Origin of the sequence: Halomonas sp. DP8Y7-3, from assembly GCF_019801675.1 — a bacterium.
Classification (GTDB): Bacteria; Pseudomonadota; Gammaproteobacteria; order Pseudomonadales; family Halomonadaceae; genus Halomonas; species Halomonas litopenaei_A.
In genome coordinates this window covers 741,660-798,814 of the sequence record NZ_JAHVIO010000004.1, presented here as the reverse complement: position 1 = coordinate 798,814, position 57,155 = coordinate 741,660, and the positions used below count along the sequence as shown (strand labels likewise).

General features: G+C 62.1%; 52 protein-coding genes and 2 tRNA genes (2 of these 54 cut by a window edge). 24 read left to right on the top strand and 30 right to left on the bottom strand.

The window, feature by feature from the left end; all coding sequences use genetic code 11:
• A protein-coding gene (locus KUV86_RS08835; RefSeq protein WP_206942551.1) for a (Fe-S)-binding protein crosses the window boundary here: on the bottom strand, positions 1-239 show its start. Its footprint begins 517 nt before the window's first position; 239 of the gene's 756 nt are visible here — the first part of the coding sequence; it begins with the start codon at positions 237-239; its stop codon lies off the left edge, out of view.
• Between the two features lie 410 nt (positions 240-649).
• Here KUV86_RS08835 and KUV86_RS08830 point away from each other — a divergent pair, with 410 nt between their 5' ends.
• Genes KUV86_RS08830 through KUV86_RS08820 form a run of 3 tightly spaced genes read left to right on the top strand, consistent with a single transcriptional unit; the run spans position 650 to position 4,733 of the window.
• A complete protein-coding gene (locus KUV86_RS08830; RefSeq protein ID WP_206942550.1) occupies positions 650-1,426 on the top strand; it encodes a GntR family transcriptional regulator in 777 nt (258 codons plus the stop codon).
• 3 nt (positions 1,427-1,429) lie between these two features.
• On the top strand, positions 1,430-3,352 hold the full coding sequence (locus tag KUV86_RS08825; RefSeq protein WP_224851885.1) for an ATP-binding protein: 1,923 nt from the start codon (positions 1,430-1,432) through the stop codon (positions 3,350-3,352).
• A complete protein-coding gene (locus KUV86_RS08820; RefSeq protein WP_206942549.1) occupies positions 3,345-4,733 on the top strand; it encodes a sigma-54-dependent transcriptional regulator in 1,389 nt (462 codons plus the stop codon). The genes KUV86_RS08825 and KUV86_RS08820 overlap by 8 nt, the downstream gene beginning before the upstream one ends.
• On the opposite strand, the gene KUV86_RS08815 is transcribed toward KUV86_RS08820, so the two are convergent.
• The 3 genes from KUV86_RS08815 to KUV86_RS08805 form a co-directional block, all read right to left on the bottom strand.
• Complete coding sequence (locus KUV86_RS08815) at positions 4,697-5,380, bottom strand: metal-dependent hydrolase (protein ID WP_222484458.1); 684 nt, start codon at positions 5,378-5,380, stop codon at positions 4,697-4,699. The two genes, KUV86_RS08820 and KUV86_RS08815, sit on opposite strands and share 37 nt — an antisense overlap.
• Positions 5,381-5,534: 154 nt before the next feature.
• Positions 5,535-6,140: a gamma carbonic anhydrase family protein gene (locus tag KUV86_RS08810; RefSeq protein WP_261397571.1), complete on the bottom strand. Its 606-nt coding sequence runs from the start codon at positions 6,138-6,140 to the stop codon at positions 5,535-5,537.
• 66 nt (positions 6,141-6,206) lie between these two features.
• Positions 6,207-7,547 carry a sodium-dependent transporter gene (locus tag KUV86_RS08805; RefSeq protein WP_222484455.1) on the bottom strand — a complete coding sequence of 447 codons (1,341 nt, stop codon included), beginning with the start codon at positions 7,545-7,547 and terminating at the stop codon, positions 6,207-6,209.
• A 109-nt stretch (positions 7,548-7,656) separates the two neighbouring features.
• Here KUV86_RS08805 and prlC point away from each other — a divergent pair, with 109 nt between their 5' ends.
• The 4 genes from prlC (at position 7,657) to KUV86_RS08785 (ending at position 13,677) form a co-directional block, all read left to right on the top strand.
• A complete protein-coding gene (gene prlC, locus KUV86_RS08800) occupies positions 7,657-9,705 on the top strand; it encodes an oligopeptidase A (protein WP_222162124.1) in 2,049 nt (682 codons plus the stop codon).
• 60 nt (positions 9,706-9,765) lie between these two features.
• On the top strand, positions 9,766-10,014 hold the full coding sequence (locus KUV86_RS08795; RefSeq protein WP_206942541.1) for a YheV family putative zinc ribbon protein: 249 nt from the start codon (positions 9,766-9,768) through the stop codon (positions 10,012-10,014).
• Positions 10,015-10,425: 411 nt separating this feature from the next.
• Positions 10,426-11,418 carry a TAXI family TRAP transporter solute-binding subunit gene (locus KUV86_RS08790; protein ID WP_206942540.1) on the top strand — a complete coding sequence of 331 codons (993 nt, stop codon included), beginning with the start codon at positions 10,426-10,428 and terminating at the stop codon, positions 11,416-11,418.
• A gap of 72 nt (positions 11,419-11,490) precedes the next feature.
• Positions 11,491-13,677, top strand: coding sequence for a TRAP transporter permease (locus KUV86_RS08785; protein ID WP_222484453.1), 2,187 nt, complete (start codon positions 11,491-11,493; stop codon positions 13,675-13,677).
• A gap of 209 nt (positions 13,678-13,886) precedes the next feature.
• Here the strand turns inward: KUV86_RS08785 and metF are convergent, their stop codons facing one another.
• On the bottom strand, positions 13,887-14,732 hold the full coding sequence (gene metF / locus KUV86_RS08780) for a methylenetetrahydrofolate reductase [NAD(P)H] (protein ID WP_222484451.1): 846 nt from the start codon (positions 14,730-14,732) through the stop codon (positions 13,887-13,889).
• Between the two features lie 260 nt (positions 14,733-14,992).
• Here metF and KUV86_RS08775 point away from each other — a divergent pair, with 260 nt between their 5' ends.
• Positions 14,993-15,928, top strand: coding sequence for an AEC family transporter (locus tag KUV86_RS08775; protein WP_206942537.1), 936 nt, complete (start codon positions 14,993-14,995; stop codon positions 15,926-15,928).
• Here the strand turns inward: KUV86_RS08775 and KUV86_RS08770 are convergent.
• The gene (locus KUV86_RS08770; protein WP_222484450.1) at positions 15,925-16,590 is read right to left on the bottom strand and encodes a glutathione S-transferase family protein; all 666 of its coding nucleotides are present in this window, start codon (positions 16,588-16,590) and stop codon (positions 15,925-15,927) included. The genes KUV86_RS08775 and KUV86_RS08770 overlap by 4 nt on opposite strands.
• 137 nt (positions 16,591-16,727) lie before the next feature.
• On the opposite strand from KUV86_RS08770, the gene KUV86_RS08765 reads away from it, so the two are divergent.
• Positions 16,728-17,312 carry a TetR/AcrR family transcriptional regulator gene (locus tag KUV86_RS08765; RefSeq protein WP_222238035.1) on the top strand — a complete coding sequence of 195 codons (585 nt, stop codon included), beginning with the start codon at positions 16,728-16,730 and terminating at the stop codon, positions 17,310-17,312.
• A 100-nt stretch (positions 17,313-17,412) separates the two neighbouring features.
• Here KUV86_RS08765 and KUV86_RS08760 read toward each other — a convergent pair whose 3' ends face one another.
• The 5 genes from KUV86_RS08760 to metK all read right to left on the bottom strand — a co-directional run bounded on the left by KUV86_RS08760 (position 17,413) and on the right by metK (position 22,731).
• Positions 17,413-18,216: a UDP-2,3-diacylglucosamine diphosphatase gene (locus tag KUV86_RS08760; RefSeq protein ID WP_222162128.1), complete on the bottom strand. Its 804-nt coding sequence runs from the start codon at positions 18,214-18,216 to the stop codon at positions 17,413-17,415.
• Between the two features lie 89 nt (positions 18,217-18,305).
• A complete protein-coding gene (gene ligB, locus KUV86_RS08755) occupies positions 18,306-20,303 on the bottom strand; it encodes an NAD-dependent DNA ligase LigB (protein WP_222484449.1) in 1,998 nt (665 codons plus the stop codon).
• 249 nt (positions 20,304-20,552) lie between these two features.
• Positions 20,553-20,675, bottom strand: a complete 123-nt coding sequence (locus tag KUV86_RS19975) for a hypothetical protein (RefSeq protein ID WP_261315831.1) — start codon at positions 20,673-20,675, stop codon at positions 20,553-20,555.
• Positions 20,672-20,893: a hypothetical protein gene (locus KUV86_RS08750; protein ID WP_206942530.1), complete on the bottom strand. Its 222-nt coding sequence runs from the start codon at positions 20,891-20,893 to the stop codon at positions 20,672-20,674. The genes KUV86_RS19975 and KUV86_RS08750 overlap by 4 nt, the downstream gene beginning before the upstream one ends.
• Positions 20,894-21,510: 617 nt before the next feature.
• Complete coding sequence (metK, locus tag KUV86_RS08745; RefSeq protein WP_206942528.1) at positions 21,511-22,731, bottom strand: methionine adenosyltransferase; 1,221 nt, start codon at positions 22,729-22,731, stop codon at positions 21,511-21,513.
• A 368-nt stretch (positions 22,732-23,099) separates the two neighbouring features.
• On the opposite strand from metK, the gene tkt reads away from it, so the two are divergent.
• Positions 23,100-25,091 carry a transketolase gene (gene tkt, locus KUV86_RS08740; RefSeq protein WP_206942526.1) on the top strand — a complete coding sequence of 664 codons (1,992 nt, stop codon included), beginning with the start codon at positions 23,100-23,102 and terminating at the stop codon, positions 25,089-25,091.
• A 193-nt stretch (positions 25,092-25,284) separates the two neighbouring features.
• Here the strand turns inward: tkt and KUV86_RS08735 are convergent, their stop codons facing one another.
• The 3 genes from KUV86_RS08735 to KUV86_RS08725 form a co-directional block, all read right to left on the bottom strand.
• Positions 25,285-25,707: an Hsp20/alpha crystallin family protein gene (locus tag KUV86_RS08735; RefSeq protein WP_222162130.1), complete on the bottom strand. Its 423-nt coding sequence runs from the start codon at positions 25,705-25,707 to the stop codon at positions 25,285-25,287.
• Positions 25,708-25,732: 25 nt separating this feature from the next.
• On the bottom strand, positions 25,733-26,230 hold the full coding sequence (locus KUV86_RS08730; RefSeq protein ID WP_222162131.1) for an Hsp20/alpha crystallin family protein: 498 nt from the start codon (positions 26,228-26,230) through the stop codon (positions 25,733-25,735).
• Between the two features lie 187 nt (positions 26,231-26,417).
• Complete coding sequence (locus tag KUV86_RS08725; RefSeq protein WP_206942525.1) at positions 26,418-27,470, bottom strand: class I fructose-bisphosphate aldolase; 1,053 nt, start codon at positions 27,468-27,470, stop codon at positions 26,418-26,420.
• Between the two features lie 177 nt (positions 27,471-27,647).
• Between KUV86_RS08725 and KUV86_RS08720 the strand changes: the two genes are divergently transcribed.
• The 5 genes from KUV86_RS08720 (at position 27,648) to fba (ending at position 32,270) form a co-directional block, all read left to right on the top strand.
• Positions 27,648-28,037: a CidA/LrgA family protein gene (locus KUV86_RS08720; RefSeq protein ID WP_222484448.1), complete on the top strand. Its 390-nt coding sequence runs from the start codon at positions 27,648-27,650 to the stop codon at positions 28,035-28,037.
• Positions 28,034-28,750, top strand: coding sequence for an LrgB family protein (locus KUV86_RS08715; protein ID WP_222484447.1), 717 nt, complete (start codon positions 28,034-28,036; stop codon positions 28,748-28,750). Before KUV86_RS08720 ends, KUV86_RS08715 begins: the two co-directional genes overlap by 4 nt.
• 114 nt (positions 28,751-28,864) lie before the next feature.
• Positions 28,865-29,890, top strand: coding sequence for a type I glyceraldehyde-3-phosphate dehydrogenase (locus tag KUV86_RS08710; protein WP_222484446.1), 1,026 nt, complete (start codon positions 28,865-28,867; stop codon positions 29,888-29,890).
• A gap of 70 nt (positions 29,891-29,960) precedes the next feature.
• Complete coding sequence (locus tag KUV86_RS08705; protein WP_206942517.1) at positions 29,961-31,139, top strand: phosphoglycerate kinase; 1,179 nt, start codon at positions 29,961-29,963, stop codon at positions 31,137-31,139.
• A 66-nt stretch (positions 31,140-31,205) separates the two neighbouring features.
• Positions 31,206-32,270, top strand: a complete 1,065-nt coding sequence (gene fba, locus KUV86_RS08700) for a class II fructose-bisphosphate aldolase (protein ID WP_206942515.1) — start codon at positions 31,206-31,208, stop codon at positions 32,268-32,270.
• Positions 32,271-32,418: 148 nt separating this feature from the next.
• Here fba and KUV86_RS08695 read toward each other — a convergent pair whose 3' ends face one another.
• Complete coding sequence (locus KUV86_RS08695) at positions 32,419-33,504, bottom strand: hypothetical protein (protein ID WP_222484445.1); 1,086 nt, start codon at positions 33,502-33,504, stop codon at positions 32,419-32,421.
• 606 nt (positions 33,505-34,110) lie between these two features.
• Positions 34,111-34,392, bottom strand: a complete 282-nt coding sequence (locus KUV86_RS08690) for a DUF4235 domain-containing protein (protein ID WP_222162134.1) — start codon at positions 34,390-34,392, stop codon at positions 34,111-34,113.
• A gap of 282 nt (positions 34,393-34,674) precedes the next feature.
• Here KUV86_RS08690 and KUV86_RS08685 point away from each other — a divergent pair, with 282 nt between their 5' ends.
• The 9 genes from KUV86_RS08685 to KUV86_RS08645 all read left to right on the top strand — a co-directional run bounded on the left by KUV86_RS08685 (position 34,675) and on the right by KUV86_RS08645 (position 44,024).
• Positions 34,675-35,367, top strand: a complete 693-nt coding sequence (locus KUV86_RS08685) for an HAD family hydrolase (RefSeq protein ID WP_222162135.1) — start codon at positions 34,675-34,677, stop codon at positions 35,365-35,367.
• Between the two features lie 380 nt (positions 35,368-35,747).
• Positions 35,748-36,794, top strand: coding sequence for a LacI family DNA-binding transcriptional regulator (locus KUV86_RS08680; RefSeq protein WP_222484444.1), 1,047 nt, complete (start codon positions 35,748-35,750; stop codon positions 36,792-36,794).
• Positions 36,791-37,762, top strand: a complete 972-nt coding sequence (locus KUV86_RS08675; protein WP_222484442.1) for a sugar kinase — start codon at positions 36,791-36,793, stop codon at positions 37,760-37,762. The genes KUV86_RS08680 and KUV86_RS08675 overlap by 4 nt, the downstream gene beginning before the upstream one ends.
• Positions 37,763-37,857: 95 nt before the next feature.
• Positions 37,858-38,838 (top strand): 2-hydroxyacid dehydrogenase, encoded by a 981-nt coding sequence (locus KUV86_RS08670; protein ID WP_222484441.1) that lies wholly within the window; start codon positions 37,858-37,860, stop codon positions 38,836-38,838.
• An 87-nt stretch (positions 38,839-38,925) separates the two neighbouring features.
• On the top strand, positions 38,926-39,939 hold the full coding sequence (locus tag KUV86_RS08665) for a TRAP transporter substrate-binding protein (RefSeq protein WP_222484439.1): 1,014 nt from the start codon (positions 38,926-38,928) through the stop codon (positions 39,937-39,939).
• A 57-nt stretch (positions 39,940-39,996) separates the two neighbouring features.
• On the top strand, positions 39,997-40,602 hold the full coding sequence (locus tag KUV86_RS08660) for a TRAP transporter small permease (protein WP_222484437.1): 606 nt from the start codon (positions 39,997-39,999) through the stop codon (positions 40,600-40,602).
• Complete coding sequence (locus tag KUV86_RS08655; protein WP_206942504.1) at positions 40,599-41,906, top strand: TRAP transporter large permease; 1,308 nt, start codon at positions 40,599-40,601, stop codon at positions 41,904-41,906. Before KUV86_RS08660 ends, KUV86_RS08655 begins: the two co-directional genes overlap by 4 nt.
• Positions 41,907-41,958: 52 nt before the next feature.
• Positions 41,959-42,639: an HAD family hydrolase gene (locus KUV86_RS08650; protein ID WP_222484435.1), complete on the top strand. Its 681-nt coding sequence runs from the start codon at positions 41,959-41,961 to the stop codon at positions 42,637-42,639.
• Positions 42,640-42,848: 209 nt separating this feature from the next.
• Complete coding sequence (locus tag KUV86_RS08645) at positions 42,849-44,024, top strand: acetyl-CoA C-acetyltransferase (protein ID WP_206942501.1); 1,176 nt, start codon at positions 42,849-42,851, stop codon at positions 44,022-44,024.
• Between the two features lie 88 nt (positions 44,025-44,112).
• On the opposite strand, the gene KUV86_RS08640 is transcribed toward KUV86_RS08645, so the two are convergent.
• The 14 genes from KUV86_RS08640 to tpiA all read right to left on the bottom strand — a co-directional run.
• Complete coding sequence (locus KUV86_RS08640) at positions 44,113-45,612, bottom strand: sodium:solute symporter (protein WP_222484433.1); 1,500 nt, start codon at positions 45,610-45,612, stop codon at positions 44,113-44,115.
• Entirely contained in the window at positions 45,602-45,841 is a 240-nt protein-coding gene (locus KUV86_RS08635) for a hypothetical protein (RefSeq protein WP_206942497.1), read from the bottom strand. Before KUV86_RS08635 ends, KUV86_RS08640 begins: the two co-directional genes overlap by 11 nt.
• 63 nt (positions 45,842-45,904) lie before the next feature.
• On the bottom strand, positions 45,905-47,086 hold the full coding sequence (locus KUV86_RS08630; protein WP_206942613.1) for an MFS transporter: 1,182 nt from the start codon (positions 47,084-47,086) through the stop codon (positions 45,905-45,907).
• A 128-nt stretch (positions 47,087-47,214) separates the two neighbouring features.
• Positions 47,215-49,347, bottom strand: coding sequence for a polyribonucleotide nucleotidyltransferase (gene pnp, locus KUV86_RS08625; RefSeq protein WP_222484430.1), 2,133 nt, complete (start codon positions 49,345-49,347; stop codon positions 47,215-47,217).
• Between the two features lie 203 nt (positions 49,348-49,550).
• A complete protein-coding gene (rpsO, locus tag KUV86_RS08620; RefSeq protein WP_206942494.1) occupies positions 49,551-49,820 on the bottom strand; it encodes a 30S ribosomal protein S15 in 270 nt (89 codons plus the stop codon).
• Between the two features lie 90 nt (positions 49,821-49,910).
• Positions 49,911-50,873: a tRNA pseudouridine(55) synthase TruB gene (gene truB, locus KUV86_RS08615; protein ID WP_206942493.1), complete on the bottom strand. Its 963-nt coding sequence runs from the start codon at positions 50,871-50,873 to the stop codon at positions 49,911-49,913.
• Entirely contained in the window at positions 50,873-51,289 is a 417-nt protein-coding gene (rbfA, locus tag KUV86_RS08610; protein WP_206942492.1) for a 30S ribosome-binding factor RbfA, read from the bottom strand. The genes truB and rbfA overlap by 1 nt, the downstream gene beginning before the upstream one ends.
• A 21-nt stretch (positions 51,290-51,310) precedes the next feature.
• Positions 51,311-53,848: a translation initiation factor IF-2 gene (infB, locus tag KUV86_RS08605; protein WP_222484428.1), complete on the bottom strand. Its 2,538-nt coding sequence runs from the start codon at positions 53,846-53,848 to the stop codon at positions 51,311-51,313.
• 27 nt (positions 53,849-53,875) lie between these two features.
• Positions 53,876-55,369 carry a transcription termination factor NusA gene (gene nusA / locus KUV86_RS08600; RefSeq protein ID WP_206942490.1) on the bottom strand — a complete coding sequence of 498 codons (1,494 nt, stop codon included), beginning with the start codon at positions 55,367-55,369 and terminating at the stop codon, positions 53,876-53,878.
• A gap of 87 nt (positions 55,370-55,456) precedes the next feature.
• On the bottom strand, positions 55,457-55,918 hold the full coding sequence (gene rimP, locus KUV86_RS08595) for a ribosome maturation factor RimP (RefSeq protein WP_222484426.1): 462 nt from the start codon (positions 55,916-55,918) through the stop codon (positions 55,457-55,459).
• 210 nt (positions 55,919-56,128) lie between these two features.
• Positions 56,129-56,205, bottom strand: a tRNA-Met gene (locus KUV86_RS08590).
• A 131-nt stretch (positions 56,206-56,336) separates the two neighbouring features.
• Positions 56,337-56,423: transfer RNA gene (locus KUV86_RS08585), tRNA-Leu, on the bottom strand.
• Between the two features lie 16 nt (positions 56,424-56,439).
• Complete coding sequence (gene secG / locus KUV86_RS08580) at positions 56,440-56,874, bottom strand: preprotein translocase subunit SecG (protein ID WP_206942488.1); 435 nt, start codon at positions 56,872-56,874, stop codon at positions 56,440-56,442.
• Positions 56,875-56,878: 4 nt separating this feature from the next.
• Positions 56,879-57,155, bottom strand: the end of a protein-coding gene (tpiA, locus tag KUV86_RS08575; protein WP_222484424.1) for a triose-phosphate isomerase. 470 nt of this gene lie beyond the right edge of the window; 277 of the gene's 747 nt are visible here — the last part of the coding sequence; the start codon falls outside the window, past its right edge; the stop codon is at positions 56,879-56,881.

Sequence of the window (57,155 nt, the reverse complement as noted above, 5' to 3'; positions counted from 1 at the left end):
GGCCCGGGAAACAGGTCGAGTTGAGCCCGCGCCACTTCACGAGCCTCACTGTGATACCCCGAGGTATAGGCCGGCTGACCGCAGCACGTCTGGTCCTGGGGGTAGATGACCTCGATGCCTTCTCGCTCCAGCAGGCGCAGGCTATCCAGCCCGGCCTCGGGATACAGCATGTCGATCAGGCAGGTCCCAAACAAGTAAACCTTGTCGGGTCGAGGAGGGTATAACTTGACGGCGGTCATGGTGGGGTCCTCAGGGTCAGGCACGGCAGGCGCTGTCGTTTATTGTTCCCCGCCCTAGCTTGACCCATGCTCCATAGCCAACAGAGAGCTGCCGAAAAGGCCTATCAAGTCAGGTACGGACGCTGGTGGCACAAGGCCTACCCCGCGAATTGGGTAAATTGGTAAAACCAATTGACAACGCCGAATAAAGGCACAGTAGAGTCGCGCCACTACAGTGTCAAACCTGTTGCCGGCTTTTGCCCAGCAATCCCTCTATACTTTGGTATTACAGGAAATTAACGGCGCCACAAGCTATTGAATTGCTAGCAAGTATCCACAGACTGTATGACGTCTCATCATGCTCATTTTTTGGTAATACCAATTTCTAAGCGGTACACTCTGGACACATCTCACAGACCAGTGACGCCCACATGGCTTACCAACCCGTGCGCCAGCCACGCCTGGCCGACGTGATTACCGAACGACTCGAGGCGCTGATTCTTGAAGGCAGCCTGACGCCAGGCCAGCGACTGCCTCCCGAGCGCGAGCTGGCTGAGCGCTTTGGCGTATCGCGTCCGTCTCTGCGAGAGGCCATCCAGAAACTGGCTGCCAGGGGGCTGCTGGTAAGTCGACAGGGTGGTGGCACCTACATCACGGAATCCTTGAACAGCGGCTACAGTGATCCGCTGCTGGAAATGTTGTCGCGACACGGTGAGTTCCACCTGGATCTTCTGGAATTCCGTGATGCCATGGAAGGCCTGTCCGCCTACTATGCGGCGCTGCGCTCCACACCCACGGACAAGGCACTGTTGATCCAACGCTTCGAGGAACTCGAGGTCGCCTTTCTCGGCGAGGACCCCAAGGGCGAAGCCAAGGCGGACGCGGCCTTTCACCTGGCGATCGCCGAATCCGCCCATAATGTCCTGCTGCTGCACACGATTCGCGGCATCTTCCACCTGCTGGAGCGCAGCATCGTGGACAACCTGGCCCACCTGTTCGAGAAGCCCGAGTCGCGCCCGCGGCTCATGACCCAGCACCGGGCGTTGCTCGACGCCATTCTCGAGGGCCGCGCAGAAGATGCCCAGGCACGCTCCCACGAACACCTGGTCTATGTCGAGGAAGGCCTGCTCGAGATGGAACGCGCCGAAACGCGGGCGCAGCGAGCGCTCAGACGGGCCCAGGTGATGCCTCCGAGACGGTCACTCTAGGCGATGATGAGCGGGCATAAGACACGCCACCGGCGTCCGCTGACCCTGGCCCTGCTGGCCGCGCTCATCCTCGGCCTGGCGCTGGTCATCTGGCAAAGTGCGGATATCGCCAGGGAGCGCGCCCTGACCACCCTGCAACGAGATGCGCAAACCGAATTGAGGCTATCGGCCACCGGCCTCACCGGCTACCTGTCCCGCCATGAATATCTGCCAGAACTTCTCGCCACGCGGGAGACGGTCAAGCGCTACCTGAGTGCACCCGACGACCAGAACGCCATGCCGCTCAACCGGTTGTTCAATCGTTTCAGAAGTACCACCGGGGTGTCGGACATTTACCTGCTCGATGCCGAAGGCACAACGCTGGCGGCCAGCAACTGGCACCGCGAAGATACCTTCATCGGCGAAAACTACCGCTTTCGCCCCTACTACCAGGATGCCATTGCCGGGCACTATGGCCGCTTCCACGGCCTCGGCGTAGTCTCCATGGATCGTGGCTACTACTTTTCGGCCCCGGTCTGGCTGGATGACACCGCACCGGACGCGACCCCCGCCGGCGTCATGGTGGTCAAGATTCGCGTCGACGCGCTGGAAGCCAGCTGGCAAGGCCCAAACTCCAGCCTGCTGGTGGTCGATCAGAACGGTATCGTGTTCATGTCCAGCCAGCCAGAACTGAGACTTACGTCGCTCGATCCTCTCAGCCCCGAGCGCCTTGACCAGCTGCGCTCATCCCGTCGCTACGCCGACGAGCCGCTGACCGCCAGCCACCTGTTCACCCACGACCAGCTGGACCAAGGGGCACGCCTGGTGGGCTTTACCCAAGGCCCGCTGGCCGACCAACGGTATCTGAGCGTTACCCGCGACTTTGCGACGCTTGGCTGGCAGATGCATATTCTCAAGCCCATGGGCCCGGTCAATGACGCCCAGTGGCAAGCCATGCTGATGGGCGGGGGGCTGTATGGCTTGCTGGCCTTGGCCTGCGGCGTTGGCTGGCAACGGCACCGACTTCGTCGCGAGCGCGAGGCCTTTGCTGAACGGGAACGCACCACCCTGGCCAAGGCCAGAGATGAACTGGAGCGCAACGTCGCCAGCCGCACCCAGGATCTGGTCGCCAGCAACCAGCGTCTGTCCGCGGAAATCGATGAGCGCCGGCGCACCGAAGCCACCCTGCGACAGACCCGCGACGAGCTGATCCAGGCGGCCAAGCTGGCCGTTCTCGGTCAGCTGGCTGCCGGTATCAATCATGAGCTGAACCAACCGCTGGCCGCGATTCGCGCCTACGCAGAGAATGCCCGAGGCTTTCTCGCCCGGGAACGTCTGGACACGGTCGACACCAATCTGGGCGAGATCATTGAACTCACTGGACGCATGGCCGACATCAGCGCCCAGCTGCGCCAATTCTCACGCAAGAGCGGGGAGCCACCGAGCCCAGTGTCCACCCGTGCCTGCATTGACTATGCGCTGCGACTGTTCAAGACACGTCTGGACGAGCAGCATGTCGACGTCGTGTTCGACCTTCCCGACGAAGCACCATGGGTGCTGGCTGACCTGGTCCGGCTGGAACAGGTGCTGGTCAACCTGATCGGCAATGCGCTGCAAGCCATGGCCCACGTCGCCGAGCCAAAGCTTGTCCTCGGTGTCGCGGCCACCGAGGACAGCATTACCATCAGAGTGGATGACAACGGCCCCGGCATTCCGGAACCACAACGACGCCAGGTCTTCGAACCCTTCTACACCACCAAGGCACCCGGTGCCGGACTTGGCTTGGGGCTGTCCATCTCTGCCCGAATCATTGATGATCTGGGGGGACGGCTGGCCGCCAGCGTCTCGCCACTGGGCGGTGCACGCTTTACCATCGACCTTCCGCGGGCCGCCAGCACCCCGGCTCCCGGTTCCATGCCCTACCAAGAGAAGCCGCCCCATGTCTGATGCCCCCCCCGTGATGATCATCGATGACGAGGAGCACCTGAGGGTCACCCTTGGCCAGACCCTGGAGCTGGCGGGCTACCACCCCGAGCCCTTCGCCAGTGCCGAACAGGCCCTGGCCACGTTGAACAAGGACTTCTCTGGCGTGGTGATCAGCGACATTCGCATGCCTGGCATGGACGGGATGGCCCTGCTCAAGGAAATTCGCCAGCGTGATCCCGACCTTCCCGTGGTGCTGATTACCGGCCATGGCGACGTGTCCACCGCGGTGGAAGCCATGCGCGAGGGGGCCTGGGACTTTCTCGAAAAGCCCTTCCCCAGTGAACGACTGAGTGAGGTGGTTCGGCGCGGCATCGACAAGCGCCGGTTGAGCCTGGAGAACCGCTATCTCAAGGCGGAGCTGGAGGCCCAGCAGACGGCACCCGGCCCCCGCCTGGTCGGGCGCACGCCGGCCATCAAACGGCTATCCTCCATGGTGCAACGCATCAGCCAAGTGGAAGCCGATGTGCTGTTGTTCGGCGAGACAGGCGCCGGCAAGGACCTGGTGGCAAGGGCGATTCATGAACGCAGCGCCCGGGGCGGCAGGCCCTTCGTCGCCATCAACTGCGGCGCTGTGCCGGAAAGCACCATCGAGTCGGAGCTGTTCGGACACGAGAAAGGCGCCTTTACCGGCGCCGTGGAAAGGCGTATTGGCAAGTTCGAGCACGCCGAGGGGGGCACTGTCTTCCTCGATGAAATCGAATCGATGCCGCTGGCTCTCCAGGTAAAGCTGCTGCGGGTGCTGCAGGAACGGCAGGTGGAGCGGCTTGGCAGCAACACGCCTGTGGCGCTGGATATCCGGGTCATTGCCGCGACCAAGATCGACCTGAGAGAGGCCGCCGAAGCGGGCGAATTCCGGGAAGATCTCTACTACCGCCTCAACGTCGTCACGCTGTCGATCCCGCCCCTGCGTGAGCGACGCGAAGACATTCCCCTGCTGTTTCAGCACTTCGCGGCGGTCGCGGCCAGCCGCAGCGGCATGGAAGCGCCTCCCCTGGACGCGCCTGGAGTCTCGGTGCTGCTGGCCCACGACTGGCCCGGCAACGCCCGCGAGCTGCGCAACCTGGCGGAGCGCTACGTGCTGCTCGGCAGTACCTGCGACTATCGCCTCGACGCCTTGATGGAAGGCGTCGGCAGTGACGGCGGCGAGCTTCCCCTGCCCCGCCAGGTCGAACTCTTCGAAAAGCAGCTGTTGAGTCAATCGCTGGCACGACATCATGGCCGGATCAACGACGTGTGTGAGCATCTGGGACTGCCGCGCAAGACGCTGTACGACAAGCTCAAGAAACATGAGCTCAAGCCAGATGACTATCGCCAGCGCGATGACACCAGTGCGACGCCCTGATCGAGCAACCCCTGCAGGACATCCCAGGAAGGCAGCCAAGGCGCAAGACTCAAGGTGACGCACAGCATCGCCACAGAATTGCCAGGGTCGCCCCAGTCGAACGGCTTGAAAGCGGTGCCGAAGGAACGCTTCAGGCGCGCCCCATCCAGGTCCACGCTGTACAGCTCGTCGAGCAACAGGTGGATGGCAAACCCCATGGTCAGCGCCGCCCCGTGGGCCCAGGCCATGGCATCAGGCGGGGCAAACAAGCGATGACTGATGGCACTCGTGGCAAACCCGCACATCGACGCTGCCAGCAGTGAATGCCACAGGCCACGATGAACCGTGAAGCGGGCGAATATCGCCCCCGCCAGATAGCGCACCGCCAGATAGATACCTCCGCAGACCAACAGCAGGGTGCCGTCGCTCAGCCGCTCCTGCAGCATCACCGCCCCGGCCACCACCGCAGGCACCGCCAGCAGGTTGAAGACCAGCCGGATGGCCTTGGAACTGTCCGAGTCGATATCCGGCAAAATCCCACCCAGGGTGGTCAGCGCCAGAATCGGCAGGCTATCGAGCGCCGACCATAGCCCCGCCTGCCAGCCTCCATGGGCCAGCACCGCGCCGCCGGCGGCGGCCACGCTGAGGTGGGTGCGGAAGTTGGCCATGCCGGGAAGGCTCCTCGAAAAACATACAGCACTGGATAAATGACCAGATTATCGCCCGGCAGTTCAATAGAAACAATTGGTTGGAATGAACATGAGCATAAAAAAACGCTGCCTTGGCAGCGTTTTCTGATGTGCTCTCGTTGCGGCACCGACGTTAACCGGCTGCATTTTCCTCAAGATACTGATCCTTGAGCTTCACGTAGTTGCCGGCGGTATAGGGGAAGAAGGCCCGCTCACTGTCCTTCAAGGGGCGCAATGCCTTGGCCGGGTTGCCGGCATAGACGTATCCGCTTTCCAGCCGCTTGCCGGGCGGCACCACGGCGCCGGCGGCGATGATCACCTCATCCTCGACCACCGCCCCGTCCATCACGATGGCCCCCATGCCAACCAGGATCCGATTCCCCAAGGTGCAGCCATGCAGCACGGCCTTGTGCCCGATGGTGACCTCATCACCGATGGTCAAGGGCCAGCCCCCCGCATTGAAATCGCTGGCATGGGTGATGTGCAGTACGCTGCCATCCTGCACGCTGGTGCGGGAGCCGATGCGGATGCGGTGCATGTCACCACGAATCACCGCCATCGGCCACACCGAGCAGTCATCTCCCAACACCACGTCACCCAGCACCATGCACTGGGGGTCGACGTAGACCCGCGCCCCCAGCACCGGCGCCTTGCCCTGCCAGGAGCGGATCACCGGAAAACCGGGAGCGGGCGACGACACGGGGGAGCCAGACGCTGCGTTGTGGTTACTATCGGTCATGCTCGGCACTCCTTATCAGCTATTCGTGAGGCGTGGCTCGTACAAGGACAACACGGTCAGCGGCGGCTACAGCAGGCTGCTGAACAGCACCACCAGCACCAGCGGAATGGATATCCAGCGAACGACCGCGCGCCACACGCGAAAGCCGTTGGGACCAGCATCCAGCGCCCGCAGCGCCTCGCGCTCAGGCATTACCCACGCGGCAAAGATGGCGATCAAGAGGCCGCCGAGGGGCAGGAATATCTCGGGCGGGATGGTGCTGACCACGCCAAAGAAGTTCATGCTGCCAATCACGTGGACGTCACTCAAGGTAGAAAACGACAGCACACATAATAGCCCCACCAACCACACGCAGATGCCCACCGCCAATGCCGCCAGACGACGACTGAGACCCCATCCCACCAGGGTCGATACCATCGGTTCGGCCAGGTTGATCGACGACGTCCAGGTCGCCAGCAACAGCAACAGGAAGAACAACCCAAGCCAGAAGGCACCGCCAGGCAGATCCGCAAAGGCCACCGGCAGTGTGACAAAGACCAGGCCAGGGCCTTCGCCAGGATCCATGCCCTGGGTGAACACCACCGAGAAGATGGCGATACCGGCCAGCAGCGCGACCAGCACGTCCAGCACCGCCACTGCACCGGCGGCACCGGGCAGGCTTTGATGGTCAGGCATGTAAGCGCCGTAGGCCATCAAGGCACAGGCTCCCACCGCCAGGGTGAAGAAGGCATGGCCCATGGCATGGACGAAGACCATCGGCGTCAGCGCCGAAAAATCCGGTGTGAACAGCCATGCCATGGCGGGACCAAAACCGTCCATGGTCACGGCGTGGCCAGCCAGCACGATCAATAACAGATACAGCGCAGGCATCAGCAGGTTGTTGAGACGCTCGAGCCCCTTGGCCACACCCGCGGCCACCACCACCATGGTCATGACCAAAAACAGGGTGTGGTTGAACGTCATGCGCAAAGGGTCTGCGAGAAAGGCGTCGAAGCCAGCGCCGATCTCCGGGCCACTCTCGCCGGCAAAGCCGCCGCTGAAGGCGTTGACCATGAAATCAATGGACCAGCCGGACACCACCGAGTAGAACGACAGAATACAGAAGACGGTAAAGGCCCCGAACAGACCAAGCCACTTCCAGTGAGTCGAGGTGCCACGCTGGCGTGCCAGCTCCGCCAACGACTGCATCGGGCTCCTGCGTCCGGCCCGGCCGATCATGATCTCGGCCATCATCACGGGCAGGCCCAGCACCACCACAAACCCCACATACAGCAAGAGGAAGGCAGCTCCCCCGTTTTCGCCGGTGATATAGGGGAAGCGCCATATATTGCCGAGGCCCACGGCGGCCCCGGTCACGGCCAGGATAAAGGCGCGGCGCGAACTCCAGCGTTCCAGCGTCTGGTTCATGGTCTTTCGGTGTCCACATCGAGAAAAACGAAGGGCGCAAGACTAGCACATTGAAACAGGCGACAGTCGCCCGCATTTACTGAACCATTGTCGAATTCGAGAGGTGCACATGTCCCGCAACCCGCTGCTTGAACGCCACACCCTGCCGCCCTTCGGTGAGATTCGCCCTGAGCATGTCGCCCCGGCGGTCGACACCTTGCTTGAGGAGCTGCGCGACGGTGTCGAAGCACTGGTGGCTGAAGCCGAGCAAGCGACGCCCACCTGGGCCAGCCTGGCGGCGCCACTGGAGGAGTTGAGCGATCGCCTGGCACAGGCCTGGTCGCCGGTCTCCCACCTCAACTCGACCATGAGCACCCCTGAGCTGCGTGAGGCTCACGATGGCTGTCTCGAGAAGCTCTCCGCCTACAGCACCTGGATCAGCCAGCATGAAGGGCTGTTTCGTGCCTGGCAGGCGCTCAAGGATAGTCCAGACTTCGCGACCCTCAGTGACGCCCAGCAACGCGCCGTGAACAACGCACTGCGTGATTTTCGCCTGGCAGGCGTCGACCTGCCGGCCGACAAGAAGCAGCGCTCGGCGGAAATCCGCTCACGCCTCTCGAGCCTATCCAGCACCTTCTCCAATCAGCTGCTGGATGCTACCCAGGCCTGGTCGCTGGACCTCGAGGACGACAGCCGTCTGGGGGGGCTGCCCCAGAGCGCCCTCGATACACTGGCAGCCAACGCTGAGTCCAAGGGCAAGAAGGGGTATCGCATCACCCTCGACTTCCCCAGTTTCTTCCCGGTGCTTTCCTATGCCGAGGACCGCGAACTGCGCCGAGAGGTGTACACCGCCTTCGTCACTCGTGCCTCGGACCAGGGGCCCAATGCCGGCGAATATGACAACGCCCCGATCATGGAAGAAACCCTCGCACTGCGTCGCGAGATGGCCGAACTGATGGGGTTTGCGACCTACGCCGACTACTCACTGGCCACCAAGATGGCCGACAGCCCCAGCCAGGTCGTCGGCTTCCTCGACGACCTGGCCGAGCGCGCGCTGGACCAGGGCCAGCAGGAATTCAGCGAGCTGGATGCCTTCGCCAAGGACACCTTGGGTCTGGAGGCTCTGGCCCCCTGGGACATCGGCTTTGCCAGCGAGAAGCTGCGTGAAGCGCGCTACGCCATTTCCCAGGAGCAGCTGCGTCCCTACTTTCCGGCCCCCAAGGCGGTTCAAGGCCTGTTCAGCGTGGTGGAAAGGCTCTACGGCGTGCAGGTCGAGCGCGACAGCGACGCTCCCACCTATCACCCAGATGTGGGCTTCTACCGGCTGTATGAAAACGGCGCCCCCATCGCCGGCTTCTACCTCGACCTTTATGCTCGCGAGGGCAAGCGAGGCGGAGCCTGGATGGATGAATGCCGTGTCCGCCGTCGCCGCGACGGTGAGCTGCAGCTGCCGGTGGCCTACCTGACCTGCAATTTCACCCGCCCGGTCGGCGACAAGCCGGCACTGCTGACCCACGATGAGGTCACCACGCTGTTCCATGAGTTCGGGCATGGTCTCCATCACATGCTGACCCGCCAGGACGTTGCCGATGTTTCCGGTATCAATGGGGTTGCCTGGGATGCCGTCGAGCTGCCTAGCCAATTCATGGAGAATTTCTGCTGGGAGCGTGAGGGGCTTGACCTGATCTCTGGACATGTCGAGACCGGCGAGCCGCTGCCTGACGAGCTGTTCGACAAGCTGATCGCAGCCAAGAATTTCCAGTCCGCCATGGGTCTGCTGCGCCAGGTAGAGCTGTCGCTGTTCGACTTCCGCCTGCACCTGGAACCAGCGGCGCCCAGCGCGGCGGAGATTCAGGCGCTGCTGGATGACGTGCGAGCGAAGGTATCGGTGGTCCCCAGAGTCGACTTCAACCGCTTCCAGAATAGCTTCGGTCACATCTTCGCCGGCGGATACGCGGCAGGTTACTACAGCTACAAGTGGGCAGAAGTGCTGTCCGCCGATGCCTGGAGTGCCTTCGAGGAAGCCGGCACCTTTGACGCCGAGACCGGTGCTCGCTTCCGCCGCGAAATCCTTGAGCAGGGTGGAGCCCGTGACGCCGCGGACCTGTTCAAGGCCTTCCGCGGTCGCGATCCCAGTATCGAACCGCTGCTACGCCACAGTGGTATTCGCGCCGCTTGATACCCGTGACCATCGACGCCTCCGCATCTGGCGGAGGCGTCACCCTATACGGAGACAACGATGACCGTAAAGAAACGTTTCATCGCCGGCGTGGTCTGCCCACGCTGTGCTGAAATGGACCGCATCCGCGCCTGGGAGCAGAACGGCGTGCGCTACAGAGAATGCGTCAGCTGTGACTTCTTCGAGCAGCTGCCGATCGAAGACGACGTGCTCGAGGAGCTGGCGACACGGGTCAATCAGGAACACGACGCCCCAGCGGCAGAAGAGATTCAGCCAGTGCGCATTCTCGATCCCGGCAAGCGCCACTGACTCAGAAAGCGGTACTGACTCAGAAAGCGGTACTGACCCAGAAAGCGGAACTGAAAAGCACTGCAGGATACCCCGTCCCGACCCCTTGCCACCGTCCTGGTAGATCACTACGCCGCCAGGACGTGCCGTGCCTAGGCCAACATGCGGATTTCCGCACACCCACTTCGGCCATCCGTGCGAGATATCGGACATGAGGCGTCACAGCGTTTTCGACTATTGTCTAAATAAAAAATCATAAAAACTTGAATTTATTAGCCTTTTGTTAAAAAGGCACACCCCTTGCGATGTTTATTGCGTTGACCGACTGACGGCCAACTGCCATCTCATTTCGTCATCTCTGACTACGCTTGAGATCGCAGCACCGTCATCACGACCCATAATCACAACGTCCATCGCATTGGGAGACATTGCATGAGCACCTCCACTCGCCTCCTCACCGGCGTCCTCGCCACCACGTTTGCCGGCACCCTGCTGGTCTCCGCTGCTGCTCAGGCAGATCGCGAAGACTGGCCTGAGAGCTTCACCGTTGGCACCGCGAGCCAAGGCGGCACCTACTTCGTCTACGGCTCCGGCTGGGCCAACCTGGTCGCTGACCAGCTCGGTCTGTCCGGTGGCGGCGAAGTCACCGGCGGCCCGACACAGAACCTGGCCCTGGTACACGGTGGCGATGTCGCCTTCGGCCTGACCACCATGGGTCCGGCTTCCGACGCAGTGAACGGCAAGAGCCCGCTGGCCCCTGGCATCCAGATGGACAACGTCTGTGCCCTGTTCCCGATGTACGAGACTCCGTTCTCCATCACCGCCCTGTCCGACAGCGGCATCACCTCAATCTCCGAGATTCCCGACGGCGCCCGTATCGGCTTCGGCCCGGCAGCCTCCACCTCCGACACCTACTTCCCGGCCATTCTGGAAGAGCTGGGCGTCAACTTTGATCGCCGCAACGGAGGCTGGTCTGACCTTGGCGGCCAGCTGCAGGACGGCCTGCTCGACGTGATTGCCTTTGCCGCCGGCATTCCGATCCCTGCGGTCAGCCAGCTCGAAGTGCAGACGGACGTCAACATCATCGAATTCACCGAGGAAGAGCAGCAGCAGATCCTCGAGGCCTTCCCGGTCTCGGCCTTCCAGATCCCGGCCAGCACCTACACGACCCTCGAGGAAGATGCCCGTGCGGTGTCCATGTGGAACTTCGCCATCGCTGGCTGTGACCTGCCGGAAGACTTTGTCTACGAGGTCACCAAGGTAACCATGGAAAACAACGACAAGATGCTGGACGTGCACCGCAGTGCCGCCACCACCATCCCTGACAACATTCAGTACAACACCGTGCTGCCGTTCCACCCCGGCGCCGCGCGCTGGTACGAAGAAAACGGCTACGAGATCGATCCGTCTCTGGTCAAGCAGTAACGCTATTACCCGCCCGCAGCCAGGCTGCGGGCGGGGCACTGGCCGGTCGTTCGTTTCCCAAGGTATCGCTCCATGACTCACACCCCCGATTCTCCCCGCGACGAGCAGGCGACCGACACTCCGGTCGAACCCATCGTCGCCTCGGGCGTCGACGACGAAGCCGTCGAACCCAATCGTCGTCTGTTCGAAGGCGGCAAGTGGTGGCTATTCGGCATTCTGGCCGTGGCCTATACCGTCTTTCACCTGGTCTCCCTCAATATCTATCCCATCGAGACCTGGTCGTTCCGCATTATCCATATCGCCGGCGCCCTGATCCTCGGCTTTGGCCTGTATACCGGCTCCCGCTTCGTTGAGGAGGGCCAGGATGGCGCCCCCCGCTGGGCCAGCATTATTGCTCTGGTCCTGCTGGTGCCAGCCGCCTACGCATTGCTGCAGACGGTGCTGATGCAGCAGACCATGGCAGGCGGCGCCATGCGCATCGATCCTGCCATCGAAAACTGGCACTACGGCGCCCCCCTGATCATCGCCACCCTGGGGGCCATCGCGCTGTCATGGATTCCTCGCCAGGCGCGTCATCAGCTGTTGCTTGCTGACGTGGTGCTGATGGTCTGTGCCGCCGCCGTGGCAGGCTACCTGCTGGTGGTCTTCAACAGTCCGTTGCGCGCCTCGACCGGCACCTCATTTGCCCCCATGGGTATCAGCTGGGCCGCCATCGCCGGTTCGCTGCTGATCCTGGAGCTCACCCGCCGTGTCGCCGGCCTGGCCCTGGTCGTCATCTCGGCGATCTTCCTGGCCTACGTGTTCATGGGCCCCTGGCTGCCGGGCTTCCTCGGCTATCCCGGGCTGTCACTCGGACGTTTCTTCAGCCAGGTCTACACCGATGCTGGCATTCTGGGGCCGACGACCGCCGTGTCATCGACCTATATCATCCTGTTCATCATCTTTGCCGCCTTCCTGCAGGCGTCGAAGGTCGGCGACTACTTCGTCAACTTTGCCTTCGCCGGTGCCGGTCGTGCGCGCGGCGGCCCGGCCAAGGTCTCGATCTTTGCCTCTGGCCTGATGGGCATGATCAACGGCACCAGTGCCGGCAACGTGGTATCCACCGGCTCGCTTACGATTCCGCTGATGAAGAAAGTCGGCTACCCCGCACGAAGCGCCGGCGCCATCGAAGCCGCTGCTTCTACTGGCGGCCAGATCATGCCGCCGATCATGGGTGCAGGGGCCTTTATCATGGCCGAGATCACCGGGATTCCCTATACCGAGATCGCGGTGGCGGCGCTGATTCCTGCCATCCTGTACTTTGCCTCCGTCTACTTCATGGTTGACTTCGAGGCGGCCCGCAAGGGCATGCGTGGCATGCGCAAGGAAGAAATTCCCCAGTTCTCATCGCTGATCAAGCAGGTCTATCTGTTTGCTCCGATCATCATCTTGATCGTGGCCTTGTTCATGGGCTACTCGGTGATCCGTGCCGGCACCCTGGCCACCGCTTCCGCGGCTGTCGTCAGCTGGCTGTCGCCGCACAAGATGGGAATACGCTCCATCCTTCGCGCCTTGAGCCTGGCCGGCACCATGTCGATCCAGATCATCGCGGTGTGTGCCTGCGCCGGCCTCATCGTCGGGGTCATCGCGCTGACCGGTGTGGGTGCTCGCTTCTCCTCCCTGCTGCTTGGATTGGCCGGCGTCAGTCAGCTGCTGGCGCTGTTCTTTGCCATGTGCATCTCGATCCTGCTGGGCATGGGCATGCCCACCACGGCGGCCTATGCGGTGGCAGCATCGGTGGTCGCCCCCGGCCTGATCGATATCGGCATTCAGCCGCTGGTCGCCCACTTCTTCGTGTTCTACTTTGCCGTGGTGTCTGCCATCACGCCGCCCGTGGCCTTGGCTTCCTATGCCGCAGCAGGCATTTCCGGTGACAACGCCATGGGGACCTCGGTGGCCTCGTTCAAGATCGGCCTGGCGGCCTTCATCGTGCCGTTCATGTTCTTCTACAGCCCGGCCATGCTGATGGAAGGCGACTGGGCGCAGATCCTCAGGGTAGGTACCACTGCGACCATCGGTATCGTGCTGCTGGCAGCTACCGTACAAGCCTGGTTCTTTGGCCCGGTCAAGGCCTGGCAACGCCTGGTGATGCTGGTGGGCGCCCTGTGCCTGATCTACGGCGGCATCATCACCGACCTGGCGGGTCTTGCCATTGCCATCGGCCTGTTCTTCATGCAGCGCGCCAGCGGCGGTGGCGCCAGAAGTGCCACGACTGGCTGATACACGCTCAGTGCGCCGATGTGACGTCAACTAACCTCGCCCCGCCATCTGGCGGGGCGTTCTTTTGGCCACTCGCGACGGGCCATGAGGCCCACCAACGACGAAGGCCCCGCCAATGGCGAGGCCTTCGTTCTTGTTATCGTGGTGGCCCGCATCGGGCCAAGGGTCCAGCGTTGTTGTTATATGAGCGCCGAAGGGCAACCCGACAGTCAATGACCGGCGAGATTGTCAACGATCTTCAGCGTCGGCTCTGCCTGGTTCAGGGTGTAGAAGTGCAGGCCGGGAGCGCCGCCATCCAGCAGCCGCTGTGCCAGGCGCGAGATCACCTCTTCACCAAAGGCCGCGATAGACGCGCTATCGTCACCGTAGGCTTCCAGCTGCTTGCGAATCCAGCGCGGAATTTCCGCCCCGCAGGCGTCAGAGAAACGCGCCAGCTTGGAATAGTTGGTGATCGGCATGATGCCGGGAATGATCGGCGCTTCCACGCCCAGCTGGCGCGCTCGCTCGACGAAATGGAAATAGGCGTCCGCAGTGAAGAAGTACTGGGTAATCGCCAGGTTCGCTCCGGCGTTCATCTTGCGCGCAAAATTCTGGAGATCCGCCTCGAAGCTAGGGGCCTGAGGATGCGACTCGGGATAGGCGGCCACCGCGATCTCGAAGTGATCCCCGGTTTCCTGCCGGATGAACTCTACCAGTTCATTGGCATAGCGCAGCTCACCGATCCCCCCCATACCCGAGGGCAGATCACCGCGCAGCGCCACCAGGCTATTGATGCCCTGTGCCTTGTAGTCTGTCAGCAGATCCCGCAGCTGGGCTTTCTCGCTGCCGATGCACGACAGGTGCGGCGCGGTGGTGATACCGCTATCACGCACGGCATTGACGGTCGCGATGGTACGGTTCTGCGTCGAGCCGCCGGCGCCGTAGGTGACGGAGAAGAACCGCGGGTTACGCTCGGCCAGAAGATCCCTGTTGCGCATCAATTTCTCCCGCCCGGCATCGGTGTTCGGAGGGAAAAATTCAAAGCTGATGCCCAACGGGTGCTCTTGTGCGCTCATAGCCAGTGGTCCTTATCGCGAGTGGCGGATCACCGCCACAGGGTGCCCGATCATGTGATGTCCGCCATTGTGACGACTCCACCGCGTGACCACCAATGAAAGTTTCGCGAGTGAACTTCAATTTCTTTCATATAAAAAAAGAGAAATTGATAACCATAAATTCTAAAGACTCCTGTGGCTGGCGTCATCAATGGTCTACTGACACCCTCACTGCCAACGGGCATCATGTTGGCTTCGCCACTCACTCAAGGATGATGTTCATGGCTGTCGACCCCAGCTCACTGATGGGCCCACTATGGACGCTGCTCGCCTTCGTCGCATTAGGGGTACTGGCAGCCAGGATGTTGAGAGTGGATGCTCGCCCCGTGGCGACACTGCTGGTCTACCTGATCGCCCCGCTGACCTTCTTCAGAGCCCTGGTGCTGGGTGGGCCAACCCCCGCCTACCTGGCGCTGACAGCAGCCTTGTTCGTGATCGCAAGCCTGGTGGCAATGGGCGTCAACCTACTGGGCAAGCGTTGGCTTCCAGATGAAGAGGGATCGGTGCTGGCCTTCTCGGCGGGCACCGGCAATACCGGCTACTTCGGCCTGCCTGTAGCGCTGGTGCTGCTGCCGCCCTCGGGCGTCACGCTGTATCTGTTCTGCGCTCTCGGCGTCACCCTCTACGAGTTCACCGTGGGCTTTTACCTTAGTGCCAGAGGGCGCTTCTCAGTGCGCGACAGCCTGCTCAAGATTGTCCGACTGCCACTGGTCTACGCGTTCCTGGCAGCGCTGCTGGTGGAAGGCGTTGGCATTCACGTACCCGCCGAGGTCACCGATGCCATGGCGGTGTTTCCTGCCACCTACACCCTGCTCGGCATGATGATCATCGGTATGACGCTGGGCCGCGTATCGCCGCGCTCGCTGGACGGTCGTTTCATTGGCGCCTGTGTGGCAGTGCGCTACGCCCTCTGGCCAGTGCTGATGCTGATAGCCGTTGTGCTGCTGCAACTGACCATCGGGCTAACTAGGGATATGGCGCTGGCATTATTGCTGGTCGGCGTCGTGCCCATGGCCGCCAACGTGGTGGTGGTGGCCATGGAGCTGGGTATCGCCCCAGAAAAAGGCGCGCTGGCGGTGCTCATCACCACCCTGGCTGCGCCCCTGGTCATCCCGCTATATCTCAGTGCCATGCTGGCACTGGTGGGACTGAGCTAGCCCGAGGTCCTACCCGGAAAAACGGGTTCTACCAGAACCGCCTGGCCTGAGGGGCGCGCCCTTAGCCGTTCCACGTACGCGCGGACGCGGGGGACCGCCTCGACCAGGGGCCGAGCAGGCGGCGTGGCCACCATGTAATCCAGCATGGGGGCCGCCAGCGCATCCGCCAGAGTGAAGTCATTCCCCGCCAGATAGTCTCTTCCCTCCAGCCGTGCGTCGATAATCCCCAGCATCTTCTGCGCGTCCGGGGTGGCTTCACTCAGTTTGTCTGCACGCACCTGGCCATTGGCGCCCCTGGGGAACACCAGTTCCAGCAAGTAGCGTCTGACGATGGCCTGGTCCACCTGGGTGGCCAATGCACTGCACCACTGGTCCACCACGGCACGCTCCCAGATATCCGTTGGCAGCAGCGCTGGGCCCTCAAAGGCGGCGTCCAGATAACGACAGATGGCAACACTTTCATAGAGGCGCCGCTCGCCATGCAGCAAGACCGGAATCTTGTCGAAGGGGTTGAGTGCAAGCAGCTCGGGCGTGTGCAGCCCCACGGAGATACCATCGGCCTCAAGGCCAACGCTGTGCTCTATGCCCTTCTCATGACACACCAGCATCACGCTACGCACGAAGTTCGAGAACGACGGACCTACTATGTAGACACTTGCCATGCCAACCTCCCCTATCTATCAGACACGGAACCGCCGGCAGTCGCCGACGTCTGCTGTGTGAGTCGTACTCACTCGTCTTGCAGCATGGCCGCTGGCACCATATGTTCAACAACATATTTTGTCGCCGGATACCGCCCATGCCCTGGAGCAACGAACGCAAGCGCGAGACCCGCCATCGCATTCTCGATGCAGCGGCCCGCTGCTTTACCCAACGAGGCTACGATGCCGTCAGCATCGACGAGGTGATGGCCGACGCCGGCCTGACCCGGGGTGCCTTCTACGCCCACTTCGACAGCAAATCATCGCTCTACGCCAATGCCATTCGTCATGCGGCCAGACGTGGGGCCATTGAGCTCGAGCAGCTCGAAAGTCGAGAAGCGCGTATCGATGCCTATCTGAGTCAGTCCCTCGACAAGGACGAGGTGGCCTGTCCGCTGGCCTGTCTAGTCAGCGATGTAGCACAGCGCGACGAGCAGGTACGCTCCACCTACACCGCCCTGCTGGAAGGCTTTCTGGAGCGCTTTCTCGGGACCTCAGAGATGGACAGCGACGCGCGAAAACGCGCGCTCGGTCAGATGATTGCGATGATCGGCAGTCTGGCCATGGCACGCACGGTCAATGACCCACGACTGGCAGAGGAATTGCTGGAGGCCGGCAGAACGCTGGCAAAGGCCAGCGAGCTAACCGGCGGCCGCGGCGCCGCTGTCGGCCAAGAGGCCTGAACAACGAACGCTGAGTCAGGCCGGGCAAGCGAACGGGGGCCTCTCGATGGCGGGTAACAGCCCGCCCTTCTCGGCCCTTCTCAACCCTTCTCAACCCCTCTCAGGCCCCCGCCAGGGCACCCTCGGGGCAGGCACGTGGCATCGCGGGTTCGGCCTCGATCACACGCCCCTCCCAATCGATCAATGCCAAACTGCCATCGGGACGCTCAATGAGAGCCGTGCAGTGCTCTACCCAATCACCGTCATTGCAGTACAGCACGCCATTCTGGGCGCGAAAACCGGCCTTGTGGATATGCCCCCCCACATAGCCATCCAGACCTTCTCGGCTGGCCTGATGGATCGCGGCCTGCTCAAACTGCTGCACGTACCGCTGCGCGGCACCGATACGGCCTTTCACCGCGGCTGCCAGTGACCAGTACGGCAAGCCCAGCAGACTGCGCGCCTTGTTGCACCAACGGTTAAGCGAAAGCACGAACTGATGCATGCCATCACCCAAGGCCATCAACCATGGAGCCAGGCGTACGTGAGTATCAAACTCGTCACCGTGACTGACCAGCAGACGACGCCCGTCGGCGGTTTCGTGGATCGCACGACGCTCGATACGCACCCTATGCATGCGCAAGCCACAGAGTTGGCGCAGCGCAGCGTCATGATTTCCGGGAATATAGATGATCTCGCATCCGCCCTTGGCCAAGCGCAGGATGCGCCCTACCAGCCGCTGCTGTTCGGCAGGCAGCGCAGCGCGTCGATGCATGGCGATCAGATCGATGACATCTCCGACCAGATACAAGCGTTCGGGGCGAACTCGGCGCAGTAACCGCGACAGCAGCGCTGCCTGACAGTCGCGAGTGCCAAGGTGAAGATCGGAAACAAACAGGGTACGGGCGGTCAGTGACGTGGCCATGAGCATCCTCCTGTGACGCCCTAAAGCCTGTCTCTTCTTGGTGACAGCGGCGTGGCGTGGCCGTGACGATCCGATGACCGCAGGGCGCACTACTGCGCCAATGTGCCTGCCACGTCGGTAGCGCCATCATCCACCGGGTGGGACTCAGCGAATCCCGCCACGCCGCCCCCCGCCAGCTGCTGCGTCAACGCTTGCACCTCCGGGTGCATCACAAACCGGCGCCAGCGCGCCGCGCCCACGCTTCCAACCCCTTCACGAGCCAGCCAGTCCCGCTGCGTCATTGCGACCAGCCCGCTCCAGCTATCGCTCTCGTCCAGATCCCCCGTCGCGGGAGCCCCTAGCGCCCGAATCCAGCGGCTGAAGCTGCGATCAGGTGTACGGGAGAAAACGTCAAACAGACGCTGCGCGGTCACTGGCCCGATGCCATCGACCTGGGCCAGCTGCTGTGGCGTCAGCCGTTGCCAGGCGAGCAGGTCATCGATCAACCCCGCCTCCAGCAGTGCCCGCCAGGTACCCTCACCGACGCCATCCAGATCCAGCGCCGCCGCTTCGCTCAACCACTCCAGGCGAGCCAGAAACTGCTGGTAGCAGTCAGGCGTGGGATGCCAGCAGCTGAGAAAGTCATAGTCCGCCGGGTCTGGAAGCGTCAGTGGAGCACGCTGGGGGGCTCGCCAGGCAACGCTCTTCACCTGAGGAATGATCAAACCAGCAAGCTGAATGACGGCCTGGTCCCCAGGGCGCAGGTCCCACTGGCGCCAGCGCTCCAGGCTACCCAGACTGACCTGGCTCAGCGTGCGCCCGTCGATGGTCACCGGCACCAGCCGTGCCACCGGAGTGATCCTTCCACTACGCCCGATCCGGAAGTCGATGCCGGCGACCTCCGCCAGGGCTTCCCGTGGCGGATACTTCCATGCCAATGCCCAGGTTGGCGGCTGGTCCGTCCAGGATGCTGCGCCAGGGCGCCGGCCGCGTTTCACCACCACCCCATCGGTGGCGAACGGCAACGGCGTGTGATGCCAGCGATCGCGCCAGTCGGCAACCTGAGATGGCATGGACACCAGATAGCTGTACTGCGCTACCAGGCCTAGGCCCAGCGCCTCAAGGCCTGCGAGGCGATCTTCCATGTCGTCAGGCCCGGCTGGCCAACCCCAGATGAACACTCCGATACGCTGCCCCTGTTCCTGTGTCAGCGCATCACGCGCCAGCCATCCGGCGATCCGGTTGCGCGCACCGCTGCCACCCTGGGTCCGCTGTACGTGCTGGGACAGTCGCTCGAACAGCTCTCCCTGAAACACCAGGGTGCCGTCATTGGCCCATGCAGACCAGGCGTCAGGTAGGTGCTTGGGGATGGCGTCTATCATGGCAGCGTGGTGAGTCCAGCGACGCCCATCATGGCGGTTGCCACGGCTGACAAGACCCGCCAACTGACCGTCCCGATAGATCAACGTCATCGCGACGCCATCGACCTTGGGCTGTATCCAGATATCTCGTGTACAGCCGCTCGCCCTCGAGGTTGCCAACTCCACCGCGGCGGCAGTCGAGAGAGCGTCAACGGTACCGGCGTCAAACAACGGGTCGCGAGACAATGCCTGGTCCTCGCTGGCAACAGGTCTGGCGCTGGCAGTCGCCGGAGGCTCCGCGCATACTCTATCCAGCCACTGCTCCACCTGGCGGATATCCTCGGCCTTGCGCAAGCCTCCATGAGCCACCGGATGTGCCAGCTGCTGGTCAGACAGCGTCTCATCACCAGACAGCGTCTCGTCAACAGACAACGAGGCGCCTGCCTCTGCAGCGTCGGGAACGGCGAGCGGAAAGCAGACACCTAACTCCTGATAACGCTGCCAGGCCTGGTCGAACACATCGTCACTGACCGGTGAGCTACCATCTTGCCGATAGGCAAGCTCCCAGGCATCGAGCCGCTGCTTTCTCTCGGCAAGTTGCTCGCTGGCAATAGCGTGGGACCACGCGGGACATTCGGCCATGGCAGCCCCGGACAGCGGCCACCACATCAGCAGTAGTATCCATGGGAGCAGAGCGCGCCATCCAGAGATGACGGCGCTGATGACGCGGATATCCTTGCTGCGCATCACTGGCCCTCCGTGGCCACTAACACCAGACCTGCTGGCTCGCACGACATCTTCACGACAGCTATTGCAGGCAGCGACTACAAGCCGAGACAGGGCTTAGAGACCGGGATTCGAGACAGGCACTCGCTGGCCTTTGTCACCTGTGGCCTTTACCAGCAGGTCCTGAACGATCGCCCACTATTGCCCCACTATCGCCTCACCAACCGCCCCACCAACCGCCCCACCATCGCCCCCGCGCTACACGCAGACTCAGATGTCGCCGTGCTGGCGGCTCCGAAGGTGCCGGTCACTCCGCTTTACCGCCCACCACGTCAACCCCAGCAGCGGAGACGCAATGGCGATACCCAGCAATATCTGCTGTGCGATCGTCATAGCGAGGCCTCCCCGGCTGGCCGGTGGGTCGGCATGACAACATTGCCGGCAAGCCGCGACAGCCGCTGGGTCGCCAGCACGAATGCTGGAACACTCAAGGCAATCACGATGACGGCCGTGAGCAAGCCCTGCTGCTGCAACAACATCATCATGATGGCGGCGGCGGTCACCAGGAATGTCGCCAAGGCCGCCGCTACTTCAAGCGCCAGCTTGGTCAAGAACAACTCGCGGTACTGCAGATAGGCATCGCCTTCCAGGCAGCCGTCCTGAGGCTCGCGAGATGACCTTGCTGCACATGGCTCTGAACATGTGTCTGACCATGGCTCTGAACCTGTGTCTGACCATGACGTGACTGATGATGTCATTGTTGGGGGATAGCGCGTATCGACCCTCTGCTGCTCCTGGTATCGGCTCATTTGTTCGATTCCCCTGTCGTATCGCTGTGGGCAACCAGGCAGCACATTTGCCTGACGGGGCCTCTTGGATGGCGGTTCCTCTGTCCTGGAGGACGCTGGCACCTGGCCGGATACTGGTCAGTTTAGTCGGCGGCTGCGAAGGCTACTGTGGACATGCTTGCTAAGGAATAGAACCGGGACCAAATCACACTCTGCCCCCCATCTTGTCGTCACAAAAGGGGAGAAACGCTCACATGAATACGCAAGAAAGTAAGCATCTTCTTCGCAGTCAGTAGCTATTCACCCAGCCCTGGAGATATCGCCCCTTGCCGATCGCTGGCAGAGCAAAAAAGACCCGCCCAGCTTGGCTGGGCGGGTCTTGGTATGACGGATACCAGGCGGGAGGCTAGCGTGTCGTCAATCTATCACCAGCGGGCACATTACAGCCCTGCTGCACTCCGCAGCGCATCGGCACGATCCACCTTCTCCCACGGGAAGGCGGTGAAGGTCTCGGTGTGAGTCTTGCCCTCGGTATCGGTCCAGCTATAGCTGGCCTCGAAGGGTTCACGGCCGAAGTGGCCGTAGGCCGCTGTCAGCTGATACATGGGGTGCAGCAGGTCGAGCATGCGGGTAATCGCATTGGGGCGGAGGTCGAAGTGTTCACGCACCAGCTCGACGATACGCTCATCGTCGATACGGCCTGTACCAAAGGTATTGATGGAAACAGAGGTAGGCTCTGCCACCCCGATCGCGTAGGACACCTGAATCTCACAGCGCTCTGCCAGCCCCGCTGCCACGATGTTCTTGGCCACATAGCGGCCTGCATAGGCGGCGCTGCGGTCGACCTTGGACGGGTCCTTGCCGGAGAAGGCGCCGCCACCATGGCGCGCCATGCCACCGTAGGTGTCCACAATGATCTTGCGCCCGGTCAGTCCACAGTCTCCTACCGGACCACCAATCACGAACTTGCCGGTCGGATTGATGTGGTAGCGGGTATTGTCCGACAGCCACTCCGCCGGCAGCACATGTTCGATGATCTCGCGCTGAACCATCTGACGCAGCTGTTCCTGATCGATCTCCGGATCATGCTGGGTCGATAACACTACCGCGTCGACGGCACAGGGCTTGCCCGTATCATCGTAGCGCATGGTCAGCTGGCTCTTGGCATCTGGGCGCAACCAGGGCAGCAAGCCCTGCTTGCGCAGCTCGGCCTGACGCTCGACCAGACGATGGCTGTAATGAATCGGCGCCGGCATGTACGACTCGGTCTCGTTGGTGGCGTAACCGAACATCAGGCCCTGATCGCCAGCCCCCTGATCCTCCGGCTTGTCACGATCCACGCCTTGGGCGATCTCGACACTCTGCTTGCCGATCAGGTTCATCACCCCGCAGGTTTCCCCGTCGAAGCCTACGTCGGAGGAGGTGTAGCCAATATCCATGATCACCTTGCGCACCAGATCTTCGAGATCGACCCAAGCGGAGGTGGTGATCTCACCGGCCACGATGGCGACACCAGTCTTGACCAGCGTTTCGCAGGCCACGCGGGCATTCTTGTCCCGCGCGATGAGCGCATCGAGCACGGCATCGGAAATCTGGTCAGCAATCTTGTCCGGGTGTCCTTCGGACACGGACTCGGAGGTAAACAGGGAGTATTCGCTCATGGCGTCCTCGACCCTCTGTAGGATAATCGGCAGGCGGGCCTGGCAGGTGGAAACAGAAGCGTCCGCTGGAGCGGGCGCAATGTGCAGATTCCGCGCGGACCTGGCGGAGCAGAATTCTACACGCTCGACCGCTCTGTTCCTAGCGATCCGGCTGCCTGCGGGCCGCCGCTACGGCCAGGGTCAAGGCTGCGTGCATTTGATGGATCGCCCTTTTCCGGCGACAATATGTCCCCGACCGATCTGCGCCGCCCCTTCGCCCTCGCTGTCCGCGGGCTTGACTGGCGGCGCTCAGCCTTGACGCCGCTGCGCCGCCCACACCGGGCACGCCAACGTCAGATTGACACTTTGCCCCAGGCGAGGAGCCCTCAATGCCGTCCCGTTTCGAACTGGCCAACGCCATTCGCGCCCTTTCCATGGATGCTGTCCAGAAAGCCAACTCCGGCCACCCCGGAGCCCCGATGGGCATGGCCGATATCGCTGAGGTACTGTGGAACGACTATCTCGTCCACAACCCCGACGATCCCAAGTGGGCCGATCGCGACCGTTTCGTGTTGTCCAACGGCCACGGCTCCATGCTGCTCTACTCCCTGTTACACCTGTCCGGCTATGACCTGGGCCTGGAAGAGCTGCAGAACTTCCGTCAACTGCACGCCAAGACCGCCGGCCATCCGGAATACGGCTACGCGCCAGGCGTCGAGACCACCACTGGACCGCTTGGTCAGGGGCTGGCCAACGCGGTGGGCATGGCCATGGCGGAGCGCACGCTCGCGGCGCAATTCAACCGTCCGGGTCATGAGGTCGTCGATCATCACACCTACTGCTTCCTGGGTGACGGCTGCCTGATGGAAGGCATCTCCCACGAGGTCGCGTCCCTCGCCGGAACTCACAAGCTGGGCAAGCTGGTCGCCTTCTACGACGACAACGGTATCTCCATCGACGGCGAGGTCGAAGGCTGGTTCACCGACGATACTGCCAAGCGCTTCGAGGCCTACGGCTGGCACGTGGTGCCCAATGTCGACGGGCACAAGCCCGAGGAAATCAAGGCGGCCATCGAGATGGCCCGCGCCCAGGATGATCGTCCCAGCCTGATCATCTGCAAGACCATCATCGGTTTCGGCTCCCCGAACAAGCAGGGCAAGGAAGAGTGTCACGGCGCTGCGTTGGGCGAGGAAGAAGTCGCCGCAGCCCGCAAGCAGCTTGACTGGCCCCATGCGCCGTTCCACATCCCCGAAGAGGTGTATCAGGGCTGGGATGCCTGCGAGCGCGGCAAGCAGCACCAGGCGGACTGGCAAGCACGCTTCGAACGCTACCAGGAGGCACACCCGGAACTGGCGCGTGAATTCCTGCGGCGTCAGAAGGGCGAGCTGCCTAGCGAACTGAACAGCGAAGCACTGGTTGAGGCGGCACAGCAAAAAGGCGACACCATCGCCTCACGCAAGGCGTCCCTTGGCTGTCTGAACGAGCTTGGCCCGCAGCTGCCAGAATTGCTTGGCGGCAGCGCCGACCTGGCACCGTCCAACCTGACTTTCTGGAAGGGCGCTGAAGCCATCACCCCGGAAGCCCCCGGCGGCAACTACCTGCACTACGGGGTGCGTGAGTTCGGTATGGGCGCCATCATGAACGGCATCGCGCTGCATGGTGGTTTCGTTCCCTACGGTGCCACCTTCCTGATCTTCATGGAATATATGCGCAATGCCGTGCGCATGGCGGCGCTGATGAACCAGCAGGCGATCTTCGTCTACACCCACGACTCCATTGGCCTGGGTGAAGACGGACCGACCCACCAGCCCATCGAGCAGCTGACCAGCCTGCGCACCACCCCCAACCTGTGCACCTGGCGTCCTGCGGATGCGGTCGAGACGGCAGCAGCCTGGGCCCATGCCATCAAGCGCAGCGCCGGCCCCACTGCGCTGGTCCTGTCACGCCAGAACCTGCCCCACCAGGACCGCAGCAAGAGCCAGCTGGCCAATATCCAGCGCGGCGGCTACGTGTTGAAGGACAGTGAAGGCACCCCTGAGCTGATCCTGATCGCCACCGGTTCCGAGCTGACCCTGGCCATGCAAGCCGCCGAGTCACTCGAGGCCGACGGCAAGCAGGTGCGCGTAGTGTCGATGCCGGCCACCGATGTGTTCGACAGCCAGGACGCTGACTACCGAGAGTCGGTCCTGCCGCGAAACGTGCGTGCACGCCTGGCCATCGAGGCGGGACACCGCGACTACTGGACCAAGTATGTGGGCCTGGACGGCGACGTCATCGGCATGTCCAGCTTCGGTGAATCGGCACCTGCCGGCGATCTGTTCAAGCACTTCGGCTTCACCGTGGACAACCTGGTGGCCCGCGCCAAGGCTTTGCTCGACTAGGCCATCAGCGCTTAGCTCAGCCAGTCCGGCTACAGGTTCCACACTCAGCGTGTGGCTGCTGACAGCGCGTACTGGTGGTGAGCGAAAAATGAAAGGGGCACGGCGAACGCCGTGCCCCTTTTTATTGAACCGCACCGAGCTGACTCACGGCAGCGAGAGAGACGGGCCTGAGTCGCTGCACAGGCGCTCTGACCTAGGCCGCCTCGACCTCGATGCGGCGCGGTTGATGACTCGCCCTTCGCGGTAGTCTGATGGTCAACTGGCCATGCTCCATGTTCGCCACGATAGCATCCGTGTCGAGTTCAGGACTCAGAGTAAAACGCCGAGCGTAGCCACTGGCCTTGTACTCTGCATACAGGGAGGCCATCCCATCAGGGATAGACAGTGCCATTTCGCCCTCAATGGACAGCACCCCGTCATGTACCTCGATACTCACGCCGTCCCTGGACACCCCAGGCATATCGGCTACGAGCACGACGGCCTCCCCGTCCTCACGAATATCCACCCTTGGCATCAGGTGTTCTTTGTCGCGCGCCGGCAGCGGTGTCTGTTGTGATGCATGGGGAGAGCCACTCTGGGAAACCGGCGCAGGTTCATGGCGTGCTACGTCGTTCATCGCTATGTCCTCCTGTCGAGTCGTTTCAGTGCAAAGCGTCGACCTGGATGCGCCGCGGCTTCAGCTCCTCGCGCTTGGGCAACACGACTTCGCAGACGCCGTGACGGTGAGACGCCCGAGCGCGGTCCACATCGACTCCTTCCGGCAACGCGATGCTGCGCTTGAAGTCGCCGCTAAAGCGCTCCTGTCGGTATCGCGTCGGGGGCGCATCCGCAGGTTCTGCTGCGTCTTCGCGCCGACCACTGATCGTCAGCAGGTTGCCCTGCACACTCAGCTCCAGTGAGGCGGGGTCCATGCCGGGCACAAACAGATATACGTGCACGGCGTCATCGGTACGACCAATGTTGATGGCAGGAAAGCTATCCGCTGCCACCGAGCGAATATCCGCTGCCCCGTACGGGGTGGAAAGATGGTGAGGCGAGAACGCTCTGGAAGAGAAGGGTGACGCCTGGTCCAGCCACTGTTGCATCCAGCGGAATGGAGCATCCATTTCTGCATCGAAACGCCTGAGATCTCCAAACATGGTGAACACCTCCGACAGTAACGTTGTGACAGGGGGTTTCCCCTAAACGCTACATAGGTGTCAAAAGACGAAAATCAAGCCCTCCAAAAAAAATCCCGCCAGTCCCTGTTGGAACTGGCGGGTTCTCGAGGCGCCGCTAGAGACGCCCGTTAGGAGATCAATGTCTGCCTGACACTCTCAGTCGCCGTCAGGCGATTGTCACGTCCGGGGCGAGATAGACGTCCTGAATCGCATTAAGCAGGGCAACGCCCTCGCGCATCGGCTTCTGAAACGCCTTGCGGCCGGATATCAGCCCCATGCCCCCGGCACGCTTGTTGATGACAGCGGTGCGCACGGCCTGGGTCAGGTCCCCCTCCCCGCTCGAAGCGCCCCCGGAGTTGATCAGCCCGGCACGCCCCATGTAGGCGTTGGCCACCTGATAACGGGCCAGGTCGATGGGGTGATCGCTGGTCAACTCGCTGTAGACCTTTTCATGGGTGTTACCAAAGCCGATCTTGCGGTAGCCGTCGTTGTTCTCAGGCAGCTTCTGTTTGACGATATCCGCCTTGAGCGTTGCCGCCAGGTGGACCGCCTGGCTGGTGAGGTCTGAGGCAACGTGATAATCCGTTCCCTCATGCTTGAAGCCCGGGTTACGCAGGTAGGCCCACAGCACGGTAACCATCCCCAGCTCGTGCGCACGCTCAAAGGCGGCACTGATCTCTTCGATCTGACGACGGCTTTCGGGTGAGCCAAAGTAGATCGTCGCACCGACCGCCACGCAGCCCATGTCAAAGGCCTGGTCGACCTCAGCGAACAGCGTCTGGTCATACAGGGCGGGATAGGTCAGCGTCTCGTTATGGTTGAGCTTGAGCATCATCGGAATGCGATGAGCGTAGCGACGCGCGACCGACGACAGACCACCAAGGGTAGAGGCCACGGCATTACAGCCCCCTTCAATGGCCAATTCGACAATGTTGGCGGGATCAAAGTAGATGGGGTTGGGCGCAAAGGATGCCCCGGCGGAGTGCTCGATCCCCTGATCCACTGGCAGGATACTCAGATACCCTGTACCGCCCAGCCGGCCGTGATCGAACAGCGTCTGCATGCCCCGCAGCACCGCTGGGGTCCTATCGGAGTCCATCATGACGCGGTCGACAAAGTCGGCACCGGGCAGGTGCAGCTGCTCCTTGGCAATTCCACGACACTCGTGCGTCAACAGATCCTCTGCCTCGGCGCCCAGCCAGCTGGCAATATCACTCATCATGCATCTCCCTGTCGTGCCCGAATCCGTCGGGCGGTCGGTAAAGGTCAACGTCAACAGGGTAGCGGAAGAGCATCACGAACGAGAGCCCCCAAAGCTGACCCGGGTGTCAGTTATCGGCACAATGGCTCATTTCCATTGGCCCCAGTCAGTGACATGACGCACTTGAGGAATGATATGGCGGCGCTCAATACATCGGTTCTACGAGGTTTCCTGTGGCTTTGCCTGTTCTGGCTGGCTGGCGACCTGGCAACAGGCGTCGGACAGCTGCCACTATCCCCCGGCGTCGTAGGGTTGATGCTGATGACGGGCTTCCTGCTAGTGCGTGGCAGAATGCACGCCGACATTGCTGCGGCGGCACAACCTTTGATCATGCTGCTGGCGATGCTGATCATGCCCGGCGTGGTCGGCGTCTTCTGGGTCTTCGACCAGCTGGCCGGTTACTGGCTGGCGGTCGGCCTGGCGCTGACGCTGGGTACCCTGCTTAGCGTGGCCAGCACCTTGTGGCTGATGCAGCGCCTGCTTCCCCAAGACACGCCGTCTGCTCCCTTCAGGAATACCCCATGAGCCTGTCCATCACGGATTACCTGAGCATGCCCATGCTGGCCATCGTGCTGTCGATTGGCGCTTATCTCGCGGGTATAGCCCTGTTCAAGCGCCTGGGCTCGCCGGGATGGTGTCCCCCGGTATTGCTGGCTTCGCTGCTGCTTGCTGCCTTGCTGAAGGGGGGCTCCATCGACTACGCGGACTATCGCGAAGGAGCACAGTGGCTGATGCTCCTACTGGGCCCCGCCACCGTCGCCTTGGCCGTGCCGCTCTATCAGCAGATGCACCACGTGCGCGCGCTGTGGAAACCACTGCTGGTGTGCTTGCCCATCTCTACGGTGCTGGCCGCCTTCTATGCGCTGGCCATCGCCTGGTCGCTGGGGGCGCCACCGGAGCTTTTGGCCTCGCTGGCCCCCAAGTCCGTGACCGCCCCTATTGCCATGGGGGTGACAGAGCGCCTGGGAGGCTCCGTGTCGATCTTGATGGGGGGCCTGCTGATCACCGGCGTCGCCGCAACGGCCTGTGTCAGCTTGCTGGGCAAGGTGTTCAAGATCAGCGATCAGCGTCTGCTGGGCCTGGCGCTGGGTATCAACGGCCACGCCATCGGCACGGTGCGTGCCTTTGAACTGGGCCCCACCGCCGGCGCCTTTGCATCGCTCGGCATGACCTTGACCGGCGTACTGACGGCCTTGCTGATGCCATTGGCCTGGGAGCTGACAGGCCTTGCCGGCTGAAACGATTCACTGCCTCAGGGTACGCCACAAGCGGCCAGTAGCCGCGACGTGGGGGCCGATTTGAGATAGACTCTCGCGCCTGTGTCCATCCCACTCAGGAGAGTGTCGAGCCCCATGGCCCAGCGTATTGCCATCAATGGCTACGGTCGCATTGGCCAGTGCGTCCTGCGAGCCCTCATCGAGCGCAATGACCCTTCCCTGGAAGTGGTCGCCATCAATGAGCTATCGGGCCTCGATACCATTACCTACCTCACTCGCTACGATACGACCCATGGTCGCTTTCCTGGCAGTGTGGAAAGCCGCGATGGCCACCTGATCATCAATGGGCACCCCATCCGCGTGCTGTCAGAGGCAGAGCCCAACCGACTGCCCTGGAAAGCGCTGGATATCGACCTGGTGCTGGAGTGCTCAGGCAGCTTCAAGGACCGCGCTACCGCCGAGCGACATCTGGCTGCCGGTGCCCGGCGTCTGCTGTTCTCACAGCCCGCAGAGAGCGATGTCGACGCCACCATCGTCACCGGCATCAATGACAACGACCTGACTGCCTCCGCCAGGGTGATCTCGGCAGCATCGTGCACCACCAACTGTCTGGTGCCGATCCTGACCATTCTGGATGAAGCCTTGGGCATCGAGCACGGTGTCACGACCACCATTCACTCGGCCATGAACGACCAGCCCGTGATCGATGCCTACCACCAGACCGATCTGCGCCTGACTCGCTCGGCCATGCAGTCTATCGTGCCGGTGGATACCGGCCTGGCGCGGGGGATCAACCGCCTGATGCCGCACCTGGCAGAGCGCTTCGAGTGCCTGCATGTGCGGGTGCCGACCATCAATGTATCGGCCATGGACCTGTCGATCTGTGTGCAGCGCGATACCTCGGCCCAGGCTGTCAATCGCCTGCTGCAGGAGGCCAGCAACTCCCGGCTTGCTGGCCTGTTGGGGTACACCGAGGAGCCCATGGCGTCTATCGACTTCAACCACGATCCGCGCTCCGGTATCGTAGACGCCACCCAGACGCGGGTGGCCGGTGGTCGCCTGCTGAAGCTGCTGTGCTGGTTCGACAATGAATGGGGCTTCGCCAACCGCATGCTCGACGTGGCCACGCGCCTGAACCAGTTGCCCCGAGCGTTACCGTGATGCCTCTTCCCCTGGCCATTCTTTCCTACTCGATGTCTCTCTCAGACCGTTCAGACGAGGATCTGCCGACATGAACGTGCGCAAGATGACCGATCTCGACCTCAAGGGTCAGCGGGTGCTGATTCGTGAAGACCTCAACGTACCCGTCAAGCATGGTCAGGTGACCAGTGATGCCCGACTGCGCGCCAGTCTGCCGACGATCAAGGCCGCCCGGGATGCTGGCGCCAAGGTCCTGCTGATGAGCCACCTGGGGCGCCCCACCGAAGGTGAGCCCGCCGATGAGTTCACGCTTGCACCGGTGGCTGCCTACCTGGGCGACCTATTGGACTGTCCGGTACGACTGGTCACCGACTATCTGGACCAGGCCCCGGAACTGGAAGACGGCGACGTCGTACTGCTCGAGAACGTGCGCTTCAACAAGGGTGAGAAAAAGGACGACGATGCCCTGGCCCAGCGCTATGCGTCACTCTGCGACGTGTTCGTGATGGATGCATTCGGCACCGCCCACCGCGCCCAGGCCTCGACCCACGGCGTCGCGCGCTTTGCTCCCACTGCCTGCGCCGGCCCGCTGCTCGCCGCCGAACTCGACGCCCTGGAAAAAGCCCTGGCCACGCCCAGACGGCCGATGACGGCCATTGTCGGTGGCTCCAAGGTTTCCACCAAGCTTGAGGTGCTCAACGCCCTGTCCGAGAAGTGCGATCAACTGATCGTTGGCGGAGGCATCGCCAATACCTTCATCGCAGCGGCGGGACATAACGTCGGCAAGTCGCTGTACGAAGCCGATCTGGTGGGCAAAGCCAAGGCCTTGATGGCCAAGGTCGAGATCCCGCTGCCTACCGATGTGGTCGTGGCGACCGAGTTTTCCGACTCGGCAGAGGCGGTCACCAAGCCAGTCGACCAGGTTGCGGACAATGAAATGATTCTGGACATTGGTCCAGAGAGCGCCGCGCGCCTGGGCGATATGCTGAAAAGCGCCGGCACGATCCTGTGGAACGGCCCAGTGGGCGTGTTCGAGATCGACCAATTCGGCGGTGGCACCGAGGCCCTGTCCCACGCGATTGCCCAGAGCGACGGTTTTTCCATCGCCGGCGGTGGTGACACCCTGGCCGCCATCGACAAGTACGGCATCGCCGACCAGGTGTCCTACATCTCTACCGGTGGCGGCGCTTTCCTTGAGTATGTCGAAGGCAAGGAACTGCCCGCGGTCGCTGCCCTGGAAGCAGCGGCACGTCAGGCCACTGACGCCTAACCACCCGATTACGTCATGGGCGTGCCTGCGGCACGCCCCTTACCCCTAATAGATTCAGGTATCTCCATGGCACTCGTCAGCATGCGCCAACTGCTGGATCACGCCGCCGAACACGGCTACGGCGTCCCGGCCTTCAACGTCAACAACCTTGAGCAAGTCCGCGCCATCATGGAAGCGGCCGATGCCACCGACTCACCGGTCATCCTGCAGGCCTCCGCAGGGGCGCGTAAATACGCCGGCGCTCCCTTCCTGCGCCACCTGATCCTTGCCGCCGTTGAAGAGTTTCCGCATATCCCGGTGGTCATGCATCAGGATCACGGCACCAGTCCTGCGGTGTGCCAACGCTCCATCCAGCTCGGTTTCTCTTCCGTCATGATGGACGGCTCACTCGGCGAAGATGGCAAGACGCCTACCGACTACGCCTACAACGTCGACGTCACTCGCCGTACGGTCGATATGGCCCATGCCTGCGGCGTGTCCGTGGAAGGCGAGCTGGGTTGCCTGGGCAGCCTGGAAACCGGCATGGCCGGCGAAGAAGACGGTATCGGCGCGGAAGGCAAGCTCAGCCATGACCAACTGCTGACGGATCCGGAAGAAGCGGCTGACTTCGTCAAGTCCACCGGTGTCGATGCCCTGGCAATCGCCATCGGCACCAGCCACGGTGCCTACAAGTTCACTCGCCCGCCGACCGGCGACACGCTGTCGATCCAGCGCATCAAGGAAATCCACGAGCGTATTCCGGACACCCATCTGGTCATGCATGGCTCTTCCAGCGTGCCCCAGGAATGGCTCCAGGTCATCAACGCCCACGGCGGGGCGATTCCGGAGACCTACGGTGTACCGGTTGAGGAAATTGTCGAAGGCATCAAGCACGGTGTGCGCAAGGTCAACATCGATACCGACCTGCGTCTCGCCTCCACGGGTGCCGTGCGCCGCTTCCTGGCTGAAAACCCGGCAGAGTTCGATCCGCGCAAGTTCCTCAAGCTGACCGTGACGGCCATGAAGGATATCTGCATCGCCCGCTATGAGGCCTTCGGCACTGCCGGCAATGCCAGCAAGATCAAGCCGATCAGCCTGGACGACATGTTCGAGCGCTATGCCCGCGGAGAGCTGGACCCCAAGGTGAAGTAACACCACCACGAGCAGCCCGCTGTATCGATACGCCCTCGCCTCCCAAGGAGGCGAGGGCGTTGTAGTATCGGCTGCGGGTCAGGCGCTGATTCATCAGAGCGCAGACGGTACCTTACTGATCCGCAGCCCACAGCCATCATCCTGTGGCTTAGTCGGTAGCGTCTTCCAGGCGCCGCCTCAACGGAATGTTGCTGTCCGCTCTGTGCGTGGCGAGTGACAGGTCTGCACGAATATCCGCAATGGCGTCCAACACCGGCTCCAGCGCTGTCAGCTGGCGCGGAGCACGCAGTCGGCGCTCCAGAGACCGATAGACTTCATCGGGATCCTCACCCGGTGCATGGCTGGCGGTGAAGGGCGCCAGGGACGGACCATTGGCGGCGACAGGCTCGAACAGACGCGCATAGGGGTCTTCTCCCGACCAGGACAGACACAGCAAGTGATCCCGTGTCACCTGCACATTGAGGTCCGGCAGGCTTCGCGCCAGCCGCACCAGCGTATCGATCACATCGCCGGAGAGAAACGCCGCCAGTGCCTCGCTCTCTTTCGTACAGGCGACGAAGTAACGGGCGAAGTCACCTTCTCCCCACACCTCACCTGTACTGCCATGGTGCAGCGGGCGCCATTTCCCCTCTCGCAGGTTGCAAAGATCCACCGCCGCGACATGTTGCAGATCGCAGATCAAACCATTGCGATAGTAGGTGCGGCGGTCCTTGTCCGTACCCTCGTCATAGGCAAACCGGTAAACCCAGTACTCACCCGCAACACGCTCATCGATCGCCTTGCGACAATAGAGCAGCTCGCCATTGTCTGAGTATGTCCGCTGAAAATCGGTGATCTTGCCGCGCAGCGTCGCCAGCATGGCGCCAAGATCCACGTCCGGCTCGGCCAGGCGAAAGTCCAGCTCTGCCGCGCGCTGCACCAGCTGACGCAGAAAGGCGGCGACATTTTCGGTGGCATGGAAGTCAAACCCAAGCAGAGCCACCCCGATCACCGCCAGGGGCAACAGCCACGGCCAGGAAAGCCCCCCCGCCAGCGTAATGACAAAGCCCAACGTCCCGAGCAACAAGCACAGCAAGCCTAGCGCCGTCATGCCGGCGGAGGGTCGCGGGTTCAGAGAGATTCCCCGGTCCCGGGCACGGTCCAGCACGTCGATCAACGCCTCCCGAGACAAGGCCGCCTCGGCAGTGCGTTTTTCGCGGCGCACGAACCGGTATGCCTTCCAAAGCGGCGTCATCGTCGCGGCCCTCGTCTACTCATGTCTTTCTACTCATGTCGATAAATGATCTCGTCCACTCGGGGAAGCGCGCGGTGCCAGCCGTCTAGGTCATGACACGATCTTGACCCTACGGCGGGTGGCGCATTCGTTCAGGGCAACTCGAAGGCACGCCCTTCTTGTCGGACGCTGGAGCTCTCCGCGAGTGAAACACATCTCATCATTTCCCCTGAGACATAGCTGTGCCCAAGCGATAGACATGGCGCACTACAGCGCAGTGACTAGCGAGGGCTCTCAGGAGGGGAGGCCATTGGCTGACAGGGGCATCGACCCGGGCAAGCGCTACTGAGACAGGAAAATAAGGGCTCACCCGGAACGTCTCTGCGGACAATGCGTTATCCGCCTCCCGGGAGACTTGGGGCTGGGGCTTGGGCTTGGGCTGGGGCTTGGGCTGGGGCTTGGGCTGGGACAGCCGCCATCGCCCAAGGCTTTTGCATGCGCGGCGCGAAAGCGGTGGAGCTGGTGGGCCAGGCCCAGAGGAAGGTCACGTCATGAGGGGCACCGCCAGGCATCATGGAGGTGTCTGGCGCCCTGAGCGCCAGACACACAACCACACCCGCGAAACGTCTACTTGCCGGGTCGAGGCAGACGGTGCCGCGAGCGCCGGCGCTGAGCGAGGGCCTTGTTGCCGGCGCTGCGCCCGACTACCCGCGCTACGCCCACCAGGACTCCCGTGGCAGCGCCCCAAAGCAGCGCGTCTCGCCAGCGCACGTCGTCCCGCTCAGGATTATCCGGCGGCTCGGCATCCGCCACCTTGCGATACGTCTTCTCGGCTGCCTGTCTCGACATCAGGCTGGCCCCTACCGCGGCGACGGATCCGACAATGGACCACAGTGTCTCTTCCTTCACATTTACCTCCTTGAACGTTGACGATGCCCGCTTCACTGGCGGGCAAATCAAACGGGTACTCCTTCCCCGAATGTGAGATGTCGAACATCACGCCAAATCAGCATAGCCAAGACCGCCCCCTCCCCTCAAACCGGTCATTCATGCACCGCAATAGTGCACAATGCGCAGCGTGAGAAAACAGTGTTCAAAAATTATGGTTTTCGCCTACGAACACAGGCAGACTCCGCGGAAATCTGCAACACTGTTCGATAACGCTATTGCACGACTCGCGAGGTCGCTCCCATGCCCCGCCCTCTATGCCTTCTATTTGACTGTGACGGCACGCTGGTAGACAGCGAGCCACTACTGGCGGCAGAAATGGCCGTCAGCCTGACTGCAGCCGGCCTTCCCTTCAGGGCCGAAGATTACATGGGCGATTTTCGCGGGGCGCGGTTTCGCAATATCGTCGCGGCGCTCGAGGCTCAGCATGGCCGTGTCGACCCCGACCATTTAGAGTCTCTCGAAGCCAGCATGCGCGCCAACCTCAACCGCCGACTGGCTACCGACCTGACGCCAATTGCCGGCGCCACCGAAGCGCTGGCTGCGCTATCCCACTACTCCATGGGCGTGGTCTCGAATGGGCCTGAAAACAAGGTACGCACGTCCCTGGCTACCGTCGGCTTGACGGAGGTCTTTGGCAACCGGCTCTTCAGCGGCTACACCGCGAATTGCTGGAAGCCTGATCCCTGCCTGTATCTTCACGCGGCAAGCATCATGGGTTTCGCCGCCGAGGACTGCGTGGCCATCGACGATGCCATCGTTGGTGTCCAGGCGGCCCTAGCCGCCGGCATGACGGTGATACACCTCAATCGCTTTGCCGATGCAGAGGAGACCCCTGAGGGCGCCCACATGATCACCAGCATGTTTCAACTGCCCACCGTCATCGGCCGCCTCCAGCGCGACCGCAACCGCCACTCGATGATATCCAGCGGCTAAGAAAACACCGCATAAAGGCCTGCGACCACGATTCATTGGGTTGCGCGCTGCTCGAACTTCTCAGCTATACCGCATAGGCTTCGGATCTGCGCGGCGGTCGCCTTGGGCCGCTCGGCTGATGACTTCAGCGCTGCCCTAAGATCGCTCACTTCTGCTTTTCATGGCCCGGCTTGCTGCCGGGCCTTTTCATTGATGCGCGTCACACCCGACCTTTGTCTAAGCCCTGACGTCTTGCCCGACGCCCGCCTTGACGCCTAAGCTTTGCACCATATGGGAACGTTCCCATTTTGACCCAGAGTGGCGTGACGCCGCCGCCATGGCCACCTCTTGAACCCATATCTTCTTCGCGCCATCAACCCCGCCTGAGACTCTGCCAGAGCATGAACCAACGACAACACCGCGCCACGATTCTGGAAGTTGCCCGCGAAGCCGGGGTCTCCAAGACCAGTGTGTCCCGCTACTACAGCGGTGAGCGCGAGCGCCTGTCTACGGCCATGCAGGAGCGTATCGTGGCGGCGGCAACGGCCTTGGGCTATCAACCGAACCCCATGGCCAGAGGACTCAAAGGAGGTCCCTCAGGCTTGATCGGCATGCTGGTTGCCGATATCCACAATCCGTACTCAGTCGCCATCATGCACGGCGTGGAAAAGGCCTGCCGACAGGCCGGGCTGTCGCTCATGCTATGCAACAGCGACAACGACCTTGATCAGGAGCGCCAGCAGCTGGCGTTACTGTCCTCCTATCGTATCGAAGGGCTGGTGGTGAATGCGGCGGGCCGCCACAGCGATGCGCTCGCACAGCTGGCGGCGAGCGGAACTCCGATGGTGCTGCTGGACCGTTCGCTCAAGGGAGTCGATGTCGATGAGGTGGGCCTGGATAACGCCACCGCCATCGATATGGCCATCGACCATTTGGTCGAGCAGGGCTACACCCGCCTGCTGTTTGTGTCTGAGCCCCCAGCTCAGGCGAGCTCACGCCAGGCCCGCCTGGAGCGTTTTGAGACGCAATGTCGTGCACGCGCTGTTGATGCACAGACGCTGGCGCTCGAGCTGAAAGACCACCAGGCGCTGGACGCGGCGCTTGCCCGTCATGTGGATCACCCTCATCCGTCCTGCGCCGTTCTCTGTGCCAACGGCCAGGTCACCCTGGCCGTGGCACGACGGATGAAATACCTCGGCTACCCCCTGGGAGAGATCGGGTTGATGGGTATCGACGAGCTAGAGTGGTGCGACCTGACCGATCCCGGCATCACCACGCTGGAGCAGCCTACCGACCTGATCGGCCAGGCTGCTGTTGACTGTCTGAAGCAGCGCAGCAGCCATCAGGCGACAGCAGCGCGTCGCCACATGTTCGCCCCTACCCTTGTTCCGAGAGGATCGACCCAGCGGCCACTGGCCACCTCTTCATCACCCGAGATTTCATCATGAACCACGATACTCCCGACATTCTTTCCTTCGGCGAGGCCATGGCCCTGTTCGTTGCCGACGTGCCTGGCGATCTGGCCGACGTCGAACGCTTCTCACGCGGCTGCGCGGGGGCCGATACCAACGTCGCCATCGGCCTGTCGAGACTGGGGTTCAACGTCGGCTGGATGAGTCGTGTCGGCAACGACAGCTTTGGTCGCTATCTGCGCTCGACGCTGGAAAAAGAAGGTCTCGACTGCCGCTATCTGACCACCGACCCGGACCATGCCACTGGCCTGGTGTTCAAGGAACGCGCCGAGGGAGGCGCCGACCCGAAGGTCGAGTACCTGCGCAAGAACAGCGCCGCCAGCCAGATGTCGGTGGCGGACGCAGCCCAGATCGACATTCCATCGCTGCGGCACCTCCATGCAACCGGCATCACGCCCGCCGTATCGGCGAGTTGTCTGGAGCTATCGCGCCATCTACTGGGCCAGGCCCGCCAGCATGGGGTCAGCGTATCGTTCGACCCCAATCTCCGCCCCACCCTGTGGGCCAGCGAGCAGCAGATGCGCACCACCCTCAATGAGCTTGCCGCCCATGCCAATTGGGTCTTGCCGGGCCTTGCCGAGGGCAGGTTGTTGACCGGCCAAGACACGGCCCATGACATCGCAGGCTTCTACCTGGACCAGGGTGCTGAGGCGGTGGTGATCAAGCTGGGGCCTGAAGGCAGTTTCTACCGCGGCCGTCTCACAGGTCACGATGAGGCTTTCACCGTACCCGGCGTGCCGGTTGCCAAGGTGGTGGATACAGTCGGTGCTGGCGACGGCTTCGCGGTAGGTTTCATCAGCGCCATGCTGGACGGCCTGGACCCCCGTGAGGCGCTCAAGCGCGCCAACCTGATCGGTGCCGCGCAGGTGCAAGTCCTGGGCGACATGGAAGGCTTGCCGAGTCGTGCTCGGCTGGGCCAGCTGGAAGCCGCGCTGCCTGCCTGAGCCGTGGCGTTGCCGCCTGGGACATCCTCGCGGCAACACCCCCACTGGCAGCCACGACAGTAACAACAACCGCGACAACGACAAGAGAGTCCCCCATGACCCGACGTATTCTGGTGTTTCGCGAGATCAGCGCCGATCAGCTCGACAGCCTTCGCGCTGACTTCGAGGTCGACTACCTGCCTCACGTGACCGATGCCGATGACCCTGCATTCATGGACGCCCTGTCACGGGCCCACGGACTGGTCGGCGCCAGCCTCAAGATCACTCCAGCCCTGCTCGATCAGGCCCCGCAGCTCGAGGCCATCGCCAGTATCTCGGTGGGCTATGACAATTACCCTGTCGATGAGCTGACCCGTCGCGGCATCTTGCTGTGTAACACGCCGGATGTGCTGACCGAGACCACCGCCGACACCGGCTTCTTGTTGATCATGAGTACCGCCCGGCGCGCCATCGAGCTGGCCGAGCTGATCAAACAAGGCAAGTGGACAGAAAGTATCGGCAAATCTCACTTCGGTACCGACGTGCACGGCAAGACCTTAGGCATGGTCGGCATGGGGCGTATCGGTGCCGCCATCGCCCGTCGCGGTGCGCTGGGCTTCGGCATGAAGATTCTCTACGCCAAGGCCTCCCCCAAGCCGGCACTGGACGCAGAACTTGGTGCACAGCACCGAGAGCTCGATCAATTGCTGGAAGAAGCGGACATCGTCTGTGTCACGGTGCCACTGACCGAAGAAACGGAAAAGCTGATCGGCGCCGCCGAGTTCGCCCGCATGAAGGCCGGAGCGATCTTCGTCAACGTGGCCCGGGGCAAGGTGGTCGATGAAGCCGCCATGATTGCAGCGCTCAAGGACGGCACCCTGCATGCAGCCGGTCTCGACGTATTCGAGAAGGAACCCTTGCCCGCCGACTCTCCGTTGCCGCACATGGCCAACGTGGTGGCGCTGCCCCACATTGGCTCCGCCACTCACGAAACCCGCACGGCCATGGCACAGCGCGCTATCGACAATATTCGCCTGGCGCTCAGCGGCCAACGCCCACTGAGTCCGGTCAATGCAGACGATCTGAACGACGGATAGACGCCGGGCGACAGCTTCGGCAGGTCTCCCGACTCACTGGCTCCACCGGTTCCACCCCAGATACACACCACAATAAATGAGGTAATCATGACACACGCCCTCGCCCCCTCCCGCCGCACTACCCTGACTCGCCTCGGCCAGACCCTGCTGGCCGGCGCCACGCTGGTCGCAGGACTGAGTCTTACTGCCCCGGTTCACGCCTACGACCTGCGCTTTGGCCATGGCGGCACGGAAGACACCGCCTATCACCTGGGCGCCACCCGGTTCAAGGAACTGCTGGAAGAGCAGGACGTCGATCTTGGCGTCCAGATCATGGGAAATTCCGTGCTTGGCCACGAGACCGAGATGTTTGAACAGCTGATGGCTGGCGCCCTGGATATGTCCATCGTCAACCCCGGCTTGATCACCGACTTCTCTGACACGGCCAATGTCTTCTCCATTCCCTTCCTGTATCGCGATCAGGAGCACTGGCAGACCGTCCTGGACGGCGACGTGGGCCGGGAAATCGCCGACCAGATCACCGCCGAAACCGGCGTGAAAGTGCTGGCGTTCTTTGGTGGCGGCAAGCGCCAGATCGTCTCCAGCCGGCCGCTGGAAAGTCTCGACGATCTCGATGGCATGAAACTGCGCACCAATCCTACCAAGCCCCTTATCACCGCCTGGTCGGCGCTGGGGACAGACCCGACCGTCATGGCATGGAAAGAGATCTACACCGGTCTGCAACTGGGTGCCATCGATGGCCTGCTCAATGAAGCCGAGTGGATCCACCGCATGCGCTTCCACGAGGTAGCGCCCCATATCGGACTGTCCGAGCATGACATCACCGTGCGCTTGCTGACCATGTCGGAACTGACCTGGGACCGGCTGGACGATGCCCAGCAGGAAGCGGTCATGGCAGCCGCCAGCCAGGCCGCCAGCTACGCCCGCGGCGTGCAGCTCGAACAAGATGCCGAAGCACTCGAGCTGCTGGTGGAAGAAGGGGCCACCCTGCATGAGCTCGACCGCGAGCAGATGCAGCAGATCGTACGTGAACCGCTCGCCGAAGTGATTGACGAAATGGGGCTGAGCGAGCTCCACCAGATGATCGTCAACGCCGAGTAATGATCCTTCAAGCACCGGGGCCTGCCCCGGTGCCCACCGTCTCAAGAGGATGAAGCCATGAGGCTCTTCCTGGATCTTCTTGCGCGCATCAATCGCGCCCTGGAGAAACTGCTGCACTGGGTATTGCTGGCCCTGCTGTTCGGCTTTATCGCCCTGATCATCTATCAAATCGTCAGCCGCAACCTGCCCTTGCTGCCTCGCCTGTACTGGACAGAAGAGTTCAGCCGGTTTGCGTTCCAGTGGATGATCATGCTCGGCACCGCCATTGGCGTGCTGCATGCGGATCACTTCGTGCTGGAAGCCTTTCCGCGAGGTTCCCGCGCCGATCGACTGACCCGCTGGATACGTGATCTTGCCTGTCTTGCCGTCGGCACGATCTTCGTCGTGCACGGCCAGGAGTTCGCCCTCTCGGGTCTTCGTCGCAGCGCCACGGCCTCCGGCATGTCGATGATCTTCGTCTACGCCACCTTCATGGTCTGCGGCGTGTTCATCATGTTGTTCGCCATCGAACGTCTGCTCCGTGCCGCACTCGACGGCCTCGATACCATGGAAGCTGCCATGAACACTCCGGATCCCGTACAGGAATCCATCGATGCGCAGCAAGGTCACCAGGTGACCTTGGAGACGCCCTCTCAGGACGCTAGTGACGGGAGGCCCTCATGATCTCCATGGATGCACTCTTTATCCTGCCGTGGCTGCTGTTCGGCCTGCTTGGCGTGCTGATTGTGGTGGGCGTGCCGATTGCCATGGCGCTGGTACTGACGGCGGTCGGCATGGTGATACTCGACCCCCGCCTGACCTACTGGGTCATGTTCCAGCGCATGTACAACGGCATGGACTCCTTCGTGTTGCTCGCCGTGCCGCTGTTTCTGCTGGCTGGCAATCTGATGAACGCTGCGCGTATCACGGATCGCCTGATCACCCTGTGCATGCGCCTGGTGGGTCATGTCAAAGGCGCCCTGGCCCACGTCAATGTCATGGTCAGCATGCTGTTTGCCGGCGTATCGGGTTCGTCTACTGCCGATAGCGCAGGCGTCGGCACCGTGCTGATTCCAGCCATGCAGCGAGAGGGCTACCCCACTCACTTTGCCGTTGCCGTGACGGCAGCATCATCGGTGATGGGCATCATCATTCCCCCGTCGATCAACATGATCGTCTGGGGAGCGCTGACCAACACCTCCATTGCGGGTCTGTTTCTCGGTGGTATCTTGCCAGGGGTGATGATCGGCATCGCACAGCTGCTGATGAACGTCGGCTATGTGCGACGCTACCAGGTACCCGTGCGTCCCCGCGCCAGCTGGCGACAACTGGCCAGTTCCGGCAAGGACGGGCTGCTGGCTGCCGGCATACCGGTAGTCATCATTGGCGGCATCACGCTGGGTATCGTCACCCCGACAGAGGCCGCCGTGATCGCCGTGCTGTACGCCCTGGCCCTGGGCTTCATCGTCTATCGGGAGCTGAGCTTCCGCCAAGTACTGGATGCGTCCACCGACACGGTACGGCTGTGCTCGCTGTCGCTCTTCAGCCTCGTCGGCGCGGCCATCTTCGGCTACCTGATCAGCTTCTACCAGATACCTCCCAAGCTGATGCAAGGCGTCAACATCACCGACCCGATCACCTTGCTCATCATCATGACGGTGGTCATGCTGGTCATCGGTACCTTCATGGATTCACTGCCGGCAATGGCCATCATGGCACCGATCTTCCAGCCCCTGGCCATGCAGGCGGGCGTTCATCCCGTGCAGTTCGGCGTCATCGCCGTCATGGCCCTCGGCCTAGGGCTGATCACTCCCCCCTATGGACTGTGCTTGATGATATCCGCCAAGATCGGGGGAATTCCCCTGCTCAAGGCGCTTGGCACGACCATGCTGTACCTGTCGATCATGCTGGCGGTCATTTTGCTGCTGATTGTCTTCCCCGACATCGTGCTGACCATACCCCGTCTGATTGCACCGGATTTTGTCTGACCATCCTGGTGGCGACCGTCGACGCGGTCGCCGCTCCATCAATGAGGAACCCATGTCCCAGACTCAGCCGCCCCTTTGCCTGCTGTTCGATTCCGACGGCACCCTGGTAGACAGCGAGCCGTTGCTGGCGCGTGCCATGGCCGACACCTTTCCGCCCTTTGGCCTGCCGTTTTCCGCCGAACAGTACATGGAGGAATTTCGCGGCGTCCGCTTTCTCGACATCGTGCAGGAGCTGGAAAGACGTTTCGGCTCGCTGGCTGACGACCAGCGTCAGATCATGGAAGATCGCCTGCGCGCCAACATGGCCGAGCGCATGCAGCAGGAACTCGTGCCGATAGCGGGTATCCCGCAGGCGCTGGACGCCCTGGCCGACCACCCCAAGGCGGTAGCCTCCAACGGCCCTATCGCCAAGATTCGACTGGCTATGGAAACCACCGGACTGGCCCCGCACTTCGGCGATCACCTCTTCAGCGCTTACGAGCTGGGTGTATGGAAACCGGACCCGGGACTCTACCTAGCCGCTGCTGAGGCCATGGGCGTATCCCCCGAGCACTGCGTCGTCATCGATGATGCCGCCGTCGGTGTCGAAGCAGGCCTCAAGGCGGGAATGCAGGTGATTCACATCAACCACTTCCCGGAGGAAGAAGACACCCCGGAAGGGGCGGTGGGCATCACCCATGCAGACCAGCTGGTCGACACCATCGAGCGCCTCGCCGCCAAGGCCACGATGTAAGTCACCGCGGGGCGGCTCCCCTCGCCATACATCCGTATTGGCTTGATGAGAGGAGCCTTGCCTCTATGCGCGATTGGCCACAACGGCTCCAAAACCAGACCCGGTAGCTATACTAAAGTCCCCCGTAGAAACCCGGCATCCGGGGATTGCCGCGCTGCACAAGGCTCCCTATGCTGACGGGACAGCCCCTACAAGTCAGGAGACACTCCATGCAAGAAGTGGTGATCGTTGCTGCACGTCGTACCGCCGTTGGTTCCTTCGGAGGCTCGCTCGCCGGCATTCCCGCCAGCGACCTGGGAGCCGCCGTGATCAAGGACGTGATAGCGCAGACCGGCATCAAGCCGGAAGAGGTCGACGAAGTTCTGTTGGGGCAAGTACTCACCGCGGGAGTAGGCCAGAATCCAGCACGCCAAGCCTCGATCAAGGCAGGCCTGCCCGACGCCGTACCTGCCATGACCATCAACAAGGTCTGCGGTTCCGGCCTCAAGGCGCTGCACCTGGGTGCTCAGGCGATCATGCTGGGCGACGCCGAGGTGATCATCGCCGGTGGCCAGGAGAACATGTCTCTGGCACCCCACGTGCTGCCAAATTCGCGCACCGGCCAGCGCATGGGCGACTGGAAAGCGGTCGACTCCATGGTCAATGACGGCCTGTGGGATGCCTTCAACAACTACCACATGGGCATCACCGCCGAAAACCTGGCAGAAAAATACGGTATCACTCGCGAAGACATGGATGAGTTTGCCGCTGCCTCTCAGCAGAAGGCGGCCGCAGCCATAAAGGAAGGCCGCTTCAAGGGTCAGATCGTTCCTATCGAGATCCCGCAGCGCAAGGGTGACCCGGTCGTCTTTGACACCGACGAAAACCCGCGCGAGGTCACCGCGGAAAAGCTCGGTGGCATGCGCCCCGCCTTCAAGAAAGATGGCACCGTGACCGCTGGCAATGCGTCCTCCATCAACGATGGCGCCGCCGTCGTCATGCTGTGTTCCGCTGCCAAGGCAGAAGCTCTCGGATTGACGCCGCTGGCCCGTATCAAGGCCTACGCCAACGCTGGCGTTGACCCCGCCATCATGGGCATCGGGCCGGCACCGGCCACTCGCCGCTGCCTGGAAAAGGCCGGCTGGACCCATGAAGAGCTGGATCTTATCGAGTCCAATGAAGCCTTCGCCGCCCAGTCACTTTCCGTCAACAAGGAACTGGGCTGGGACACCTCCAAGATCAACGTCAACGGTGGCGCTATCGCTATCGGTCACCCGATCGGAGCCTCCGGCTGCCGTATCCTGGTCAGCCTGGTCCACGAGATGATCGCCCGTGACGCCAAGAAAGGCCTGGCCACCCTGTGTATCGGCGGTGGTCAGGGCGTGGCGCTCGCCATCGAGCGCTGATCGATAGGTCGACCACAGTGGAAGCACAGCAAAACCCCCGCCAACGGCGGGGGTTTTGCATGTCTGGGTAACACGACATCAGGCGTGATCACGCTTCTGCCTGCACGCCACGCGTCGTCCACCAGGGGGCCGCAAGGCGGAAGAAGCGGTCGACCACCGCCGGGTCGGTGGGCGAGGTCATCAGCGTCACGCCGACGAACACCGGCAGATTGATCATCATCCCCCAGAACCCAGCGTGGATACCCAGCGGATGCGGCCACAGCGTGATGCAGGTCACCGTCACGATAAACCCGGCGAGGATACCCGCGATGACCCCTGGCGCGTTCGCTCTGGGCCAGAAGAATATGCCAATAAATGCCGGTACCACCTGCGAGGCGAACCCCAGACCAATCAGCAGGATCATGACCAGGCTACCTGGCTCAGCAATGGCCAGAGGGGCAATGATCAAAGCCATCAGAGCGACCACCAGGCGCTTCGCCCATTGCCCCGCCCGCTCATCTGACCACCCGGCCCAGGGCGCGATCACATCGCGACTCAGGCTCAGTGCCACGGAATGGATAAAGGGCTCCGAAGACGACATGGAGGCCGCCAGAGTCCCGGCACCCAGCAGACCCACCAGCACCACAGGCAGATGCGTCATCGCATATTCGAGTACCACCGTGTCCGCTCGATCCAGACCAGGAAGGGCAAATACGCCGATAAAGCCCACCGTCACCAACGGCAGGATCACCAGGTAGTAGCTAGGCAGCCAGGTGGCAGCGAGACGCAGGGAGCGCGCTGAAGTGGCACTCATCCACTGGGTCCATACCGGCGGCATGAAAGACAGCATGGATACGATGATCGATGTGGTCCAGAAGGCAAAACTCATGTCGCCTCCGGCGCCGGGCAGCGTCAGGTACTCGGGACGCTGTTCAAGGACCTGCTGATAGACATCGGCAAAGTGCCAGCCACCGGTAAAGACATGGGTGGCCCACAGACCCACTATCCAGGCCACCACGAACATCAGCACCCCCTGAAACACATTGGTGCGGCCGATGGCACGCTGACCACGCAGGGTGAGATACACAGCAATGGCGCCAAGGACGACCACAACCCCCGCCCATACCGGTATCAGGCCGCCACTCATCACGTGCAGAATGTAAGCCGAGCCGACCGTCTGCAGCACCGCATAGGCCAATGACCCCACCGCCATCACCAGCGCAGCGAGAGCACCAAGCGCTCGACTCTGATAGCGATCGGCGATGGCGCTGGCTTGGGTAACGTGGCCAAAGTGGGCGCCAAAGGCCCATACCTTGGGCCCGAAGTACCACGCTACCAGCGCGAGATACCCCAGATAGACCACCACATAGAACACCGGAATGCCCTTGGCATAGGCCCAACCCGGTGCCCCCATGAAGGTGTAGGCACTGACGCTACCGGCGGCAATCAACAGATACAGTGTGACCGGCCCCATGCTGCGCCCGGCGACTCCCCATTCCTCCAGGGTTGACGCCGAGCGGGATCCGCGACGATGCCCACCCAGACCAATCACCATCGCCACCAGAACATAGCCCAATGTCAGACCAAGCGGCAGCCATTCAGTGCTCACCGTCATCCTCTCCTTTCTCTCGAAGCAAACGATTTCCCAGCAGCATCGCCAGCACGCAGCACAGCAAGATCACATAGCTCCAGGCCACGATAGCGGGGACGCCCAGCACCAACTCGGCCCGGTTGATCCATTCGATCACGGGCCACACACCGGCCAGCACGATCACCCCAAAGATCCCCAGCAACAGCCAGCCTCGCCAGGAGGACGGGCGCACGAAGGATGGAAGCATCAGCATTCCTCACGTTCGATACTTGATGAAAAGAAACACGCAAGATTAGGCCGTTGTACGCCCTCACCCGTGGGAGGATCGCTGACGGCCCACCACGCGTGAGGGTGTCGCCAGCACCAGCAAAGCGGCGAGGGAGAACAGGCCACCCGCTGCCAGGAGTACCGACGACAGTCCCCAGCTATCGACCACCCGCCCGCCGGACAGGGCGCCAAGACCAATCGATAGGTTGAAGACGAAGGCCATCATGGCGGTGGCCGCTTCCGGATTGGTCGCCGAGCGCAGTATCCAGGTTTGAAGGCTGACCGAAATGCCACCGAACACAAACCCCCACAGCATCAACAGCGCGCTTGCGCCGGTCGCGGTGACGCCAAACCACGGAAAGCCCAGCGCCACCCCAGCCAGCACCAGAGGAATCAATAGCACCGTCAAATACGGCTGGCGGCCCGCCAGCCCACCGGCAATGAAATTGCCCATCAGACCGGCAGCACCGAACAGCAGCAACAGACGCGAGACATCACTCAATGGGATTCCCCCGAGTCGCTGCAAAATGGGGCTGATAAAGGTATAGGCGGCGAAGTGACCGACCACGATCAGGGCAGTTGCGAGTGCACCGATACACACGCCTGGCAGTTTCAGCTGTCCGCCCAGGCTTACCAGACGAACCGGTTTCTGCGCGGGCAAGGACGGCAGCAGCTGCCATAGACAGAGACACACCAGCAGGCTCAGCCCACCCAGGGCGGCAAAGGCAATACGCCAGTCAGTGACACCCCCAAGCCAGGTGCCCGCAGGAACGCCCAACACCGTCGCCGCTGCCACACCACTGAAAATGAATGACATCGCCCTCGGCACATGCTCCAGCGCGACCAGCCTGCCGGCCAAACCACCGGCGATGGCCCAGAAACCGCCGATACAGCAGCCGATGAGCACGCGAGTCGCCAACAGCCCTGCGAAGCTGTCCATCAGCGCGCCGAGCACGCTGGCGATGGTCATGACCAGCATGAGGCCTGTCAGCAGATAGCGTCGGTCCAGGCGCCCTACCGCGACCGGCAGCAAAGGCGCGGCAAAGGCGGCGACGACGCCAGGAACCGTAATCATCAGTCCTGCCTGCCCTTCACTGACATCCAGCGACGTAGCGAGCTGCGATAGCAACCCAATAGGCAGCTGTTCTGCCGTGACCAGCAGGAAGATACCTGCCATTACGCTGAACACGGCACACCAGTCTCGTCGCTGGGTGACGGTCGTCATGCCAGAGCCCCTACCCTCATCACTCATGCTTGCCTCAAACCTCATCCCCTGCGCACTTGACGATCAGGGGCGTAACACAAAAACGCCCCCGCGGCGTCAGCAACGGGGGCGTCGATGGCTTGCCGTCATTAGACCTCGGCAGCGGCTTCCTCAGCTTCAAAAGCCGCCTTTTCTTCCTCGGTCATTTCCTTGATGGTCAGCTTGACGCGATTGCGGTTGTCGATGTCGAGCACCTTGACCACCACCTCATCACCTTCGTTCAGGTAATCACGCACGTCATTGACACGCTCTGGCACGATCTGGGAGATGTGCACCAGGCCGTCGGTGCCAGGCATGATGTTGACGAAGGCGCCGAAGTCGGCGATACGCACCACCTTGCCGCGGTACAGCTTGCCGATTTCCGCCTCGGCGGTGATCGCCAGCACGGTGTCGATGGCCTTCTTGGCCGCCTTCTTGTCCTCGGCATAGATGCGCACAGTGCCGTCGTCATCCAGGTCGATGGAGGCGCCGGTATCGTCGCAGATCTTGCGGATGGTGGCGCCGCCCTTGCCGATGACGTCGCGGATCTTGTCCGGGTCGATCTTGATGGTGGCCATGGAGGGCGCGTTGTCGGACACCTCGGCGCGGCTCTCGGCGATCACGGTGTTCATCTGCTCGAGGATGCTGATGCGCGCATCATGGGCCTGGTTCAGGGCCGTTTCCATGATCTGCTCGTCGATACCCTCGATCTTGATGTCCATCTGCAGGGCGGTGACACCCTCGGCGCTACCGGCCACCTTGAAGTCCATGTCGCCGAGGTGATCCTCGTCGCCGAGGATGTCGGTCAGCACGGCGTAGCCGTCGGCGTCCTTGACCAGGCCCATGGCGATACCCGCCACCGGCGCCTTGATCGGCACACCGGCGTCCATCAGTGCCAGCGAGGTGCCGCAGACGGAGGCCATGGAGCTGGAGCCGTTGGACTCAGTGATCTCGGAGACCACGCGAATGGTGTAGGGGAAGTCCTCTTCCGCAGGCAGCATGGCCTGGACACCACGACGGGCCAGACGACCGTGACCGATCTCGCGACGCTTGGGACCGCCCATGAAGCCAGCCTCGCCCACCGAGTAGGGGGGGAAGTTGTAGTGCAGCAGGAAGCGGTCCTTGCGCTCACCTTCCAGCGATTCGATCAGCTGGGAGTCACGCAGGGTGCCCAGGGTCGCGACGACCACCGCCTGGGTCTCGCCACGGGTGAAGATGGCGCTGCCGTGGGTCTTGGGCAGGGTACCGACCTCGATGGCCAGCGGACGCACGGTCTTGTGGTCGCGACCGTCGATACGCGGCTCGCCCTTGATCACGCGAGCACGCACCACGCGCTTCTCGAGACCGGCGAAGGCGCCTTCGACCTCGGAAGCGTCAAACTTGCCCTCTTCTTCACCGGCGAGTTGCGCGACGGCCTCGGCCTTGAGCGCGGACAGGGCATCCTGGCGCTGCATCTTGTCGGTGATGCGGTAGGCCTCGCCGACCTTGGCTTCGAAGCCCTGGGCGACGGCATCCTTGAGCGGCGTATTCTCGGCGGCAGGCTGCCACTCCCACTTGGCCTTGCCGGCCTCGGAGGTCAGCTCGTTGATCGCTTGGATGACGGTCTGCATCTCCTGGTGACCGAACAGCACGGCGCCCAGCATCTCGTCCTCGAGCAGCTCTTCTGCTTCGGACTCGACCATCAGCACGGCCTTCTCGGTCCCTGCGACCACCATGTTCAGCTCGGAGCCTTCGAGTTCTTCCACGGTGGGATTGAGGAAGTAGCCGCGCTCTTCGTTGAAGGCCACGCGTGCAGCACCGATGGGGCCATTGAACGGCACACCGGAAATGGCCAGAGCGGCAGAGGTGCCGATCATCGCAGCGATATCCGGATCATGGTTGCGATCGGTGGACAACACGGTGCAGATCACCTGGACTTCGTTCATGAAGCCCTTGGGGAACAGCGGACGGATCGGACGATCGATCAGTCGAGAGGTAAGGGTTTCCTTCTCGGTGGGGCGTCCCTCACGCTTGAAGAAGCCGCCAGGAATCTTGCCGACCGCGTAGGTCTTTTCCTGGTAATGAACGGACAACGGGAAGAAAGGCTGGCTGGGGTTGGCTTCCTTTCTTGCCACCACGGTGCACAGCACCACGGTGTCGTCCATGGTGACCATCACGGCACCGGTGGCCTGGCGGGCGATACGCCCGGTTTCCAGGGTGACGGTGCTGCGACCGTACTGAAACGTCTTTTTGACCGGATTCACGGCGACTTCCTTTACTTTTCGATGTTTGGGTCGTTTTGACTCGCGCACTATTTTAAGGGGTCAGACCCGCGAGGGCCACCACAAAGGACAAAGGACCTGCCTGGCCTCCCCTACTGCGGCCAAAAACGACAAAGGGCAGCCCCGAAGGACTGCCCTTTGTGTGACGCCGCTTCCACAAGGAAGCCTTGTCATGTCAGCACTGCTTAGCGACGCAGGCCCAGACGCTGGATCAGAGACTGATAGCGCTCGAAATCCTTGCGCTTGAGGTAGTCCAGCAGCTTGCGGCGCTGGTTGACCATGCGGATCAGGCCACGACGGGAGTGGTGGTCCTGCTTGTTGGTCTTGAAGTGATCCTGCAGGCCGTTGATGTTGGCGCTCAGCAGGGCCACCTGAACCTCGGGGGAACCGGTATCGTTGTCACCACGGCCGTATTCGTTGACGATGTCGGCCTTCTGTTCGGCGGTAAGTGCCATCTGTCTCTCCAGTAAGCAATATGCCTGAATGATGAATGTCGGAGACCACGCATATTTGCAGTCTCCAGCTGCCACAACCCCTTGAGGAGGTCAGTCTTGCCCCGAGCCCGCGACGAACGAACTCAGCAGGCGCCGAGGCACAATGTCCCCGACTGGCTCCACCAGACCAAGCCCGATAAAGGACTCGCCCTGATAAAGTCGATACAGTGATCCTTCGCTGGCCGTCATCTGGGCCAACGCGTGCTGCTCCACCTCGCCACGGGCGGTTCGCCCAAAGCGCATGGCCGCGGCACCAGCCTCACTGAGGCGGTGTGCCGGCAGATGCTGAAGCAGGCTGTCGATCGGCGCTAGATGCGCTTCACGTGCGGCGGCGTCATCGGCCTCGAGCATCTCGAAATCGAGCATGCCCTCGGCATCGAAAGGGCCTGTCTTGAGCCTTCTGAGCTGCGAAATATGTCCTTCGCATCCCAGCGCCTTGGCCATGTCCTCGGCCAGGGTACGCACATAAGTGCCTTTGCTGACCCGGACCTCCAACTCGAAGGCGGGTGCATTCCCGGCAAGGCTCGTCGAGAGTAGCCGGGCATCATACACCCTTATCCGTCGCGTTGCACGATCTACGCTTTTGCCCTCTCGGGCTAGTTCATACAACTTGCGCCCCTGATGTTTCAGCGCAGAGTACATTGGTGGCAGCTGATCCTGCTCACCAATGAAGCTGTCGACCATGGATGCAACATCCGCCTCGCACAGCGAGGGCACCACACCCTCGGCAATGACGTTGCCCTCGGCATCACCGGTGTCCGTGCTGCGACCCAGTTCCACCCGGGTCCGGTACACCTTGTCAGCTTCAAGCAAATGGCTGGAAAACTTGGTGGCTTCGCCGAACAGTACCGGCAAGAGCCCCGTCGCCATGGGGTCCAGCGTGCCGGTGTGACCGGCCTTCTGCGCCTGGTACAGGCGCCTCGCCCGCTGCAATGCGAAATTGCTGGACATGCCCTTGGGCTTGTCCAGCAACAGTACGCCGTCGATCGGTAATCCTCGGCGACGACGAGCCATTAGTCCTTGGCCCCGTCTTCACCCTCGGAAGTGTCATCCTGATCATCGGCGTGGCGCGAACGATCGCTCGCTACCGCCTCCTCAATCAGGGACGACAGGTGCTGACCGCGAACCACGCTTTCATCGTAATGAAAGCGCAATTCCGGCACATGGCGCAGCTTGATACGACGCGCCACCTGGCTACGCAGGAAACCACCAGCGCGCTTGAGCACCTGAAGGTTTTCCTTGATCCGCTCGGGGTCTTGCTCCCCCAGCAGGGTGATATGCACGTCGGCATAGCCAAGATCACGGCTGACCTCGACGCCGCTGACGGTGACCATCCCCAGGCGCGGGTCCTTGACCTCGCGCTGGATCAGGACCGCCAGCTCCTTCTGGAGCTGGTCGGCCACTCGGTCGGTACGCTTGAATTCGCGCATGGATAACGACTCCCCGAACGCTTACAGCGTGCGCTCGACCTTGACCTGGTCAAAGACCTCGATCTTGTCGTTGACCTGGACATCGTTGTAGTTCTTCACGCCGATGCCACACTCCATGCCGTTGCGCACTTCCTGGACGTCGTCCTTGAAGCGGCGCAGCGACTCGAGCTCACCTTCGTAGATGACCACGTTGTCGCGCAGCACGCGGATCTTCTTGTTACGGAAGACCGTGCCTTCGACCACCATACAGCCAGCCACCGCACCGATCTTCGGTGCACGGAAGACGTCACGGACCTCGGCCACACCGACGATCTCTTCCTTCCACTCAGGCTCGAGCATGCCGCTCATGGCCTGCTTGACCTCGTCGATCAGGTGGTAGATGACGCTGTAGTAGCGCAGCTCCAGACCTTCACGCTCGATGATCTCGCGGGCAGCCGCGTCGGCACGCACGTTGAAGCCGACCACGATCGCCTCACTGGCCAGGGCCAGGTTGGCATCGGTACCGGTGATACCGCCGACACCGGAGGACACCACGGAGACCTGCACCTCGTCGGTGGACAGCTCCTCGAGGGCGCCTTTGATGGCTTCCAACGAGCCCTGCACATCGGCCTTGAGCACGATGTTGACCTTGGCCGCCTCTTCCTGACCCATCTGCGAGAACATGTTCTCGAGCTTGGCCTTCTGCTGACGTGCCAGACGGATCTCGCGGTACTTGCCCTGACGGAAGTTGGCCACTTCACGGGCCTTCTTCTCGTCGGCGACAACCATGAAGTCATCACCGGCTTCCGGCGTGCCGTCGAGGCCCTGGATCTCCACCGGCATGGCGGGACCCACCGCATCGACCTGCTTGCCAAGCTCGTTGGTCAGCGCACGTACGCGACCATAGTGCAGGCCTGCCAGGACGATATCGCCCTTCTTCAGCGTACCGTTCTGGACCAGTACGGTAGCCACCGGACCACGTCCCTTGTCGAGCCGCGACTCGACCACCACGCCCTTGCCAGGCGCGCTCGGGACTGCCTTGAGCTCGAGCACTTCGGACACCAGGTGGACCGCCTCCAGCAGCGCCTCGATGCCTTCGCCGGTCTTGGCGGAGACGTGGACGAACTGGGTGTCACCACCCCATTCTTCCGAGATGACGCCGTGCTGGGACAGCTCGTTCTTGACCCGGTCGGGATCGGCTTCCGGCTTGTCGATCTTGTTGACCGCCACCACCATCGGCACTTCCGCTGCCTTGGAGTGCTCGACCGCTTCGATCGTCTGAGGCATCACGCCGTCGTCGGCAGCCACGACCAGGATGACAACGTCAGTGGCCTTGGCACCACGGGCACGCATGGCGGTGAACGCCGCGTGTCCAGGCGTATCCAGGAAGGTCACACCATCACTGTCGTCTTCGACGTGATAGGCACCGATGTGCTGGGTAATGCCCCCTGCCTCACCGGTAGCCACCTTGGCACGACGAATGTAGTCGAGCAGCGAGGTCTTGCCGTGGTCGACGTGACCCATGACCGTGACCACCGGAGAGCGAGTGATTTCCTCACCCTCGTAGGAGATGGCTTCGAGCACTTCGGTCTCGAGGGCATCATCCTTGACCAGCTTGGGCGTGTGACCCATTTCTTCCACCACGATCGCCGCGGTGTCCTGGTCAATGGTCTGGTTGATCGTCACCGCCGCGCCCATGGTGAACATGGCCTTGATGACCTCGTTGGCCTTGATCGACATCTTGTCGGCGAGGTCCGCCACCGAGATGGACTCGGGAATGGACACTTCACGGACGATCGGCTGGGTCGGCTTCTGGAAGCCATGCTTGCCGTTGCCCTGGCTGCCACCACGGCGGCTGCCACGACGCTCGGCACGCTTGACCTTCTTGCCGCCACCACGGCGACGCTCTTCGCGATCGCTACGGTCGTCGTCGTCACGCTCGTTGCGGCCCTTCTTGCCACCTTTGCCCGCAGCCTTCTTGACGGCAGCGCGGCGCACATCACCACGGCCTTCCTTCGGCGGCGCCGGGGGCTCGTCTCCGGCAGGAGCGGAGGTATCGAGCTCGGGCACGGGGATATCGGGCACTGCGGCGGCCTGTTCAGCTTCACGCTGGGCCTTGGCCGCCTGCTCGGCGTCCTGAACCGCCTTCTCTTCGGCGCGCTGCTTGGCCGCTTCGGCTTCTTCAGCCTCACGACGCGCACGAGAATCGGCCATGTCACCGACCAGCTGACGCGGACCGTGGTCCTCGGCCGGGGCCGGGGTTTCTTCCGGGGTCTCTTCGCGCTTGACGTAGGTGCGCTTCTTGCGAACCTGCACCTCGATGGTCTTGCCGCGCTCGCTCGTCTTGATCTTGCTGCGCGTCTTGCGGGTCAGGGTGATGCGATTGCGCGCACCAGCACCGACGCCTGCACCACCACCGTGGCTCTTGGTCAGGAAGTCCAGCAGCTTGCGCTTGTCTTCCTCGGACACGGCATCGCCTTCCGACTTGTGCTCGAGTCCGGCTTCTTTCATCTGCTCCAGCAGACGGGGCACTTCACGCCCCACCTTTGCTGCAAAATCCTTAACGGTCATCTCTGACATTACGACCCTCCTCAGCCCGTGACCCTGTTACTGTTCGCTCTCGAACCAAGGCGCACGGGCGGTCATGATCAATGCCGCGGCGCGCTCTTCGTCCACCTCTTCGATGTCCACCAGATCGTCGACGGACTGTTCGGCCAGATCTTCCATGGTCTTGATACCACGGCTAGCCAGAATGAAGGCCAGGTGGCGCTCCATACCGTCCATCTCAAGCAGATCATCCGCCGGCTGGGCTCCGTCCAGTTCCTCCTCGGAGGCAATGGCCAGGTTCAAGAGCTCGTCCTTGGCGCGAGCTCGAAGCTCCTCGATGAGGTCTTCGTCGAACTCTTCGATTTCCAGCATTTCCTCGACCGGCACGTAGGCCACCTCTTCCAGAGAGGTGAACCCTTCCTCGACCAGCAGCCGGGCGACATCATCGTCGATGTCCAGATGCTGAACGAAGTGCTCGACCAGGCTGTCGATTTCCTGATCGCGCTTGGCCTCGGCGTCGGCTTCGGTCATGACGTTGATACGCCACCCGGTCAGCTCCGACGCGAGACGCACGTTCTGACCACTACGGCCGATGGCCTGGGCCAGGTTGTCTTCCGCTACGGCGACGTCCATGGCATGGGCATCTTCATCCACCAGGATGGAGGCCACGTCCGCCGGTGCCATGGCGTTGATCACCAGCTGTGCAGGATTGTCATCCCACAGCACGATGTCGACGCGCTCATTCTGAAGCTCGGAGGACACCGCCTGTACCCGCGAACCGCGCATACCGACACAAGCACCTACCGGATCAATCCGACGGTCATTGGTCTTGACCGCAATCTTGGCGCGAGAGCCAGGATCACGTGCTGCACCCTTGATCTCGATAAGCTGCTCGGCGATTTCCGGGACTTCGATCTTGAACAGCTCGATGATCATCTGCGGGTTGGTACGCGACAGAATCAGCTGCGCACCGCGCGCCTCGGCGTCGACCTTGACCAGCAGGGCACGCACACGCTCGTTCATGCGATAGCGCTCGCCGGGAATCATCTCACTGCGCGGCAGGAACGCTTCAGCGTTGTCGCCCAGGTCAATGATCAACCCGTCACGTGTCGTCTTCTTGACGATACCTGCCACCAGCTCGCCTTCGCGTTCGGCATAGATACGTACGACTTCGGCACGCTCAGCTTCGCGGACCTTCTGCACGATCACCTGCTTGGCGGTCTGTGCGGCGATACGACCGAAGGCGGCATTCTCGATGCGTTCTTCAACCACGTCACCCAGGCCCAGCGGCGGATCGCGCTTTTCGGCGAAGGTCAGCTTGATTTCGGCATCCGGGCCGTCGAAGTCGTCGTCCTCGACCACCACCCAGCGACGGAAGGTCTCGTACTCACCCGTCACGCGATCGATGTGCACGCGCACGCTGGCTTCCTCATCCTCGAAGCGCTTGCGCGAGGCACTTGCCAGCGCAGCTTCTACGGCCTCGAAGATGACCTCGCGGGGGACACCCTTTTCATTGGAGATCGCATCAACGACCGCCAGAATTTCTTTACTCATGCCTTAAAGCCTCGCCAAAAAACCGACCCTTGTTCTCTCTTGTCGTGCGTCAACTGTTGCGCATCAGCCGTGGCGCACCCGAGTACGTCAGTTATCGAACTGCGGTACCACCCGCGCCTGATCGATACCATCGATCGGGAAGCAATATTCCTCGCCGTCGATCTGAACCAGTACCTCATCGCCCTCGACGCCTGCCAGCAGTCCCTGAAACTTGCGCCGCCCTTCGAACGGGGAGCGCAACTTCAGCACCACGTGATGGCCGGCGTAACGAGAGAACTGGTCGAGCGTGAACAGCGGACGATCCATGCCCGGCGAAGACACCTCGAGCCGGTATTCACCAGCGATCGGGTCTTCGACGTCCATGATGGCGCTGACCTGGCGACTAATATCGGCACAGTTGTCGACGCTGACACCATCGGCATGATCGATATAAATCACCAGACGGGAATGTTTTCCCTGGGACAGGTAATCGATACCCCAGAGTTCGAACCCCATGGCAGATACCACCGGTTCGATCAACGCATTGAGCGCAGCATCTTTGGTCGCCACGAATGAAAGCTCCTACAGCCGTTGCATCAGCACCTGGCCGGGAGTGAACAGGAAAGTCAGGTGGCTGATTGGCGTTCGCGCTGCCGGGCACACCCGGCAAGCTGCTAACAAAAAGCCCCTTCACAGGAAGGGGCTTTTCCAAGAAACCTGTCACCATCTGGCAGATGTTACGCATGCCCCTTGAGGATACCTGCATGCCTGCCAAGAAGATGGTAGCGGGGACCGGATTTGAACCGATGACCTTCGGGTTATGAGCCCGACGAGCTACCAGACTGCTCCACCCCGCATCAATCTAGGCCGGTGAGTATACTTCGCCATGACCAGGGCGTCAAGGCATCTCACCGAACCGCCAACCCTGAAAAGATCACTGGGCGTACCAGGAGAGCTTGTTTTCCCAACGGCGATGCCGTTTGGAAAATGGTGCCGAAGGCGGGACTTGAACCCGCACGACCATACGGTCACTACCCCCTCAAGATAGCGTGTCTACCAATTCCACCACTTCGGCTAGGGGAGTCCGGAGATCAGCTATCGCTGTCCTCCAGCACTGGCGCAGCATTATCCACATCAGCTGACTCACCGTCAAGCGTGGGCGCGGAATTTTCGGTGTTTTCCTCACCTTGCGCTGGTGCGCTGTTCTGAGTGGAGCTGTCGTCCAGTGTCGGCGTACCGTTTTGCTGCTCGATGACCTCGGCGTCAGGAATACCTGCCACTGGCGCAGCATTGCCTGCCTCGGAGGCGAAATAGGCCAGCGTCAGCGAGGTGGCAAAGAAGCATGCCGCCAGCGCGCCGGTGGCCTTGGACAGAAAACCGCCGCTACCACGGGAACCAAAGACGGTCTGAGAGGCACCGCCACCGAACGAAGCGCCGGCATCGGCACCCTTGCCCTGCTGCAGCAGGATAAGGACGACCAGGGCGATAGCGATCGCCACGTGGATCATGAGAATGGCAACTTGCATGGATTCAACCTGCTGACTGACAAATGGCTAGAAAATCGTCGACCTTCAGCGATGCTCCGCCGATCAGGCCGCCGTCGATGTCCGGTTGGGTCAGCAATTCCGCCGCATTATCGGGCTTCATGCTGCCGCCGTAGAGAACCTGCATGGACGCCGCCAGGGCGCCACCGTACTGCTCGAGGCGCGCTCGGATGGCCGCATGCACGTGCTGCGCCTGCTCGGGTGTCGCGGTACGCCCTGTGCCAATCGCCCACACCGGCTCGTAAGCCAGCACGAGACGGGCT

Coding starts and splice junctions, on each gene's coding strand:
- KUV86_RS08830 (WP_206942550.1), top strand. CDS start 650: ATGGCTTACCAACCCGTGCGCCAGCCACGCCTGGCCGACGTGATTACC.
- KUV86_RS08825 (WP_224851885.1), top strand. CDS start 1,430: ATGATGAGCGGGCATAAGACACGCCACCGGCGTCCGCTGACCCTGGCC.
- KUV86_RS08820 (WP_206942549.1), top strand. CDS start 3,345: ATGTCTGATGCCCCCCCCGTGATGATCATCGATGACGAGGAGCACCTG.
- KUV86_RS08815 (WP_222484458.1), bottom strand. CDS start 5,380: ATGGCCAACTTCCGCACCCACCTCAGCGTGGCCGCCGCCGGCGGCGCG.
- KUV86_RS08810 (WP_261397571.1), bottom strand. CDS start 6,140: ATGACCGATAGTAACCACAACGCAGCGTCTGGCTCCCCCGTGTCGTCG.
- KUV86_RS08805 (WP_222484455.1), bottom strand. CDS start 7,547: ATGAACCAGACGCTGGAACGCTGGAGTTCGCGCCGCGCCTTTATCCTG.
- prlC (WP_222162124.1), top strand. CDS start 7,657: ATGTCCCGCAACCCGCTGCTTGAACGCCACACCCTGCCGCCCTTCGGT.
- KUV86_RS08795 (WP_206942541.1), top strand. CDS start 9,766: ATGACCGTAAAGAAACGTTTCATCGCCGGCGTGGTCTGCCCACGCTGT.
- KUV86_RS08790 (WP_206942540.1), top strand. CDS start 10,426: ATGAGCACCTCCACTCGCCTCCTCACCGGCGTCCTCGCCACCACGTTT.
- KUV86_RS08785 (WP_222484453.1), top strand. CDS start 11,491: ATGACTCACACCCCCGATTCTCCCCGCGACGAGCAGGCGACCGACACT.
- metF (WP_222484451.1), bottom strand. CDS start 14,732: ATGAGCGCACAAGAGCACCCGTTGGGCATCAGCTTTGAATTTTTCCCT.
- KUV86_RS08775 (WP_206942537.1), top strand. CDS start 14,993: ATGGCTGTCGACCCCAGCTCACTGATGGGCCCACTATGGACGCTGCTC.
- KUV86_RS08770 (WP_222484450.1), bottom strand. CDS start 16,590: ATGGCAAGTGTCTACATAGTAGGTCCGTCGTTCTCGAACTTCGTGCGT.
- KUV86_RS08765 (WP_222238035.1), top strand. CDS start 16,728: ATGCCCTGGAGCAACGAACGCAAGCGCGAGACCCGCCATCGCATTCTC.
- KUV86_RS08760 (WP_222162128.1), bottom strand. CDS start 18,216: ATGGCCACGTCACTGACCGCCCGTACCCTGTTTGTTTCCGATCTTCAC.
- ligB (WP_222484449.1), bottom strand. CDS start 20,303: ATGCGCAGCAAGGATATCCGCGTCATCAGCGCCGTCATCTCTGGATGG.
- KUV86_RS19975 (WP_261315831.1), bottom strand. CDS start 20,675: ATGACGATCGCACAGCAGATATTGCTGGGTATCGCCATTGCGTCTCCG.
- metK (WP_206942528.1), bottom strand. CDS start 22,731: ATGAGCGAATACTCCCTGTTTACCTCCGAGTCCGTGTCCGAAGGACAC.
- tkt (WP_206942526.1), top strand. CDS start 23,100: ATGCCGTCCCGTTTCGAACTGGCCAACGCCATTCGCGCCCTTTCCATG.
- KUV86_RS08735 (WP_222162130.1), bottom strand. CDS start 25,707: ATGAACGACGTAGCACGCCATGAACCTGCGCCGGTTTCCCAGAGTGGC.
- KUV86_RS08730 (WP_222162131.1), bottom strand. CDS start 26,230: ATGTTTGGAGATCTCAGGCGTTTCGATGCAGAAATGGATGCTCCATTC.
- KUV86_RS08725 (WP_206942525.1), bottom strand. CDS start 27,470: ATGAGTGATATTGCCAGCTGGCTGGGCGCCGAGGCAGAGGATCTGTTG.
- KUV86_RS08720 (WP_222484448.1), top strand. CDS start 27,648: ATGGCGGCGCTCAATACATCGGTTCTACGAGGTTTCCTGTGGCTTTGC.
- KUV86_RS08715 (WP_222484447.1), top strand. CDS start 28,034: ATGAGCCTGTCCATCACGGATTACCTGAGCATGCCCATGCTGGCCATC.
- KUV86_RS08710 (WP_222484446.1), top strand. CDS start 28,865: ATGGCCCAGCGTATTGCCATCAATGGCTACGGTCGCATTGGCCAGTGC.
- KUV86_RS08705 (WP_206942517.1), top strand. CDS start 29,961: ATGAACGTGCGCAAGATGACCGATCTCGACCTCAAGGGTCAGCGGGTG.
- fba (WP_206942515.1), top strand. CDS start 31,206: ATGGCACTCGTCAGCATGCGCCAACTGCTGGATCACGCCGCCGAACAC.
- KUV86_RS08695 (WP_222484445.1), bottom strand. CDS start 33,504: ATGACGCCGCTTTGGAAGGCATACCGGTTCGTGCGCCGCGAAAAACGC.
- KUV86_RS08685 (WP_222162135.1), top strand. CDS start 34,675: ATGCCCCGCCCTCTATGCCTTCTATTTGACTGTGACGGCACGCTGGTA.
- KUV86_RS08680 (WP_222484444.1), top strand. CDS start 35,748: ATGAACCAACGACAACACCGCGCCACGATTCTGGAAGTTGCCCGCGAA.
- KUV86_RS08675 (WP_222484442.1), top strand. CDS start 36,791: ATGAACCACGATACTCCCGACATTCTTTCCTTCGGCGAGGCCATGGCC.
- KUV86_RS08670 (WP_222484441.1), top strand. CDS start 37,858: ATGACCCGACGTATTCTGGTGTTTCGCGAGATCAGCGCCGATCAGCTC.
- KUV86_RS08665 (WP_222484439.1), top strand. CDS start 38,926: ATGACACACGCCCTCGCCCCCTCCCGCCGCACTACCCTGACTCGCCTC.
- KUV86_RS08660 (WP_222484437.1), top strand. CDS start 39,997: ATGAGGCTCTTCCTGGATCTTCTTGCGCGCATCAATCGCGCCCTGGAG.
- KUV86_RS08655 (WP_206942504.1), top strand. CDS start 40,599: ATGATCTCCATGGATGCACTCTTTATCCTGCCGTGGCTGCTGTTCGGC.
- KUV86_RS08650 (WP_222484435.1), top strand. CDS start 41,959: ATGTCCCAGACTCAGCCGCCCCTTTGCCTGCTGTTCGATTCCGACGGC.
- KUV86_RS08645 (WP_206942501.1), top strand. CDS start 42,849: ATGCAAGAAGTGGTGATCGTTGCTGCACGTCGTACCGCCGTTGGTTCC.
- KUV86_RS08635 (WP_206942497.1), bottom strand. CDS start 45,841: ATGCTTCCATCCTTCGTGCGCCCGTCCTCCTGGCGAGGCTGGCTGTTG.
- KUV86_RS08630 (WP_206942613.1), bottom strand. CDS start 47,086: ATGACGACCGTCACCCAGCGACGAGACTGGTGTGCCGTGTTCAGCGTA.
- rpsO (WP_206942494.1), bottom strand. CDS start 49,820: ATGGCACTTACCGCCGAACAGAAGGCCGACATCGTCAACGAATACGGC.
- truB (WP_206942493.1), bottom strand. CDS start 50,873: ATGGCTCGTCGTCGCCGAGGATTACCGATCGACGGCGTACTGTTGCTG.
- rbfA (WP_206942492.1), bottom strand. CDS start 51,289: ATGCGCGAATTCAAGCGTACCGACCGAGTGGCCGACCAGCTCCAGAAG.
- infB (WP_222484428.1), bottom strand. CDS start 53,848: ATGTCAGAGATGACCGTTAAGGATTTTGCAGCAAAGGTGGGGCGTGAA.
- nusA (WP_206942490.1), bottom strand. CDS start 55,369: ATGAGTAAAGAAATTCTGGCGGTCGTTGATGCGATCTCCAATGAAAAG.
- secG (WP_206942488.1), bottom strand. CDS start 56,874: ATGCAAGTTGCCATTCTCATGATCCACGTGGCGATCGCTATCGCCCTG.